Below are 57,249 nucleotides of genomic sequence, written 5' to 3'. Positions count from 1 at the left end.
GACATTGTAGCTGCGGATGTAGTCGAAGCTCGCGCCGACTGCGACGAGCATTGGCACCAGGCTGAGGGCAACGACGATCGCGACATTGCCGGTTCTGTCCCTTCCGAGACCGCAAAGCGTGTGCAAGCATCGACCCAATGAAGATAAAAAAACTGACTTCAAAAAACCACCAATACGCCGGAATGAAAATCGTAATGACAAGATGTTTCAACGAAGCTTAAGCCTTTGTGAAATCTTGTGAGTTCCAACCGCCAGCGGACTGGCGGCGCGCCGTTTGCTGCGCTTATCGTACATCTCTGCGAATTATGGATAGTCGTGCCGTGCTGCGGTGCCGGCGGGCCGCGGCCGACTGCTTCAACAATAGAAACATGTCGCCCGCAAGAGGTTCCCAAGCGCTTGCACGACAGATTGACCGGTGAGCTCAGCCAGTTGTTTATCCAGGGGTGACAGCGGAATGGTTTGGCCGGCGAGGCCGCTTACTCGGACGACGTCCCAGCGAGGCGCAGCGGGATGCAGAGCGGCCGGCCGTGAACAGGATCGGTTATGACCCTTGCCTGCACGCCGAAGACGTCGGAGACCATCGCCTCGGTGACCAGATCGGTGGGCGCCCCCGTGGCGACGATTTCGCCGCCTCTCAGAAAAACCAGCGTGTCGCCGTAGCGCGCCGCGAGGTTGAGGTCATGGAGCACGAGGACGACCGTTCTGCCGAATTGCTGCTTGAGACGGTCGACCAGCTCCAGGCATTCGATCTGGTGGGCAAGGTCAAGATGGTTGACCGGCTCGTCCAGGCAGATGATGTCGGTTTCCTGCGCCAGCACCATCGCAATCCATGCGCGCTGCAGCTGCCCTCCCGAGAGCGAACCGAGCCTGCGGTCGCTGAGATGGCCGACGCCGGTGCCGGCCATCGCCTGCTCGATCGCTTCCGCATCGCCGGCGCTCCAGGGCTGCAGCAGCGTCTGGTGCGGGTAACGGCCGAGCCGCACGAGCTCCTGCACCGTCATGTCTTCGGGCGCCGAGGGGCTCTGGGTCAGCAGTCCGATTTTCCGGGCAAGCGCCTTTTCGCCGAGGCTGTGAAGGTTCAGCTCTTCGAGCAGGATATGGCCCTTGCTCGGCTTGTGCAGCCTGCGGATTGCCCGCAGCAGAGTGGACTTGCCGCAGCCGTTTGCGCCCGCAAGCACGGTGATCTTGCCTCTGGGGATGGCGAGTGACAGGGAATGGAGGACGTTGAGCTTGCCGTAATCGAGGCTGAGCTCTTCGATCGATATCACGTTGTCGATGGCGGCGGCGGCGTCAGTCATGGCGCTGGGTTCTCATCAGGAGATAGAGGAAGTAGGGAGCGCCGATGACGGCCGGAACCGTTCCGGCAGGCACTTCGGTCGGCGAAAACAGCACCCGGACGAGAAGGTCCGCGCCGACCAGCATCGAGGCGCCGATGAAGAAGCTGCCGATGAGGCCGAAATGGACGGTTCTCCCGATCAGCCGGCGCGCGAGATGCGGCGCCATCAGGCCGATGAAACCGACGCCGCCGACGAAGGCGGCCGAAAGCGCGGTGATGGCGGCGGCAAGGACGAAGATCTGGATGCGGAAGCTCGGCAAGTTGAGGCCGACGCTTCTCGCCGAGATCTCGTCGAGATCGGCCGGCGGCAGCCTGCGCGCCACGATCAGCACGATGAGCACGAGTGGAAGCATGCCGATCGCGGTGATGCGGATTTCGTTCCAGTTGATCTCGTTGACCGCGCCGGCGATCCAGCGCGCCGCCTGTCCGGCCTGGTAGACAGGCCCGACGAGCATGGCGATCACGGTCAGCGATTTCAAAACCGCGGCGACGGCGGTGCCGAAGAGAAGCAGGCGGATCGCCGATGCCGCCTGCCGGCCGGCGAATGCGAAGACGATTGAGATTGCGAGGATCGATCCGGCGACGGCGGCGACCGGCTGATAGGCGACCGAGGTGACCAGCGCGTTGGATTCGTTGGAGAGTGCGGCGAGAAAGCAGACGACCGCCAGCGCTGCGCCATCGACGACGCCGAGTATGCCGGGCGAGGCGAGTTCGTTGCGGGTCACGCGCTGGAGAAGATATCCGGCGACTGCAAAGCCGCCGCCCGCCAGAGCGGCGATCACCACGCGGGGCAGGCGGAACTGCAGAATGATGACCGTCTTGCCGCGGATATCCGCGCCGAGAAGCACGTCCCACACCTGGGCGAGCGGTATCCAGGTCGACCCGAACGCGATCCCCGTCAAAGCGAGAGCCAGGAACAGGAGGATGATGGCCGCCAGCGTCAGCGGCGCTCTGGAGATGGTGAGAGAACCGGCGGAAGTCGTCATGCCGCTCTCCGCTTGAGCAGGACGAGCAGAACCACGCCGCCGACGGTCGAGGTGATCGCGCCGACGGGCGCTTCTGCCGGATAGATGATGAAGCGCGCGAGAATGTCCGCCGCGGTCGCGTAGATCGCACCGATCAGCGCCGAGGTGACGATGAGGCGGCGATGGCTGAGGCCGACGAAGCGTCTTGCCACATGCGGCACGACGAAGCCGACGAAACCGACCGGCCCCGCCATGCAGACGCTGGCGCCGGTCAGCAGCGAGATGGTCAGGAAGCCGGCCCAGCGTATGACGGCGAGCGGCACGCCGAGATTTGCGGCCGTCGTATCGTCGGCCTGCAGCGCATCGAGCGGCTGAGCGAGCATCCATGCGACCGCAAGACCGGCCAGAACTACGGGTGCGCCGCCAAGGGCAAAGGCGATCGGGCGGTCGGCGAATGAGCCGGTCAGCCAGAAGAGCAGCTCCTTGAGCTGGGCTTCGTTGGTGGTGAGGATGATCTGGACGATCGAATAGCCGAGGCCGCCGACGGTGACGCCGACCAGCACGATCCGGATCGGCGAGAAGCCCCCGGAACTGGCGGCGACGCCGAAGACGAGCAGGCTGGTAGCAAGCGCGCCCGAGATGGCCGCGACCGACATTCCGGCGATCGAACCGACGCCGAACCAGACGCTCGAAGCGACCACTGCGAGCGCTGCACCGCCGTTGATACCGAGCGTATCCGGTGAAGCGATACGGTTGCGCGCCAGCGTCTGGGTCAAGACACCCGCGACCCCGAGAGCAGCCCCCACCAGCGGCGCGAGAAGGGCGCGGGGAATGCGCAGCGTGGTGATGACCACAGCGCTTTCCGACCCGTCGAAGGCAAAGATCGCATTCCACATCGCCGTCGGCGAATATTGCCGGTAGCCCAGCGCCACGCTCGCGATGACGGCAGTCGTCAGGGCGGCCCACAATGCGATCGTCAGCGATATCACGGGACGGGAAGAGGTGGAGACGGCAATGGGGCGCACGGTTTCAGCTTGACTTTAAGTGGATAATACATCTCATCTTATGGTCCGACCGATTGGTCGGAAAATCATTCGATTGTCAAGTTCGAGGCGTCTGTGCGTACGAAATCCATCCTGCTCGCGGTGTTCGCGGCTCTCCTCTCCTTCATCACCGTCAGCGCGGCCAATGCGCGCGAAGTGACCCATGCCATGGGCCTGACCGAAGTGCCGGATGCGCCGAAGAGGATCGTCGTGCTGACCAATGAGGGGACCGAGGCCCTGCTTGCAATCGGCATTACGCCGGTCGGCGCCGTGCGCTCCTGGCTGGGCAAACCCTGGTACGACCATATCGCCAAGCAGATGGACGGCGTGACCGTCGTCGGCGACGAGTCGGCCGTCAACCTCGAACTGATCGCCTCACTTGAGCCCGATCTCATCCTTGGCACCAAGTTCCGCCAGGAGAAGATCTATTCCCAGCTGTCGGCGATTGCGCCGACAGTGCTTTCTGAGCGGATCAGGAGCGATTGGAAGGGTAACATGAAGCTCTACGCCACCGCCGTCGGCAAGCTGCCGGAGGCCGATGCTGCCTTCAAGGCCTATGACGATCGCGTCGCGGCGATCAGCAAGGCGCTGGGGGACAAGAAGGCGGAGAAGATTTCGCTGGTGCGCTTCATGCCCGGACGCACCAGGATTCTGCTCAAGGATACGTTCGCCGGCAACATATTGAGCCAGCTCGGATTTGGCCGGCCGGCAAACCAGGACCGGATGGAATTTGCCGACGAGGTGACGAAGGAGCGAACGCCTGAATTCGAAGGCGACCGGCTCTTCTACCTCGTTTACGACACCGGCGACGGCAAGACGGCCGCTGCCGCGGCCGATTGGACCTCCGATCCGCTGTGGAAGAACCTCGCGGTCGTCAAGGCCGGCAAGGTCGAAGCCGTCAGCGACGCCGTCTGGAATACCGCCGGCGGCATCATTGCGGCAAACCTGATGCTTGACGCTATCGAGAAGATATACGGCCTGCCTGACTCACGTTGACTGCGAGGCCGAGCCTACCGCGTCTGGCGAAGGGCTGCGATGACGCGGTCGCCCATCGAAGCGCAGCGGGCGCCGTCGAAGGGGAAGAGCGCCGAGAATGCGCCGGAAAGCTGTTTTTCGATCGACTGGCGCATCATCTTCCGCGCCCGGTGCAGCCGGGTCTTGGCGGTTTCGGGTTTGATGCCGAGATAGGATGCAGCCTCCTCCGTGCTCATGCCCTCGACCTCGCGCAGCACGAAGACAGTGCGAAATTCGTCCGGAAGGTCGTCGACGGCCTGTTCGAGGAGGTGGCGCGCCTGGCTCCGCGACAGCTCGGTTTCCGGGTCGGTTGCGGAGAGCGAGGACGGAAACTGGAGGACTTCGCCGCCCCGCGATGTCGTCGGCATGTCGATTTCCTCAAGCCCGGTGGTGTTCTTTCGTGCGCGCACTCGGCCCAGCGCCTCGTTGAGCGTTATCCGGGTCAGCCATGTCGAAAGCTCGGCCTCGCCGCGGAATGTCGCCAGATTGGTAAAGGCCTTGACATAGGCGGCCTGCACGACGTCTTCGGCTTCCCAATCGCTGCGGATGACGGCGCGCGCGGTGCGGAACAGGCGCTGATTGTGACGCTGGACGATGGCGCGGATAGCGGGCTCGTCGCCCTGCTTTGCAAGGGGCACGAGCTCGGCTTCCGATAGCGTCGATATGTGCTGCCGGTGTGGCGCGACCGGAACCGCAATGGCTGTCATGCAAATCTCCGCATTGCTTTGCATCGGAGCCCGGCCCTACGGCCGGACATCCAGTTTACCGGTCATGGCGGGATGAAAGCGGCAATAGAAATCGACCGTTCCCGCCTGGCTGACCGTCATCCGCGCCTCCGATTTCGGCGGCAGGTCGACATCGAAGCTCTTGTCGCGAGCCGTCGCCGTATGCCGGAATATATCATCGTTTCGCCAGACGATCACATCGCCGACATGCAGCTCGGCAGGCGGTGCGCCGAATTTCATGCCCGCGATGGTGACCTGATATTCCGCCGCTGAGGCGACACCGCTGCTTGCCCAGAGCAGCGCCAACAACAGCGGCAGCAATTTCGTCAGCGATCCCATCGCAGGCCTATTTGATCATCGAAGCGAGATGCTCGGCATGCGTCTGGTGTTGCTTGAACAGGGTCAGACCCGTTTCCAGCAGCGATTTCAGCTCCTTGTTCTGAGCCGAAGGGATCAGCACCTTGGCAAGGGCATCGTTGACCGACTTGTGATAAGCGACTTCGTTTTCGACATAGGCCTTGTCGAAGGCTGCACCGTCGAGGGCGTCAAGCGTCTTCAGTTCCTTGCTCGCCTGGGTCGAGAGCGACTGGCTGATCTTGTTGTCCTCAGGCGTCACCTTCAGCTTCTTGACGAGGGCGAGCGCCTGGTCGTTCACGGCCTTGTGGTCGCGCTCCATGGTTTTGGCGAATTCGATGACCTCTGCGTTCTTGCTCTTCTTCAACGCCTGCTCCGCGGCGGTGACATCGATCTGCCCCGCCGTATAGGCGATGTGGGCGATCTGAGGGTCGGTCGGCTTGGCGTCGGCGGCGAACGAGGCCGTGCCGAGCGATGCCGCGATGAAGGTTGCGCCGAGAATTCGTTTGAACATGATCTGTCTCCTATGTCGGATGAAAGCGAGCATTGGATGCAGATCGATCGAAAAGGTTCCCGGAAATTTTCGAAGCGGGAAATGGTTGCCGGCCGCTTCAGTCTTTGCCGATGAAACGCTGGAGCACGATCGCGTGATTGTGGTGCGGGTCTTTTGCCGCATAGAGAAGTGTGGCGTCCGATTGCCCGATCCGGCGTTCGAGCTCCTCGACGGCTGATGAGTTCTTTTCGAGCTCGTCCCGGTAGCGGCGTTGAAATTCGCTCCATTTGGCTGGGTCATGGCCGAACCATCGGCGCAACGCCGGGCTCGGCGCGATATCCTTCAGCCAGACGTCGACGGCCGCCTCCTGCTTCTTCAAGCCGCGCGGCCACAGCCTGTCGACCAGAATACGCGTGCCGTCCCTGTCTTCTTTCGGCTCGTAGATTCGTTTAATGTGCAAGGCCATTTGTTCATCTGCTGTGAAGGTAGTTCAGAACGAATACGCAGCCGCTCCACTCACGCCTATGGTTGCTAAATAGTCACACTGGACTGCCTCTGAGCTGTCACAATTGATTTTTCGCGTGCAACTGGTATTGCTCGGTCATGTGCCGCTGATATTTTCCGATTCTCTCAACATTGCCAAAAGGATACCTGATGCGAAAGCTGGCGCCGTTGGTCCTTGTCGCAGTTCTTAGCGCATGCGCTCGGCCATCGGATGGCCCAACTGCCGGTAGTTTTTACAATGCCACCTCGCCGAACGGCAATGAACGAATCCCTGTCGTCAGGCTCTCGGAAGCGCCGATGGATCCGGTTACGTCAGCTCCGCTTGCCTATGCCGCCACCGATACCGGCCTCAGCGCCATGCGCTCGAGCGGATTCGCCGATACGCGGCTGAGGCGCGGCGACGTCATCGAGGTGACGATTCTCGATCCCGGCGAGGATGGATTGTTCTCCTCGACCCAGAGCAAGACCCTCGATCTCGGCCGGTTCACGGTGGATTCGACGGGTAATGTGACGCTTCCCTTCATCGGCAAGCAGCGGGTGGTGGATTCCTCCACCGAGGCGCTGCAGACGCGCATCGTCACCGGCTTGAAGGGTTCGGCCGTCAATCCGCAGGCTGTCGTCACCGTGGTCGACCGGCCTTCCAGCGGCTTCACCGTCAATGGCGACGTGCGCGCCGCCGGGCGCTTCCCGCTGACCGCCCGCAAGGAGCGCGTGCTCGATGCGGTAGCGCTTGCCGGCGGCGCATCTTCCGATCCGGGCTCGGCGACCGTCACGCTGATGCGCGGCAAGCAGCGCGCCACCGTGCCGCTCCAGCGCGTCATCGACGACAGCAAACAGAATGTCTATCTGCTGCCCGACGACCAGGTCTATGTCGACAAGGACGCGCCGACGTTCACCGCTTTCGGCGCCTTCAAGAGCGTGGGCGAATTCGAATTCCAGCCGGGCAAGCTGACCCTCGCCCAGGCGCTCGGGCGCGCCGGCGGCCTGCTCGACGACCGCGCCGATGCGAGCAATTTCTATGTGCTGCGCAACCAGCCGGTCTATACGCAGTTCGCGGCTGCGAATGCCAAGACCGCCGCGCCCGTTGTGGTGAGCAGCAAGCCGGCAATCTACCGCGTCAATATGAAGGACGTTTCCAATCTGGCGCTGATGCAGCGCTTCCAGATGATGGACGGCGATATCATCTACGCCAGCAATGCCGGCCTGGTGGACTTTGCGAAGTTCTTCAACGTCTACCAGAAGAGCGTGCCGACGGCCGCGGCGCCGATCCCGGGTTCGAGCGGCAATTAAGCGTCGACCGTATGTTTTGCGAGGCCGCCGAGCAGATGCAAGGCGGCCTTCGCATTTTCGGGCCGGTCTTCGGCATTGCGCTGCGACAGGCGGATCGCCAAAGCCTGAAGCTCTTCGCCTTCCCCGTCGCAATGGCGCAGGAGCAGGGACAGCAGAAGCCCGGCGGCATACAAATCGGATCGCCCGTCGAGGGGCCCACCGGCCATCTGTTCCGGAGATACGAAATCCGGCTGGCCGGCGAAGGCGAGATCGAGTTGGCCATGCCGGGAGCCGGTTTCGATCGCGATGCCGAAATCGGCAATCTTCAAGCCGGAGAGATCGCCGTCGGCAAAGAGAAGATTGAGGGGCGACAGGTCGCAATGCACGAAACCGGCGGAGTGGATGGTCTCCAGGCCGGACAGCACCGAAGTCATGATCGAGATGACTTCATCGGGAGATAACGGTTTTTCCCGCAAGCGGTCAGCAAGCCGGCTCCCGAGCCATTCCATGACCAGGGCTGGGCGTCCGTCGGCGAGGCGCAGAACCGCTTGTGTTCCTGTTATATGCGGGTGGCGGAGCGCCATGCCGATCTCCGCCTCGCGTAGTATGAGTTTGCGCAGCACGGGGTCGTCGGCGTGGTCGGGCCGCGGCATCTTGATCGCATGAAGCGTTCCGAGATCGCGATGGCGGGCGCGATAGATGTGGGTGGCCGCGCCGTCATGAACCAGCGCTTCGAGGACGAAACTGTTGGCGATGATCTCGGGACCGGCATCGCTCAGGCGGGCCTCGCCGCGATCGAGCGCATCCCTGACCCGGTCTATCAGGATCTGCCGGGTCTCGGGCGAATAGGCCCCGCCCGAACCGTAATTTAATGCCTGCCACAGATGCGAAAAGCGGCGCGTGATTTCCTCGAAATCGACGGAATGATCAGGCGTCATCGGTGGTCACGTCGATCACGATGGCGCTCAGGTTTTCGCGGCAATTGGCGATCAGCCCTTCCTGCACGAGAATGTCGGCCGCCGTTTCGATCTTTGCCGAAAGGAGAATTTCGGCGATGCCGCGCTCGGGAACGGCGTTCGGAAGGGCCGCACTGCAGAGCAGGAGCCGGTCGCCGGCCTGCAATCCGCCGGAGCGGACTTCGGGAACGAGATGTCCGCGCATGCCGATGGCGCGCGAAAGTGTGCGCCGCAGGCCGACTTCCACATGGTCGCGGGTCAGGCAGCGCATCATGCCGTCGCGCAGGAGGTAGCAGCGGGCATCGCCGACCCAGAGCAGCGCGCAACTGTCCTGAAGGGCTGCGAATACCACGATGCTGGCGGCCGATGGTTCGCGCCCCTCGGAAAGATAGGCAGACTGAAGCAGGCCGTGGGCGCGGCCGAGCTTGCCTTTGATTTCCTGCACCAGAGCTTCGATCGTCTGCTGCGGGGCCGTTTCAGCCAGCACATGAACGGCAATCTTGCCGGTTTCGGCAGCGGCATTACCGTCTCCGACACCATCAGCGACGGCAAACAGCGAGGGCGTCTGGGAAATGAGCAGGGCATCGGCGTTGACGTTGAGCCGCGTGCCGGGATGCGTGGCATGGCTGTGCCGGAGCACCGGGGAATGATGATGCGGTTCGACAATGACAGGGCGCGGTGTCGCGGCTGTCTCGGGCTGCGGCGGTGCTGAGCCCGCGCCGGAACTCTCGCGCAGCAGCTTCGCGAAATGCGAAGGTTCCGGCGCGCCGCTGACGCCGAAACCCTTGGCCCGTCGTTCCTCCGGATCGATATGCCACCAGATCGTGCCTCGGCTGGAAGCTCTGTCGTGCAGTGTCTCGTTTTCCGCGAGGTCGGCCGGCCGCAGGGTCCGCAGCCGCTTCAGGCTTGCAGTGAACTGGTTGATATCGAAATCGCGCCTGGCCGAGCTTTCGGCGATCGCCTCAACGGCCGTGAACCATGCGTCGTCGAGGTAGAGCTGGCGCGGATGCTCGGCAAAGCCGTGAAGCTGGGCGGCGATGACGAGGGGAAAGCTGCGGCCGACGCGGTCGAGGCTGGGCAGCAGGACGCCGGCAACGGTTGCCGATCCCCAGAGACCGCGTTCGATGATGAAACGCCATGCCGGCATCGTGCGGAAACGGCGTTCCCAATCCTCGCCGAGTTCCTGTTGCGCCGCCTGCATCCCGGCCTGCAGCCAGGCATCGAGCGCCGATTGCAGGCCGCGGCCGAGCCCCATCGAAACGAAATCGCCATGGCTCGGCAGCTTGCCGTAGAAGCCGATCCTGTCGGTTTCGGCAGGGTTTCGCTCGAGGGTGGCGCGCTCGTTCATGATCTGCCGATCAGAACTGTGCCGGGCACGAGAAGGCACCGAGCGCCTCCAGCCGGAAGGGGTTGAGCACCGAACCGAACTGTACGTCGAACTCCGCTGCCCGGCCGTCCTGCTGGAATTTTGCCCGGAAGAGATCGTTGCCCTGCATGGTGACGCTGGCATCGTCGAACAGCCGGAAGGGCGACCAGTCGCCGTTCTCCGTCAAGGCCTGCTGCCAGCCGCCTGGCTGGAAGGCGATGCGCGAGGCGTTACTGGCTTCCGTCGACGGCCAGGTGATCGATTTCGACTGGATCGGCCCGTGGAAATAGACGACGCGTTCGCCTTCGATCTCCAGCATCACCGCGCTGGCGGCATCGGTCAGCGACACCGGCTTCACGTTGATGGTGATCGACGGGTCCTTGCTGCCGGCCGGGAAGAAGGCGCGGTTGATCTTGTCGGCATTCTCGAACTGGGCGATCGCCGCGCTCGGAATGCTCGCCGCGCCGAAGGTACCCTTCCAGCCCCATGGCGAAGCGCTGGTATCGACAAAGGCTTCGAGCTTCTCTTTGAAGAAGGTCTTGAACAGTCCCTCGGGTCCGAACAGCCTGACAAAGTCGCTCATCGCCACGTCGCGCGGGGATTTTCGATCGAATGGATAACGACCGGCGACGACGTTCGAGCAGAAGCCCGCCCCCTCGGCGGCCCAGGCGTCGCTGATGCGTGAACGGGCAGATTTGACCGCCAGCGATCCGACATCGGCGGCGAGCCCCGCCATCCATGTATCGACTGGCGCCGGCAACTTTCGGGCCTGTTGCAGCAAGTCCTGGTTGGCGTCGGTCAGCTGACTGTCGACGTCGAAGACCTTCGCCACTTCGGCGGTGGAGGTCGTCGCCCGCGAAAGCTGCTCCTGTACTTTCTGCAGGATCGGCTGCAGCTGCCCGATCTCCGAGCGCGGCGCCTCCTTCGGCTGGTCGGGAAGCGGCGACTGGCCGGCCGACGCCTTCAACGCCTCTCGAAGGCGGCCGAAGGGATCGGGCGCATTGGCGGCACTGCTCAGCGCCGTGGTTGAGTCGGTTAAACTGTCGCCGGCAGCCGAGGCGATCTCGGCGCCGGGACCGCGCAGATCGGTGGCCGCGGCGATCGAATTCGCGATCGTCTCGACGGGGCCGGGCTTGCCGGCGAGGATGCGAGTGGTCTCGGCCGCGTCGCTGATCGTCTGCGAAGGTTTGACCCTGATATCGGTCAACAGGGTCGACCAGCGTTGATCGAACTTGTCGAAGTAAAGCTGAAGTGTGGCCTGGGCGACGGTGTCGACCGTGACGCCGGCGGGATTGGGATCGCCGCGAACCCATTGCTCGTCGAGCGCCTCGCGCGCGGCCTCGCTGATCCCGGGCAGAACGACGGTGCGGTAGCCGGTCGCGGAAAAAAGGCCGGGGATGCTCTCGCCAAGCAGCGCCTTGGAGGTCCGCTCGAATGCCTGTTCGCCGAGCGGACCGAGCGCGCCGGCCGGACTCCAGCCAGGGAGGGCGCGGGAGGCGCGGTATTCCGCCAGGATCTCATAGGCGCGGCTGGCGATGTTCTGCGAGCGGATGACCTCACGTGCCTTGGCGATCAGCGTCATGTCGAGCTCGATCGGCGGCAGCGCGCCGCGCGCCATGGCTCCCGCATGGGTGATCAGCGCGTTGCGCGCCGCAGTACGGCCTTCGTCAGGATAGAGCCTGGTGAACATGTCTTCCGCTTCCAGAGAGGCGAAATCCGCATTCATCTGGCCGAGCCCGCCGAGCATGCCGTAGAGCTTCAGCGCGTCGAAGGTGCGGGTGACGTCGGTGGTCTCGGTCATCTCCTTCTGGAGCTGCACCAGCATGCGGGGGAGGAGCAGCGTGTTCAGCGCCCGCTGATAGGCTTCGCGCTGGCGGCTCGCGACCTTGCCTTCCTGGTCGAGGCCGAGGCTCACCGGCCAGACGCGGGTCTTGGAAAAATCGGTGGTGACGGCAGCGAGATTATCGAGCGCCGGCAAAATACGCAGGAAATCCGCATCCGAAACGTCGCGCACCGGCACGCCGCGTACCAATTGCTCATAGGCATCGATGCGTCTTTCCGCACCGGCAAGCGCCGTGGTGTTTTGGAGGTAGGTGGCGGTCCAGCTCGTCAGCACCACGGCCAGCAGCAGGACCGCGCTCGCGTAAGCCGCGCGGCGGAAGAGCAGCTGCCGGCCCGAAAGCCGCTTGTCGCGGGCGACCAGCGAGGCCTCGCCGAAGATCACATCCTTGAAGAGGCGCGACAGGAAATAGCTGCGCCGCATGTGGGGCGTGGCGGCTGCCTCCTCCCTTTGGGTGCCGGAGGCGAAATAGATGCCGCGCAAGAGCGGCGCCTCGACCAGTTTGGAACCAGAGCAAAGCTCCGTCATCACCTCATGCAGGCGCTCCTTCAGCGAGGCGAGCTCGGCGGGGAAACGGAAGATGCGGCCGCGCAGCTCCGGATTGGGCTCCTGCTGCAGGCGCTCGATCAGCATGGCGTCGACGCGCTGCTGCAGCAGGGTGAATTCCTCCGTGAAGCGTTCCGGCAGGTTCACCGCCTTGTAGCTCTCGTCGAGCCCGAAGGTCGTGCCCCAGACCTGTTCGCGGTCATGTCTGTTGAAACTGTCGAAGAATTCGACGAAGCCGGTCAGGAGATCGGCTTTGGTCAACAGCAGATAGACCGGCACGCGTGCATGCAGGAGTTCGTCGAGCTCAGACAGCCGCTGGCGGATCGCCCGGATTTCCTCGCGCTGGGCTTCGGGATCTCGTGTCAGCAGGTCGCCGATCGACAGCGTCACCAGCGCGCCGTTGATCGGCTGCGACCGGCGATATTTCCGCAAGAGGCCGAGGAAGCCTTCCCAGCCGGCTTTGGCGCTGCCGTTCAGATCGTCCTGGGTGGTGTAACGGCCGGCGGTATCGATGAGGATCGCCTCGTCGGTGAACCACCAATTGCAGTGGCGCGTGCCGCCGATGCCCTGCACGGAATTGCTGCCGAGCGCATCGCCGAGCGGGAACTTGAGGCCGGAATTGGTGAGCGCCGTCGTCTTGCCGGAGCCCGGCGCGCCGAAGATCACGTACCAGGGCAGCTCGTAAATATAGCCGAAGCGTCGCTTGGTGATGCGGCGCAGAAGCTGCAACGCCTCCTTCAGCCGGCTGTGGATCTCGCCGACCTCAGCCCGCTGGCTGGCCGCCGCTTCAGCTTCGGCGTCGCGCTCGATCCCTTCGATGAGCTGCTTGTCGCGACGGCGGCCGCGGATGACGGTGAAGAGGAGGTAAGCGAGCCAGGCGGCGATGATGACGCCGATCAGCGTCAGCCGCACTGAGGCGCTCGCCAGCGGCTTGAAGTCGCCATAGGCGGCGAGATAGCCGTAGAACCAGATGACGATGCAGATCGCCGCCACCCAGATGATCGAGATGAAGCGGCGGCCGAGGAGGCCGGCATAGGCCTCCACATAGGAGCGCAGCGTATAGAAATAGCTCAGCGGATTCATCGCGACGCGCCTCCTGCGGCAGCCGGCTCACTCGGTCTTTCGGCCTCGATCGGCGGCGTCTTCAAGCCGGCGTCGCTCAGACGTTCGCTCGGATCGGTCAGTACCAGGATCTCGGTGCGGCGGTTCATCTCCCGGCCCTCCTGCGTGTCGTTGCCGGCGATCGGATCGCTGTCGGCGCGTCCCTCGGTCAGGATCGCCCCCGGCCCGGTGAACGAGGCGAGGATTTCGCCGACGGCCTTGGCGCGGGCTTCCGACAGGTGCCAGTTAGAAGGGAACTGGATGGTGCGGATCGGCACATTGTCGGTATAGCCCACCACGACGGCGCGGAATTTCTCCGCGGCGAGCGCGCCGCCGATCCGCTGCAGGAGATCGTGGAACTTCTCGCTGACCTCGGCGCTGCCGGTGGCAAACAGTCCGGAATTGCTGATGCGCACCAGGAGCCTGCCGTTCGAATCCGAGAGCGTGACGAGCTTCTTCTCGACCTCCGGCTGGAGGAAGGCGAGCAGATTGTCGAGCCGGCTCGGCGGCTTAACCTGCGGCGGCGGAGGAGGCGGCGGCGTTTGCGCGACGACGACGGGCGGCGCCTGGCGCGGCGGCTCCGGCACCTCGACCAGCACGCTTGGCGTCTCGCGCGGCGGCAGCTTGGCAAGGCGCTCGAAAGTGCCGTCGGAGGCGCGGTTCAGCGAAAGCGTGAAGAACAGGTAGCCAAGTGCGAGGATCAGCGTCAGGAGGGAAAGAAGCGTCCAGAGGGCGGCAGCGGTGCGCAGCGGCTGGTGCCGGGCCGAAACGCCTTTCCAATGCGGGGAAAGCTCCCGCTCGAAAACTCCATATTGGCCGAGCAGCGTCTTGTAGAGACTGTCGCGGATGCGAGCGAGCTCCAGCCCCCCGCGCGCGGAAACGCGGGTGCGGCCTTCGAAGGCGAGCGACAGGCAGAGATAGATGAGGAGCAGCAGGTCCTTGTTGGCGCCGGGGCTCTGGTGGAAATGGTCGAGCAGATCGAACACACGTTCGCCGCCGGTCACGTCCATATGGAAGGTGGAGACGAGGCCGGAGCGCGCCCATCCGGCGCGCACGCCCCAGGCCTTGCTGAGCACGACGTCGTCGACCGTCGCGCAGACGACATAATGGGCTGCACGCGCCCGTTCGGGGCTGATGCGCGCGCTGGCGAGATCCCGCTCGTAGCGGCCGACGGCTGCGATCGCCACCGCCCTCAGTTCATCGACATCGGGCTGCTCTTCGGTGTAGCGCAGACTATGAGCGAGGTTGAGCAGCGGCGCGGCCGAGCGCACCAGGGTCGGCACGTCTTCGGCGCCGAAGCGGAAATCCCGGACGAGCGTTTCGACCGAGACTCGGCCGGTCGCAGACGCTGCCGCAGGTCTCGTTCCCTTCTCGCCTTCGGGGAAATCGAGAACGTCGTCCAGCATCTCCGCCATCTTGCGGGCGGATTGCTTTTTCTTCACGCCATCCTCGGTCAGTTCGACGATGGTCGGCAGGCTTTGCCAGGTGGAAGCGGGTTCGTTCTTCATTCTCTAAGGGCCCACAGTTCTATTTCGAGCCCGGGGAAATCGCCGGCGAGATGCACGGCGATGGCGCCGGAGGTATCGAGTTGTTTCCAGAGCGGATTCTTGGTGTCGAGTTCGAAGTAGATGGTGCCGGAGCGATAGGGGAGCTGGCGCGGCAGCACTGGCAGCGGCCGCACGGGAATGCCCGGCAGCGCCACGTTGACGAGATCGGCGATGCGTTCGACGGGACCGACCTTGATCTGCGCCGGCAGCTTGCGGCGCACGTCCTCGGCCGGCATCTCTGCCCGGACGGCCAGCACGAAGCCGGCATCGCGAAGCAGGGTGCGGTCGTTGATCGTGCCGATCCTGACACCATGCCGACGTTCGGCAAGCTCGATCGCCACGGCGGCCTGTTCGAGCACCGAGGAAAGCGAAGCGCGCAAATCGTCGAAGACGGCGGCGAAGCTCGCCTTCAGGTCATCATGCCGATAGGGCGGGAAATCGCTCGCCCGCTTGCGCTCGGTCGTGAAGGTGGCGAGCTCGCCGGCGAGCTGGATGCAGTGCTCGTAAAAGACGATGGGATGGATGCGCGTGGCATTGGCCGAGATATGCTTCAGCATCGGATCGGCGCGATTGAGGATCTGCAGGAGCAGGTAGTCCCCGACCTCCGCCGTGCCGCGGATGGTGGGATCGCCGATGCGCTCGGCAATGGCTTCGGCGCGGTGGCGCACGATGCCGAGAAGCTCGGTGATCAATTCGTTCAGCCGGCCGGCGGCCGTGCAGTTGAGGCTGGGCAGGATGTAATCGGGGTCGAGAATGACAGCCCTGTCGGAGCGCACCTCGATGATGCGGGCAAGTCCGATCAGCTCGTAGCCGGCAAGCTCGTCGCCGGTTTTGAGATAACGCAGGCTGAGGCGGCCGACGTCGATCGGCGCCATGAAATCGGTCTCGACATTGGCGTCGGGCGCCTCATAGGGCGAAGCCACGAGACGGACGCTGTTGCGCTGAGCGCCGCCGTTTAGCGCCACGTCCGCCTTGCCGGGCTGGCGGGCGGGAAGTGCGAGATAGACGATCGCATTTTTGATGTTCTCGTCGAGATCGAGCGGCGGCGGCAGGTCGGCATCGACGGGCGCTTCGAACGGCGTGCCGTCGGGCAACACGCCGCGCAGGTTCGACAGCGCGAACTGGCCGATCGCCAGCGCGCCGCGGTCGATGCCGATCTCCGCTATTCCCCAGGGATAGGGCGACAGGCCGTGCGTGGCGGTTCGCACGAGCCGCTCTGTCCAGCGGTCCGCCTGCTGGAAATGCTGCACGCGAAGGAACATGCCTTCGCTCCAGGCCACCCGGTTCTCATTCCTCATGATGCGCGTCTTTTCCTTCCTGCCTGTATTGCGAACGAGGCCCTGCCTCTCTGCCGTTCACCGCGGCTGACATCGCATCGCGAAAAACATCCTGGATCGACCGGCTCCTGCCGTCCTTTTCGAATTCTGCCTGATAGGCCTGCCAGTAATTCCGCTCCCGGCGCCAAGGCAGGCCCCAGGCGCCGGTATCAACCTGCGCCTCGACAATGCGTGGCTCCAGCCGGCTCGCGGCCTGGACAAGGGCCTCGAGCGCGGAATTGAGCTTGAGCTGCTGGCCGAGCAAAGCCTCGATGCGTCCGAGAAGCGCCTCCTCCCGGCCGGCCAGGGCATCCGGTTGCGGGCTGGTGGGCGGCACGTTCATCTCGAAGACGGCAAAGGCGCCGTCGACAGCCTCTTCCAGCCGGGCGAGCAGCGGCTGCAGACGATCCGTGAAGGTTTCCGGTCGGCCGATCGTCAGGGTCGGAAAGTCCTCGGCTTCGGGCCGCGGATCATTGTCGTTGACGATCTCGATCGCGGCCGACCGGCGCTGCGCGATCGGCACCGAGACATGAGTGGCGGCGCCATGCTCGAGGTGGCTGCCATATTCGGTCTCGTCGGAGTTCCAGTCCTCCGGTAGAAGCTGGGTGAGCGAGCGGGTTTCCGGCGGCCCGCTCCAGCCGATTTCAACATTGCGGGAGGAGGCTACGCTTTTCCTGCCACCCTGTTCCGGCAGGGTCAAATCGTCGGCCGCTCGCTCGCCGAGAATGCCGCTTGCGGTACGCCCACCTGGCGCGATGTCGGCGAGGATCGCGGAAATGGTCAGAGGTTCGTCGCTGAGCATGAGACCGGCATCGGGATCTTCGATTTCCTGGTCGCTACTGCCTGAGATGTGAACTGAGAATGCAAGGCCGCCCATCTCCAGCCGTGACCGGTCGAAGAGTCTCGCGATCCCGCCTTCATGCACGGCAACGCCGTCGACGCGGGAGCCGTTGGCGCTCTGGTCGCGCATCAGGAAGCCATCGCGGTCGCGCTCAATGATGCAATGCAGCTTCGAAATCGAGCGCCTGTCCTCCGGCAGCTGCCAGTCGCAATCGGGCGCGCGGCCAAGCGTGCGCCGGCCGCGTTCGAAGAACCATTTCGGCCGGCCGGCCGTTGTCGCCGCGTCGCTGGTGATCTCTCTCAGTTCGAGCCGCATCCTCGCCTCCTCACCGCATCTCGGCCGACAGTCGTTCGACGATGATCGCATCGCTGCTGTCCTTTGCCGCCGGTGCGACCCTCGCCCAGCTGTTCCAGCCGAGACGTGGCGGATCGCCTGCCTGGCCGAGCCGGCAGAAGGGAACGTCGTCCTTCCTCAGCACGACCTGTATGTCGAATTCGAGCGCCGAGCCGACATAGAGCCGGGTCAGCGCGAAGAGTTCGGTGATGGCCCGTCCGCCCGGCGCAAGCGTGAGATAATCGGCATAACCGAGCGGGCCGATGACGACGCGAAAGCCGCCGCTGAAATCGTGGACCGCCGCACCGGCCGTGGCGTTGACCCCGAGCTGCACGCCCTGCGGCTGGCCCATCTGGCTGCGTTCTTCCGGCGGAATGCTCAGCCAGCGGCCGCGGAACAGTTCGATCTCCACCGGCAGGCCGCTGAATTCGGTCAGCATGGCGCGGAGATTGACGGTATTGCGGTTGCGCGCCGCGAAGAAACCGGAAAAGCGCAGGATCAACTCCTCGTCGACGCCGCTCTTTTCGACGAGCCGCTTGGTGCCGAAACCGGTGAGCGCGAGCAGCGTGGTGACGAAGGCATTGCTTGCCGAAGCACCACCCCAGCGCAGGCGCCTCGCAATCCGGTATTTCTCACAGGCGTCGGCGAAGAGCTCCGCCATGCGCGCGCCGAACAGATCGAAAAAGCTCGCCAACCCCCGCGATCGGTTGCGCTCCTCGCGCATGACGAGTTCGTTATAGGCCGATGGCATGGAGCCGAGCGCGCCGACGAGGCTGGCAAGCGCGCTGCGGACGCTGGCGCGGCCGGCCTTGCGCCTGTATCCGCTGATTGCAAGCGGCGCCGGCGAGACGCCGACATGGGAGGCGACGTCAAGCCGTCCTTCGCCCACCGACGCCTGCGCGACGCGAAACGCCGTCACCGGCTCGAAGCGGCCGGGGTCGCGTTCGAGCAGGTCGGTAAGCGCGTCTGGCTTGCTGGCGGCTTGCATGTCCATGATCGACTGGCGGTCCTTTCTCAGAGAAGCGGGCGTTCGGCGGCGCGCGCCGGCCAGCGGGCGATCGGCCTCGACTGACCCTTCATGCCGACGGTGAGGCGGGTGAAGCTGTTGACCGAGGTGTAGAGGCTGAAGAAGCGGTCGAGCAGGCTGCCGAACAGAAAGGCCGACGGCCGGTCGATGGCAGCCGGATCGAATTCCAGCGCGATCTCGGTGCCGGGCACCATGCCGCCGCTGCCAAGACGGGCGGTCGAACTGGCGGCCTTGATCCTGACCAGCGCATCGGCGAACTGCTTGGTCTCGGGGCTATCGCGGAAGGCATAGAGCGACAGGATGTCCTTCAATGCGGCCCCCTCATTGTCAAACAGCGACAGATGGTTGAGCAGGAGATGCGACATCAGCCGCCAGTTCCGGCCGTCCTGGTCGTTCATTCTGACCGACGGTGTCGGCGGGATCAGCGCCTCGACGCCTGCGACCGCCTCATGGCCGGAGGCGAGCTGCAGCAAGGGGTGGCCACCGCCGAAGGGAAGCTGTTCCGGCAGGTCGCGGTTGAGGCAGAGCGTATCGACGCTCGCCACCGCGTCGACGGGGCCAGCGGAGCGGCGTTGCCTATCGACGAAGGCGATATCCATATCGCTGGTTCTGTCGTCTTCGTCGAAACGGCGTGAGGCCTGCCAGTAGGTCGCGCTCGCGCCTGCGCGTTGCGACCGGCCGAAGAAGGGCTGGCAGAATTCCTCCTGGCCGCGCGAGCCGGTCAGCAGCACACGGTCGATCGAGTAAATCTCGCGGGTCTTCTGACGCCGCGCATCCGGCAGGAGACGGTATTCCGTGCGGGTGCCATCGACGGCGATCGGCTCGCAGACCTGGCGAAACAGGTTGACGACAGGCGTGGCGTTAAGCGCGAAGTCGCGGGCCGAAACCGCCCGCTCCAGCTTCGCGTCGCTTTCCCCGAGGTAAACGAAGAGCTCCAGCGTTTCCCCTCGCCAGGACTCGAGCCCTTCGATATCGAGAAAAAGAAATTTCCGCGGCAGCGCGAAAAATTCAGTGAGCAGGCGGTAACCGATGAAGCTCGGCGCCGGATAGGGCAGCATGGCCTGTTCCGGCTCGAAGCCGACGGGTTTCAGGTTCCCTGCCGGCAGGAAGATAGGCGAACGGTCGTCTGCATGTTTGGCAAGCGCGATGCCGAGCGTGTGGTTGGCAAGCAGTTCGTAGATCGCCACGGCCTGCTGCCAGGCAGAGGGAATATGCAGGCGCAGCCGGCTCAGGCCGAGGCTGCCCAGGGGCTTGCGGGCATCGAGAGAGCGGATGGACAGCCTGAGGCAACCGGCAACGCCGGCATAGGACGAAAGCGGTGCATTGATCGGCTGGCCGGAAAGCGCAGCACCCGCGATCTCGATCGGCGCCATCTCGACGTCCTGCGTGGTGCGGAAGCGGCAGGCCTCGCCTCTCACCGGCTCGGCAAGCACCTCCGTGTGGCGGGGCACGGTCTGGACCGAGGCGAGCGTGTCGCTTGGGCGGAACTTGACGATGCTCATCGAGGGCAGGGGAGCGAGATAATGCGGATAGAGCGTTTCAAGCAGGCCATCGGTCAGTTCGGGAAATTCGTCGTCGAGCTTCTGACGCACGCGCGCCGCTGAATAAGCGAAACTCTGGATCAGGCGTTCCACATGCGGGTCGTCGGCGACGTCGCCGGTCATGCGCAGGCGGCCGGCGATCTTGGGGAAAGCGTCGGCAAACCGCGCGGCCCGGCGGCGCAGTGCCAGCAATTCCTCATTGTAGCGGTGCAGGAAACCTTCAGCCATGCGCCGCCTCCACGAGGACACGCTGGGTCGACGGATCGATGGTCGATTCGAAGCTGATCGGCGGCATGCCTTCATGCAGACGGAAGGTCGCCTGGATGCGCATGCGCAATGCCCGCTCGGTCATCGTCCGGCTTTTCAGGATCGTCACCCTGATATCGGCAAGCCGCGTCTCGAACAGCGCAACCCGCCGCTCGATCGCTTCCGCCAGCTTGAGCTTCGCCTGGTCGGTCATCAGATTTGCCGAGACGATCCCGTCGACGCCATAGCTCACCAGGGCGTCCCGCAATTCGGAAAGTGCCGTCGGCGGCGTTGTCGGGCAGCGCCGCGTATTGAGCAGCGCTTCCAGATCGCGGCGGATCGCCTCCCTGACCTCGCGGACCTGGTCGACGAAGCTCGTCGGCGGATCGACGGCGCGATCCGGAGCCTCGTCGATCAGCCTGTCGAGGATCGAGCGGGACAGGACGCGGTCGCGCAGCCGGTAGCGTTCGAGCGGATCAGCCATGCGCGACCTGCCTGCCGGCAGCGCTTGCCGGCACGATCTCCAGACTTTGGGTGTCATGGAAGGAGACGAGTTCGTCGCCGGCGAGGAAGCAGCGCTGGCCGCGGCCGGTGGTGATGGCGCTCGCTTCCTGGACCCATTCGGTCTCGCGTCCGAGCCTGAGCGCCGCATCTTTGCTGGTGCCATGATAAACCGCCGGCAGAAGCACCGATGCGGCGGCGCCGTCGATCAGCGTCAATTCGGCGCGGCGGAAGGCGAGATCCCGCGGCCGGGCAATCGGCTCGATCGACAGGGCTGATATCTTGGCGAAGTCGATCCAGAGATAGCCGCCGCCGGTCATGATGACTTCGAGGGCGTGTGGTGTGCGGTCGTCGAGGTCGCGGAAATCGGACACCGCCCTGTCGTTCCAGATCAGCGGGCGCTCGCTTCTGAGTTCGTCGAGCGCATCGAGTGCGGTCTTCGCCGCCTCGCCATCGCCGTCACGATGGGCGATGCCGAGGCGGACGGCGAGCTTATCGAGTTCGCTCGGTCCCTGCGGAAACTCCGGCAAGGCGCCGCTCGCAAACCAGGCGTCGCGCGCCGCCATCGCCCGAAGCTCGTTGCGCAGAAGCGAAAATCCCATCGTTGCGTCGGGAGAGAGGGTCGCGGCAAGGCTGCATTGACTGTCCGCCCGCTCATATTCTCCGGCAAGAATGAGAAGATCGATATAGAGGTGCCGCGCCTCCTGATCCGAAGGGCTGGTCTTCAGATGCGCCTTGACCTCTTCGAGCGCCTCGTCGAGGGCGTTGTCGCTGAGCGACTGGGCGATGTTGGCGGAAAGCGTCATGCGGACATCCTCTCGGGGATAGTGACGGGGCGGCTCAGGATCTGGCCCGTGGTCGCGGTCTCGGCGATCAGGTGGAAGCTCGTGGCGACGTCATCGAGCTGGAAATGCGGCTGCAGGCGGACCGTGCAGGAGAAGCTGCCGGGCTTGCCGGGGATTTCGGCGACGCTGATGCCGGCGGAGCGCAAAGGGAAACGGGTGCGCAGCGCGATATCGGCATCGTCATTGCCGAGCGTATAGGCGGTCAGCCAATCCGCGAGTTTGCGCTCGATCGAGATCGCATCGGAAAGCTGGCCGATCTCGTCGCGCATGATGACCTTGAGATAGTGCGAGAAACGCGAGGCGCAGAGCACATATTGCAACATGGCGGCAAGCCGCGCGTTCTGGCGCGCATGCTCGTTGGAATAATGCGGCGGCGCATGCAGCGATTGGTTGGAATTGAAAATCGCCGAAGAGGAGAGATAGGTGGTCGCTGCCGGAATGATGCCGAGATCGCAGAGCTGCTGCTCCTGGCTGCTGGTCAGATGGATTTCCACCGGCGCCTGGGCTGACAGGCCGTTGCTTTCGGTGCCGAAATCGTAAGGCGGCAATTCGCTCGCACTCAGCAGGCCGCCGTCGACGGCATCCTGCGTCACGCCGCGAATATCGGCAAACCATCCGGAATTGATGAAATTCCGGATGACCACAGTCGCGAAGGCGAAAGCGGCGTTGCCCCAGAGCAGCGAGCTGCCGTCGGCGGCAATGCTTTCGCGGAAGGGAAAGCCGTCGTTGCGATGGCGCGAATGGGGCGTCAGCGGCGAGCGCATCAGGATGCGCGGCGCGGCGAGCCCGAGGAAACGCGAATCCTCGCGGGCGCGAAGACCGTTCCAGCGGATGCGGTCCGTTTCGTTTGCGAGCCAGGAGAAGTCGTTGACCCGGTTCAGCTCGTGAAAGTCTTCAAGCCCGATCGCAGCAGGCGCAGCACCCGCGACGAAGGGGCAGAAGGCGGCGGCCGCCACCATGCCGATCTGCGACAGCGTGCCGACCGGATCGCCGTCGGCGGGATCGGCCGGAGAAAGATGATAGTCGCCGACCAGCAAGCCGAAGGGTTCACCGCCCGGCATGCCGAACTCGCGGCTGTAGATCAATTCGAAGAGGTGGCTCTGATCGAAATCGCTGGCGCGCTCCATGCTGCGCGCGAGTTCGCGCCAGCTGACGCTGAGCAGCTTGACCTTCACCTCGCCGCTGCGGCTTGCCTCGTGCACGAGCATGGCAAGGCCACGCCATCTCGCCTCCATCGCCTGGAAATCGGGATGGTGCAGGATGGCATTGACTTGCCTGTTCAGCGCCTCGTCGATCAGCGTAATCAGCTGATCTGCCCGGCGCCGCCATTCAGTGCTGGAACCCATCGTCAACCTGACACAGATTTTTCAAATGCAGGCTCGGGCGCGGCGGAAAGCCGGTCGCGCCCGAGCTGATTTCATCAGTTCTTCGAAGGAATCCGGGCGACCATGCGCAGCGAAGTGGTCAGTTCCTCCATCTGCAGCCACGGACGCATCCAGGCGACGGCGTTGTAGGCGCCCGGCCTGCCGGGGATTTCCTGAACCGTGACTTTGGCCTCGCGCAGCGGATATTTCGCCCGCGACTCCTCGCCGGCGTCATCATTGGCGTTGACATAGTTGGAGATCCAGCGATTGAGCCAGGCCTCGCAATCCTCCGCTTCCATAAAGGAGCCGATCTTGTCGCGGCCCATGACCTTGAGATAATGGGCAAAGCGCGAGGTCGCCATCATATAGGGCAGGCGGGCGGAAACAGCCGCATTGGCGGTTGCCTCGGGCCGGTCGTAGAGCTTCGGCTTGTGCGCCGTCTGCGCCCCGAAGAACACCGCGTAATCGGTATTCTTGTAGTGGCAGAGCGGCAGGAAGCCGAGCTTGCCGAGTTCGGCATCGCGGCGATCGGTGATGCCGACTTCCGTCGGGCATTTCAGATCGAGATCGCCGTCGTCGCTGGAGAAGATGTGCATCGGCAGGCCTTCGACCTTGCCGCCGTTTTCCGCGCCGCGGATGGCGGTGCACCAGCCGTTCTTGGCAAAGGCTTCGGTCAGCCGCGTGCCCATCACGTAGGCCGCATTCATCCAGCAATAGGAGCCGTGCGGCAGTTCGCCGGTCTTGGAGCCGCCGGTCTCGTCGAAGTTGAACTCCTCGATCGGGCTGGTCTTCGGGCCGTAGGGCATGCGGGCGAGCACACGCGGCATGGCGAGCGTCACGAAGCGGGAATCATCGCTGTCGCGCAGGCTGCGCCACTTGGCGTATTCGACCGTCTCGAAGATTTTTTCGAGGTCGCGGGGTTTTGCCAGCTCGCGGAAATCCTCGAAGCCGAACATGCGCGGGCTCGCCGCCGAGATGAACGGGGCGAAGGCGGCGGCGGCGATCATCGAGACGCCCTGGAGCAGCTGGACGTCGTCGAAGGAATTGTCGAATTCATAGTCGCCAATCAGCGCGCCCATCGGTTCGCCGCCTGGTGTGCCGAATTCGTCTTCGTAGACGGACTTGAAGAGCCGGGACTGATCGAACTCGACGGCCTTGGCGAGATCCTTGGCGACGTCTCGCTTGGATGCGTTGAGCACGCGGATCTTCAGGTTGGCGCTGGTCTCGGTATTCTTGACCAGATAGTGCAGGCCGCGCCAGGCGCCTTCGAGCTTGGTAAATTCCGGCGACTGCATGATCGCCGCGAGCTGGCTCGAGATCGCCTTGTCGATCTCGGCAATGGCGTTGTTCAAGGTGATCGTCAGGTTACGATCATAGGTGACGGTGCCCTTCAGGGCTTGATCAGTCAGGGTGCGCAGAAGATCCTGCGCACGGTCGGGCTCGGTCTGGCGGGTTGCCGCAACGACCTTCGAGAGCAGGTTCTCATCGGGTGCGAAGCCTACCTCTTCCTTTGTCTGCAATTGCGTTTCGGCGGTCATCTATCGATCCTTTTTTGCGAAAGCGGCGGCCCTCGGGCTGTGAGGGGTTCCCTTCAAAGGGGCCGCTGCCGGACAACGACTCTTCAGGAATTCGCGCGGGCCGCGATCGGCCCGCGATCCCAGGCACTCAGTTCAGAACGTCCTTCGCCTCTCCGGCTTTGCCGCCGCCAAGCTGGGCCACCAGCTGCGAGAGATCGGCCTTGTTCTGCAGGATATCCTCCAGTAGACGCTCGAGCTCCTCGGAGCGGTCCGCCTTGCTCATCAGGTCGCGCAGCTGGTTGCGGGCGTTGAGCAGCGCCTTCAGCGCCGGCACCTGATCGACGACCGCGCCGGGTTCGAAGTCGGCCATGCTTTCGAATTTCAGCGAGACCGGAAGCTCCGTTCCGTCTTTCTCGAGAGTGTTCTCGACCGAAAGCGTGAGACCCGGCGTCATACGGCGCATGACGTCGTCGAAATTGTCGCGGTCGATCTGCACGAACTTGCGCTCGCCGAAAGCCTTGAGCGGCTGGGTGGGATTGCCGGAGAAGTCGCCGAGCACGCCGACGACAAAAGGCAGCTCCTTCACCACCATCGCGCCTTCGGTTTCCACTTCATATTTGATATGGACCCGCGGCTTGCGAACCCGTTCCAGTTTCTCATGTACACTTGCCATCGAGGCTCTCCTTCGTCTCATCGGCGGATTACGAATTGCGGATGCTCCAGATTGCGGCCGGGCTGGGCCCGACCTCAGGCCGCTAGCCTCCCTTGTCGGTTACGGGCTGTATGCCGGCCGCCGTCAGCACTGCATTGCGCGTATGCTGCTCAGGCAGGAGCTCGGCAAGAAGCTCGGAAAAATCCATGCGGCCGCGACGCACCAGCGTCTCGATCGACATGGAGATCGGTGAATGGGGTTCGGTACGACGGAAATAGCGCGCAACGGCAGCGAGCAGTTCGAAGGCCTCTTCGCGCGAACGAATCGCCTCCGCGCCGAGGGGCCGCACGCGGGCGGCCTCGGACTCGCCGATTTCGGCTGCCGGCAGCGGCTGGGAGCCGTGCGAGGCAGGGGTTTCGGATATGGCCGAGGGAGCCTCGATGCCGGCGAGCATCCGGATTGCAGAGGCCGCTTCTTGCAAAGCATTGCGTGTATTCGAACTCGGCGGCGCCTGGTCCCCGCAGTGTATGTCAAGTATTTCGATCATGCGATCGAAAGCGGCGATGCACTCCGTCACCACGCTGAGATGGACTGACATTTGAGCGACACCGGCTTCTGCCGCCGCCTGCTGCAATTCCTTGCGCCGCTCGGCTTCGTTCGACCGCTGCGAAAGCTGGAAATCCCAGAGCGTAAACTGTGCGAATTTTCCGTCGGGGATCAACGAAGTCAAACGAATAGCCTGGATAAGCGTGCCTTCGCCGCCCACGCCGTTAAGGCCTGCAAAAGGCGCGAACCGCTCCTCGAAATCGCTGTCTCCGATCGAGTGCAAAGTGTCGAAATGCTTGTCCAAAAGCGACGCGGTTGCAACGTAGACGTCGCGCAATCCTGAGAAGCCGCGCAGCCGCAGCTGCGCTTCCGCAAGCCAGGCCAATACTTCTATGTCTTTGCTGCGGGAAGAAAGGATTTGCAATCCAAGATTGCTAACATCGTGCCAAGCAGGCGCAATTGTAATAACGTCTCCTGGTGAAATACTACGTTCGGCTGTACGTGCGGCGTTTCTGGCATCTTTAATTCTATAGTATATTTCACGCAATGCAGTATTAATCCGAACGTTTTCTCCGCACGGATAATTTTCTTCGAGTGGATCTATGATTTTTCGGACATTCACGCTGTTAAATACCTCAAAAATCAAAACATACCGCGGCGGCCCAACATTTTGTGCGGCTTGTATTGGCTTGTCAACCATCTCTCGATGATGACGGATTTATGACGACTTCCAGATATGCTCATTTCGAAAAATAGAGTCGTTTTTCTTCTGGACAAGGGTTTATGATCGCCCTAGTTGTTGCTTCGCATCACGAGGGCGCACTGAATTTCGTCGAATAAACGGGACTTGCGGATGTCGAATATCGATCTCAATCGTCTGATAAGAACGCTTGAGCCCAATTTACGCGTCGGACTTGAGACAGCGGCTTCGCTCGCCGTGCGCCACCAGCATGCCGTCGTGGACGTCGCGCATTGGCTTCGCTCCCTTCTTGATATTGCGGCGTTTTCGGCCGTTTTCGAGGAGCTCAAGCTTTCCTCGGAAATGCTGAGAACGGAGCTGGACGCGGCTATCGCCGATATTCCGCGAGAGGACGGCGCGGCGCTGGCGCTCTCCCCCAATCTGCTGGCGCTGGGGCGGGAATCCTTTCTGGTTGCATCGCTGCAGTGCGGCCGTAATGTCGTGCTGCTGGCTGATCTGCTCGCCGCCCTGACCGGCGATTCGGCATTGCGGGTAGTCGTCCGCGGCATCGCCCCCTCGATACGCAATCTCGACCCGGCAATGCTCGACAAATTGCTGGAGAAGGCGGCCGCTGGCCCGTCGGACCAGCTTTCGGTGCCCACCGCGACATCGGCAGGCAATGAATTTCTGCGGCTCTATACGCACGACATGACGGCCGACGCCCGCGCGGGCCGCATCGATCCTGTTATCGGCCGCGACGCTGAGTTGCGGCAGCTGATCGATATCCTGACGCGCCGTCGGCAGAACAACCCGATCCTCGTCGGCGAGGCGGGTGTCGGCAAGACCGCGGTTGCCGAAGCGCTCGCATTGGAGATCGCCGCCGGCAATGTTCCGGCCCGGCTGAAGGATGTGAAGCTGCTGCTGCTGGATCTGAGCCTGTTGCAGGCCGGCGCCGGCGTCAAAGGCGAGTTCGAACGGCGCCTGCATGGCGTGGTCGACGCGGTAAAGACGTCCTCGGAGCCGATCATTCTGTTCATTGACGAGGCGCACGGGTTGATCGGCGCCGGCGGACAGGCAGGGCAAGGCGATGCCGCAAATATCCTGAAACCGGCTTTGGCGCGCGGAGAACTCAGGACGATCGCGGCAACGACCTGGAGCGAATACAAGCGCTTCATCGAGAAGGATGCTGCCCTGACCCGCCGCTTCCAGACCGTGCTTGTCCGCGAGCCGGACGAAGAGGCCGCAATCCGGATGCTGCGCGGCGTGGCGCAAAGCCTGAAAATCCATCACAAGGTGCGCATCCGCGACGAGGCGATCGTCGCCGCCGTCCGCCTTTCGGCGCGATACCTGCCGGACCGGCAGCTTCCCGATAAGGCGATCAGCCTGATCGACACGGCTGCCGCCGCCGTGGCGCTGGCTCGCCAGACGAGGCCGGAGGCTTTGAAACTGCTTACCGACGAACGCGATCTCCTGGAAACCGAGGCGAACTGGCTTGCGCGAGAACCCGAGACACCGGAAAAGGCGGCCCGGCTTGGCGAAATCGCCGTCAAGCAGCAGGAGATCGTTGCGCAGATCGAAGCGCTCCGGTCGCAGTTCGAGGAAGAAAATCGGCTCGTCCGCGAGGCCGACCGGCTGGAGGATTTCTTCTCGCCGGACGACGCCATCGTCCCGTTGGCGCCGGCGGACAGTGGCGACGGCACGAATGTTGCGCCTTTCCCGCCGCAGGCCATGACCGCGGAAGCCGCCCGCGCCGCCTTTGCCGTGACCGAACGGACACTTGCGGCGGTGGCGGATCAAACGGCCCTGCTGCCGCGCGTTGTCGACAAGGACGTCGTTGCATCAATCGTTGCCCGCTGGACCGGAATTCCCGTCGGCAAGCTGTTGGCCGACCAGATCGAAACCGTCAAGACGCTCGATGCCCGCCTGAAGGAGAGGGTGCTCGGCCAGGACGCTGCGATCGAACGCATCGCTTCGGCCATGCGGGCCGCCCGCGCCGGACTCTCCGATCCGCGCCGGCCGCCGGCCGTCTTCCTGCTCGTCGGCATGTCCGGCACCGGCAAGACCGAGACGGCGCTGTCGCTTGCCGACATGCTCTATGGCGGCAGCCGGTATCTCACGACCATCAACATGTCGGAGTTCAAGGAGGAGCATAAGATTTCCATGCTCCTCGGCTCGCCGCCCGGTTACGTCGGTTATGGCGAAGGCGGCGTGCTGACCGAGGCGGTGAGGCGCAGGCCCTACGGCGTGCTGCTGCTCGACGAGATCGACAAGGCCCACCCCGGCGTTCAGGAAATTTTCTATCAGGTGTTCGACAAGGGAACGCTGCGTGACGGCGAAGGCCGCGACATCGATTTCAAGAACACCACCATCGTCATGACCGCCAACACCGGTTCGGAAATGATCGCCGCACTTGCCGCCGATCCCGAGACGATGCCGGGGGCGGAAGCGCTGGAAGCGATTCTGCTGCCGGAATTGCAGAAGCATTTCAAGCCCGCCTTCCTCGGCCGCACGACTGTGCTGCCCTTCATGCCGCTTGGGCCGGAGACGCTGTCCGGCATTGTCGACATCCAGATCGGCCGCATCCGCGAGCGGGTTGGCGCGAGCTACGGCACGGCGCTTTCACTGTCTGCGGAGGCTCGGCAGGCGCTGATTTCGCGCGCCCGCATGAGCGAGATGGGCGCTCGCGCAATCGAGGTCATGATCGCGCGCGACCTCCTGCCTGTTCTTTCGACCTATTTCCTCGATGCCGTCGCGGCCGGGAAAAAGATCAAAGGGATCGCCATCAATTATGACGGCCATCGCTTCGGCCTCGACGCCGAGGAGGCCGCCGCACAGGAATTCGGCACGCCGGGGGAAAGCCGGTTGTCGGATGAAGTAGCCCCGAGCCGCAAACGCGCTCGGGGAGCAGGACGAAGAAAGGCGACTACGCCTTAGACGCAACTAGGCACTCAACCGCCAATAGGAGAGCTTACAGAATGCCGATTTATCTTCAGATCGACGGTATCCAGGGTGATGCGACCCACGAGCAGCATCGCAAGTGGATGGATATCGAAGCCATCCACTGGAACGTTTCCCGCAACATGAACACCTCCGCTGGTTCGGCGGCCAACCGCGAAGCTTCCGAGCCGACCGTTTCGGAAGTGATCCTCACCAAGGTCAGCGACTCCTCGTCGACCAAGCTCTTCCAGGAGGCCTGCTCTGGCCGCACCGGCAAGCGCTCGGTCATCCATCTCGTCACCACGGGCAATCCCGGCGATACCTATATCGAGTATTCCCTCGAGAACACGCTGATCGCCAGCTACTCGATCGATTCCAACGGCGACCGCCCGGTCGAGACGATCAAGCTGAACTTCACCAAGATGGAGGTGAAGTACACGCCTTACGACGACAAGCACTCGCCGCAGTCGCCGATGATCGCTTCCTACGATCTGGCGACCACCAAGGCCGCTTAATATCCGACTGGAGCGGCCGCCTTTCATTATGGCGTCCGCTCACTTCATTGTCGTCGCGGGCTGAAGGAAGTCTTTCCCATGAGCGGATTGGACATCGATAATGTCAAACTGACGAACTACCATCTTATCGTCGAGGAAGTCTTCGACGAAAGTGTTTTCGGCATGGTGGCGCCCAGCTTCAAAATTAAGGGTGTCAAGGGAATCGGCACCAGTCATCTTCAGGTGATGCGCAGCGTCTACACGCTTGCGATCGGCGAAGATGTTTACTTCAAGGGCAGCAAACTACAGGGCTCGCCGGGCGTGAGGGAACTGCTATCGGAATTCTTTGAATCCGGAACGCAGCTGACGACCCGTCCAAACGGCCGCACGACGGTGATGCACCGCTATCTCGGCAAGAAGAACATCTTCACAGCCAAGGCGCTGGAGCACTACAAGACCTCCGTCACGTTGAATTTCCTTCGCATCTACGGCGAGGATCCGGCGCCGACGCGTCTGCTCTACGGCAATCCGGCAGTGACCTTCATCCAGAAGACCGGGGAACGGCCGATGGCAGCAGCCTATTTCAACGGCAACAACAATCGGTTGGAACTTCTTCACTATTTCGATCGGCGCACCCTTGTCGACGGCTTCCTGAAACGCTTCTCGGAAGCATCTGCTGAGGCCGTAGGCTAAGAAGGTCTCTATCGATCAACGATATGTCGTCGGCAATCTGAACTCTTTGATTTTGTGAGCTGGTGGATGAAGTCTTCGCTCGGCAATGGCCGTAATTTGCGCAATGCGTGGAAGCGAGATAGCTGGATGGGCCCTGTCATGGCCATCCTGCTGCTTGTCGGCGCAGCGCCGGTCCAAGCGCAGCAGTCCGATATCTGGCGGATGAGCAACCAGCAGCTCCTGGAAGCGCTCAAGGGCGATGCCGCGCCTGATATCATGAATCCGGAACTTCGCCGGCAAACCTCGTACGAGCGTGGCGCGGCCTATGTCGCCGGCGTTGCCGATGCGACAGATGGAAAGACCTGGTGCATTGAAGGCGGTGTCCTCATTCACGAGCTGACGGACCGCGTCTTCAGCCATCTGCAAACACTGGCACCGGAGGCTCTGCAGCAGAATGCTGCGATCTCTGTGTCCGCCGCCCTCAGCAAATCCTTTCCCTGCACAGAAAAATGATTTTGGAGCCGACATGATCAACGTAGCTTTCGATGAGCTTTACGCCAATTATCCGAGCAGCACCACATATCGGCCTAACTATGTCAGTCAGCAGGATCTTTTTCGCGAGCTTGGTTGGGACGCGCTTCTGAACAATCCGCTCTACGCGAATACCTGCGCCGTGCGCGTCAGCCTCGCCTTCGTGAGGTCCGGCATCAAGATCTCCCCGAAATCTCACAATATCCTCAAGGGAGCACACGCCAACAAGGGCCTGGAGGTCTCCATGCGACGGCTCGCCGATCTCTTGGCGACCACTCGGTATCTCGGCAACTACGAATCCTACACCTCCAAGACGGCGCAATCCGGTATTGGAGCCCGCAAGGGCGTCGTCGCCTTCAACGGCATACCGGGTTATCGGGGAGGCGGGCATATCGATCTGGTCATCGGGGCCGCCGACGCGGCTCAGTGCGCCTCTTCCTGCTACTACCAATCCCAGTCGATCTGGTTCTGGCCGCTCCTGTCGAGCCGCACGTCTTAAGGTTTGAGGTCAACTCATGAACGATCAGCCCTCTGCCGCCGACTTCATCCAGGCGAACCGTATTCTGAAGATCGTCTCGCCGCTCGGCGAGGACCAACTTCTGCCGGAGCGCGTGACGATCGATGAAGGCATTTCTTCGCTCTTCGAAATGAAGGTTTCCGCGCGCGCCAAGAAACCGTCGGTCAAGCCGGAGGAGCTGATCGGCCGGCTGATGGATGTCTCCGTGGAAGTGCAGCAGGGGGATGGCGAAGGCGCCGTGCGCCGGCCGTTCAACGGGCTGGTGACCGAACTCAACGAAGGGCCGCCGATCACCCGTGGGCTGCGCTCCTACTCCATGGTGCTGCGGCCGCAGATGTGGCTGCTGTCGCGCCGCTCCGACTGCCGCATCTGGATGGACAAGACCTCGATCGACATCGTCGAGACGCTGTTTTCCGAACACGGCATCCCGGCACCCGACACCTCGGGCGTGATCACGCCACCGCCGCCGCAGCATTATTCGGTGCAGTGGAACGAAACCGACCTTGCCTATCTCACCCGCCGTTTCGAGGAGGACGGGCTGTTCTACTGGTTCTCCCACGAGGACGGCAAACACAAGCTGCATGTGGCCGACAGCGCCCAATCCTGGCTCGGCCCCTCGCCATCGGCGCAGGGGGAGGGTCGGGTTCGCCTGGCCCAGGGCTCCGCCGACCGCAACCACATTACCGAGTGGAGCCGGCGTTATTCCTACGTGCCGGGCCAGCGCGCCGGCGCCGACTGGAACTTCGAAACCCCGCGCATGGTGCCAGGCACCATGACCCCGTCGCTCGTGCAGATGCCGGAGGCGACCAAGCGCGAACTCTACGAATATCCGGCGCGCATTTCTTCCGTCGCCGAGGCGGAGCGGGCGGAAAAACTGAGGATGCAGGCCTCCGAAGCCGATCACGACCGGGTCTTCGGCGGCTCGACATCCCGCATCCTGGAGGCGGGACGCCGCTTCACCCCCTATGAAGTCGCCCATCCCGATCATGTCTATGAGGAGCATGTGGTGGTCAAGGCGACCCATACCGTCGTCGACCGCTCCTACGAGACCAACAGCAACGAGCCGGAATATACCAATACCTTCGAAGCGGTGCCGTCGCGGGTGCCGATGACGCCGCACCGCGAGACGAAGCGGCCGCGCATCGAGGGCACGCAGGTGGCGATCGTCGCCGGCCCTGCCGGCGAGGAGATCCATCCCGACCAGTACGGCCGCATCAAGCTGTGGTTCCCCTGGGACCGTAAGGCCAAGAAGGACGGCTCCGACACCTGTTGGGTGCGCGTCAGCCAGGTCTGGGGCGGCGGCACCTGGGGCGCGCAGGTCATTCCGCGCATCGGCATGGAGGTGATGGTCGCCTTCGTCGATGGCGACCCCGACCGGCCGCTGGTAACGGGCGTAGTGCCGAACCCCTCCAACACGGTCCCCTACGATCTGCCGGCCAACAAGACGCGCATGGTCATGCGCTCGAATACGCATAAGGGCACCGGCTTCAACGAAATGACCTTCGAGGACGAGGCCGGCCAGGAAAACATGTTCTTCCATGCGCAGAAGGACCAGACGACACGCGTGCTGAACGACCGCACGAAGCGCATCGACCGGCACGAGGTCTCAGCGATCGGCGCGAACCGAACGGTCGAAGTCGGCGGCAACCAGAAACACGAAGTCGGCGGTTCGATGAACACCGTCGTCGGCGGCACGGGGCCGATGGCCATGGCGCTGATGGGGGCTGTCACCGGCCTTTCCGGGCATACGGCCGGGCTGCTGGCGCAGGCTGGGCAAATTGCAGGCGGCGGTGGGCCGGGGCTTGCGGCCTTTGCCGGTACGCTTGCGTCGTCAGCGCTCGGTTTCTTAGGCGCCGGTGGTCTTGGCAGCCGTGAGGGGGTCGTCTCGGGACCAAGCCCGCGCGCCGATGCCGGTACGGCACTTGCCGGTTCAGGGACCGGCGTGGGCGATGCGGCTTCAGGCCTCTTCCCGCTTCCCGGCATCATGAACACCATTGTCGGCTCGTTCAAATCCGACACGATCGGCATCGCCCGCGCCGAGCAGATCGGCGTCAGCAAGGTGACCAATGTCGGCCAGACATCGCTGGAGAGCGTCGGCAAGTTCAAGAAGATCGCCGTCGGCGAGGAATTCGTCATCGAATGCGGCGATTCCAAATTCATCATGAAAGCCAATGGCGAAGTGATCATCCTCGGCAAGACGTTCAACTTCGTTGCGACCGGACACTTCCAGATGCGCGGCAAGCCGATTGATCTGAACTGAGGAGGAAGTTCGCTTGGAACTGATCAACCGGCTTCCCTTTCCGGCTATGGCCTTCCGGCAGTTCGATGCGAACGGGGATTTGGATTGTGTCGTGTCGGTTCGTGGCACGTTCGAACATGTTCAAAACGACAGATTGCGGTTACGTCGCGAGCAGGAATACTTCCAGTGGGAGGACGCCTATGACGGCGACCCCCATGCCAGCCCTCTCCTGCGCCAGACCGATCTCACGCCAGAGAAGGTAGGCACCGACATCACTTTCCTCGGCAATGCCTATGCGCCGGGCAGCACTCCAGCATCGTCATGGCAGGTCGGTCTGCGCGTCGGACAGCTCTCCAAAAGGCTTGAAGTCCATGGCGCGCGCTTCTGGCGCCCCGTCATCAAGGAAAAGTGGGCCGGCTTTTCGGCAAAGGAAGCCAAGCGAGTGCTGACGGATTGGCAGTTGAGCGAAGCCGAACAGGCATTGTCGGTACCGATGTGCTGGAGCAAGGCCTATGGTGGACAAATTCCCGGTACGGGCGATCCGGAGACCGAAACGCCCGCCGATGTTGAAGCGCGCAATCCGCTCGGCTGCGGCATCGTCAATCTCGACATGTCGACGGATCATGCAGCTGTCGCAGCACCGCAAATTACTCTGCCGGGACTGACGCTGAACTGGCGCGAGCCGGCCGAGCCCCAGGGATTGGGCTTGGTGTCGCCTTGGTGGCGATCTCGCCAGCAATATGCCGGGACCTATGACGATGCTTGGCTCAACGACCGTCACCCGCTTCTGCCTAGGGATTTCGACGCACGCTTCTGGCAATGCGCCCATCCAGATCTCACAGCAGTTCCTTATCTGACCGGGGACGAAGGTTACCAGTTGGATGATTTGCACCCCCAGTTTGCGCGTGCCACCGGGCGACTGCCCAGCATAACGCTGGGGGTCCACTGCCTTTGCGAGGACGAGGATCAGGACGAATGGCATGTGTTGAAACTGGATGGCGTACATTTCGACTGGCGAAACGATGATCGAGTAATGCTGACCTGGCGGGTTCGCTTCCCGTTGTCTAAAGCGGAGAAAGGAAAACTGACGCTGACGCGTGTTCAACTAAGGACTCCAGTCGCCGAAATCCCGGAGAGGGAGATCGCATGAGCATCCCTCGCGACAATTATGTTGGCGACCCCCACTACCCCGCGCCCTGGACGACGATGCAGCCGCGAGAAGGACTGCGCGATCTCGACGAGGCGAGGATCGTGTCGCTGTCGCCGGATGTCTGCCTTACTCCCGTCGGGTCGTCCGTCGTTCCAATCCCCTATCCGGTCGTGGATTTCTGCGGCCACGACAGAGACTATACGCCCTCCGTCCGCTTCACCGGCAAGAAGGTGATGGTCATGCGATCCTGTACGACGCATGTGCATGGCGATGCTCCCGGCGTACGCAAAGGCGTCAGATCGGGAACCGTCGAAAGCATCTGCGAACCAATCGGCCATGCGGCTGAGGTGCGGGCGGAAAGTTCTCACGTTATCCGTCATCTGGACCGTTTCTGGATGAATAACCGGAATACGCAGGGCGAAGCGATCTTCGTGCGCGACACCAGCACCTACGCTGCCCTTCTGGATGACGATCCAATACGAGGATCGCTTCGCTCCCAGTCGAAACCCATTCAACTGGCTTTCGATTCCAGCAGCCCTGAAGGCCAGAGGCTGCTGAGGCAATTTATGGGAGATGCGCTGGAGAAGGCGCCAGCACCGGCAAAGATACCCATTCCGCCAAAGATCCCAACCCCGCCTGCGGGCGGTTCGATACTGCAGCGCCTCGGAATATTCGGGAAAGTTCTGGGGCCAGTCTTATTCCTGACCAGTGGCGGTACGCCTGATTTGGACAATGCAATCCTTGCGGAGAATGCGGCGGAGAGAGAACTGGCCGGCATTCATCCTCTTGGAAGCGCGGAAACCGCTCTCTATGATCAAACAAAATCACGAATAGCCAAGCATCTCTTTGACGCCTATGGCGATCCGTTTTCGGGGCCTGACGAAGACTACATCGCCAAGGAGCGCGATTATCTCAAAAAATCTATTGAGATCGAGAGGAGCAAAAAGCTTCCGGTGGCTTTGGAGAACGGCGTTCGGGTCGATACGGAGGAGAAGGATAAATGGCCATGCGTCGTCGGTCCATATAAGTATGTCGAGACGATCTGCCCCGGTGAGGCGCACCACATTATTCCCGACATGGTGTATCGTTTGGGCACGGCGCCGGAAACGCAGGCAGAGAAAGATTCCACCGCAGGACGCATCCCGAATTCGCCGACCTATAACCAGGGACAGGCTATTTGCCTTTCACCTGGGATGCATCGTACTGATGACGATGCGGTTCACAAGTCACTCAATCCGGCCCTCGCCAGCTTAGGAAAGAACTATAATCCTCAGGGGACGGCTCCGCTCGGTAAGATCAGAGATGAGGCACACAAGGCGATTGATCAGATCGAGGAGTTGCCCGAGAAATGTAAAAAAATGGCAAAGGATGCGGCGGACGCCCAGGTCAATATCAAATTCAGACAACCTGGTCGCACTACGCTACGACCTCCCCGGTTGCCGGGTGGACAACGCGTGATCGATGTCCTGAAGGCCGGCACTTATTGAGGAAAGAACATGAAGCCATTCGATCCACTCCGCCTTGATCGAGCCATTGCTCTGGGAAGAGACACGTTCTGCGTCGTGTTCAGCGGCAAGGAATATGAGGATATGTATTCCTACATCCTTGTTCACGAAGGGGGGTTGGAGCAGCCATGGTCCCGCTCCGATATTCCGCGCAAGATCGACGGTCTTACCGGTAGAATGGGAGAGGATGGTCGACCGATCATCTACGCTCTAAGCGATGAAGGCGATGTTTATACCCTACCCATGGGGCAGAACTCCTCGCATCGGAAAATCGAAGGAGCTGGCGTCTATTCCGACGATGCGACCGACCTCGGATACGTCAACTCCATAGCTCTGATTGGGAATGCGTTGTTCGTAACCGGCTATCACTCGCAGCTTTACCGTCTGACCGAGAGCGGCATAACCTGGTTTCACAAGGAAAAGCTGCCGCAAGCACCAGAAACCTACGATTATCTCCTCTTCGGCGATCTGGATGGCTCGACCGAGAGCGACCTCTATATGAATGTGACCTATTCACCGACAAGCACAAACAGGGAATTGACGGAGGAAGAGGAGGAGGAGATGGGCCGCCTCTACCTTGCCGGTCGGAACGAAGAGGCTGCAGCCATTCGAAGAGCCTCAGAGGGGCCAAGCCGTGTCCTGGAAGGCCGCCTTTATCACTGGAATGGGCAGGAATGGCAGGTCGTCGCCAAACCACGCTCGGGAAAATATTATCCGGAACCAGCTACGCTTTCGGACATATTCGTCGAGTCCTCAGAGAAGGTCTGGGCTGTTGGCGGTAATGGTGTCATTTTGGTCGGGAATGCCGAACATGGATTTCAGGATATTTCCTTCAAGGGAAATGATGAAAAACTGCGTTCAATCACGAAATTCAAGGATCGGATGGTGATCGCATCAGACTACGCTTTGCACTGGTTCGATGGGCATCTGCTGTCACCTTTGAAGCCCATCCTTGATCCGAGCATCAATCGCAACATTCCGAACCCTCTCAAAGTCCAGGCCGTCGACGATGTCCTGTATTATTTCGACTCGAAGCATGGTGTGCACACCTTTGACGGTGATCGCTGGACAGAAATCGAAATTCCACCTGAATTGTTGGAACGCCATTTCAAAGGGTTGCCGTCTGAGCCTCGATGATTGACGCTAGCGACGACGATGAAGATTTCGAGGAGCTCTATGGAGAGCTAATGGTCGCACCCGTCAAATTCGTTGTCGCTTGCGCCGCAGCCGACGGCATCTTCGTTATCGCGACGATCCCTGACGAACTGCCGGAGGATGCGGAATTTACCCGTCTTTACTACCTGTGCCCAGAAACGGAAGAGGTGTGGCACTACCGGGATTGGCCCAACGAACAGGTGGTGTCGCTATGCCTGCGCCGAGAGCGGGAAGGGGTGAGACGCGCAGCCTGCGCCTTGACGGGGGAAGGAGACATCGAGATCGCGAACTCCGCGGACGAGACCTATGAAAAAATCTCCGGCGCGGGTCTGATGGGAGCGCGCGCGCTGGGCGCGGTGACGCGGATCAGAGAGATAGGCTCTACCTTGTTTGTCTGCGGCAATTACGGACAGGTCTATCGGCGCGACGAGACCAGTTGGACGCCTATCGATGGAGAACTGACGAAACTTGGCAAAAGCGCCCGCAGCTTGCCGTTCCCAGATGCCGCGTCGGTTTCCGACGACATGTTGCGCCAGTTTACGCAATCAATGCGGCAAGCGCCCAACTTCAACGATATTGGCGGCACAAGTGAGACAGACATCTATGTTTGCGGCAATGGTGGAAATCTCTTCCACTACGACGGCAAGGCCTGGGCGAAGATCGACATCCGATCTGACGCCATCCTGACCGCCATGCATAGCATCTCAGCAGACGAAGTGTTGGTCGTGGGTGAAGACGGCATCGTTTTGACTGGGAACGCCCGGGCTGGCTTCCGCAGTTTGGGCGAATTTTTCCCCGGCGATTACATCTGGTCGGTCCGCAGCTTCCAAGGGAGGACCTATTTAGGAACCTTGCACGGCCTCTACGTGCTAGAAGGTTCTCGTGTGAGGCTGCTCACGAGCGGAAAGTTGGACGGCAAGACACAGGTCATCAGCCTCGACAGTGTGTCTGATAACGCTTTGTGGATAGCGACCAATCGTCATGCGTTCTGTTACGACGGCACCGCGTTTACCTTCTATGAGCATGGCGACAACTTTGCGTACTAACGGCTTTCGTATACCGAACCCACTGCAATGAAGAAACCAGCTGTCATAGGCCGTTCAAGGGCGATGGCGGGAAGGACAGCCTTGACCAAATCGCACGTGACGAGCTTGACGAAGTCTGTCGATAAACTCGGTCAGGCGCATAAGACGTGGCTGAAAAATCAAACTCCAACATCTTCGAGATCGAGTGGTTCGACGAATTTCTCTCTGCTTACAAGATCGATAATGTCATTCGCCCGAGCGCGGCCGATGTGACAACTCGAAGCTTTTCGCACGATCGGTCATTACCGTCTGATCGATCATTAATGTGCGCTACGCCATGAGCGCACTCCATATGGTGGAGATATCCAGTTCTTGATTGGAGGTCGCGTGAACAACTACCAAGCAAGGCTCGATTCCATCGTCGAGGACTTCGCTGCCCCGGAAAGCGGGACTGCCGCCCCCGATGTCGGGCCCTATCGCGGCAGGGTACCGGAGGCGCTGATCGACTGCTGGCAACAGAACGGCATCGGCACTATTCTCGACGGCTATTTCCAATTCTGCGATCCTGCGCGATATAGCGGCGTCGTGAGACGTGTCTTCGCTGGTGACCCCGAAATCCATCCCGAGCAGACGCATGTCCTGGGGTTCGGCGCGTTCGGAACGATAATCGCGTGGAACGAAGTTTATCAGAATGTGACCATCGACCTCGTGAATGGTCAGGTATCGTGCCAGGCGCTGGTCAACGGCAAGACCTACGATCCGAATATTGCCGTTACCAGCGAGGTGATGTTGCTCGATGACCCGACCTTCGACGAATACGATGCTGACGCCCAAAAGCTTTTCAAGCCGGCGCGTTCGAAGCTCGGCAAGCTCGGCATGGGGCAGATCTATGGGTTCAGGCCGATCCTGGCGCTCGGCGGTAACAGGGCTTTGGCAAATCTGTCGATCTGCGAGGCATTGCCGCATATGGCGATCTTGGCACAGGCGCATGAGATGCGATTGATGGACAACGCTCCATTCCCGCCGCAGCCGGTACGTCGGATCGGAAGCTGATGCTAGGCGCCGGTTTGAGCAGAGGGAGCTAAGGCTTTTCATGGAGCAATATCGGGAAAAACTGGAGGCCGTAATAGCCAAGTTCACTGCCGGTGGGGCCGAGAAGGGCCAAGGCGGTCCGGCGGATCCGCGCAAGTACGAAGGACGCCTGCCCAGGTCGGTCTTCCAGCTCTGGCAAAGGCTCGGCTTCGGTGTTTTTCTGGACGGCTATTTTCAGCTTTGCGACCCGGACACATACCATCCGATCCTCGATCAGGCACTGGGGCGCGACTCTGATCTAGAGCCAAGCCGGACACATCCGGTCGGCTTCAGCGCATTTGGCGAAATCATCGCCTGGAACGAGGACCACCGTGATGTCCGCGTCAATCTCGTTGACGGCCAAGTATCCTGCCGTTGGCTCCTTGCGCCCAAGCAGGGAATCGATCCCAATATAACGCTTTTGACGCGCCTGCTGCTGGCTGATGACGCTTCCTTCGATCCACTCGACGTGAAGGGGAAGCCACTTTTCAAGTCCGCCCGGTCGCGGCTCGGCAAAGTGGAGCCTGGCCATATGTACGGCTTCAATCCTATCCTCGCTTTCGGCGGCAATCGTACCGCCGCTTGCCTCGTTGCCTGCGAAGCCTTGCCACACATGAGCATCCTGGCGCAGGCACAGAACCTCAAGCTCATGGACATGAATTCATATCCGCCGCGGGTGGTGCGGACGATTGGATGATCGGCGACAGGTGCCTGCTTGTTTGTGTGAGCCCGAAACAAAAGGCAGTAATAATGAGCGAACTTTTCATTACCTATCAAAATGCTTTGAAGGATTTTGGCGAACCGCAGGGCGGATCACCACTGTCGTCTATCACACTGGACGCTTACCGCGGTCGAATTCCGGATAGTTTTCTTGACTTTATGAGCCTTAATTCCGCGGGCAAGTGGCTGCAGGGCTATTTCAGTTCTGCAATCCGGAGGACTATCAATCGGTCCTGGCGCTGATTCTTGGCGGCGATGAGGACCTGAAGCCGGAAAGAACGCATGTTCTCGGATTTTCGGCTTTCGGGGAGATAGTCGCCTGGAACGAAGATTATAAAACCATCAAAATCAATATGCTTTATGGACGCGTCAGCTGCTCGGAATTGTTTTCGCCCGAGCCTGATATGGACTCTGAAATCACGTTGGGCATTGCGATCGGCAATGTGAACGCAGATTCCTACGACAATCCTGACGAAAATGGGAAGCCGATGTTCAAGCGCCTGCTCCGCGCACATGGCGAACTGGAAGTGGGGCAAATCTACGCGCCCAAACTTCACCCGGCTCTGGGCGGGCCGATTACCATCGACAATCTCCGTCCAGCAGGGGCGCTCGCGGCCATGACGATTGCAGCTCAAGCCGGGTCATTCACTCTTTACAACACCACCATACCAGCGGTTCCGGCGGTTCGCGACATTGGGGCATAAGGGGTATTCAAATAAGTCAGCGCCTCCTATGTCCCGATTATTCACCGACAGGCGCATCACCTCGCATCAGGCCGAGCGATTTCAGGTCCTCCCACAGCGCGTGAGGGATATGTCTGTTCCGCGCGCGGTCGTTTGACGCCACTTGATCGATCGACTGCCCACCCGGGATGACGGAAACGACAGCCGGATGGAAGAGCGGAAAGTTGAGAGCCGCGTCCGAGAGGGCGACATTGTAGTTCAGGCAGACCTGCTCTATTCGCCGGACCTTGTCGACGATCTCGGAAGGGGCGTCGGAGTAATTGTATTGCGCGCCAGCAATCGGTCCTGTCGCCAGTATGCCGGAGTTATATGGCCCGCCCAGCACTATGCCGATAGCGCGGGCTTCGCACATGGGAAGAAAGGATTCCAGCGCCTCCTGCTCGAGCAGGGTATAACGTCCGGCAAGCAGAAAGAGGTCGAAGTCGCCACGCTCGGCAAGCGTCTGACACATCTGCCATTCGTTTATGCCGCCACCGATGGCCTTCACCACTCCCTGGTCGCGCAGCGAGATCATTGCCTGATAGCCGCCGCTCATGAATTGCTCGAAATAGTGGTCGCAGGCCGCCTGGGTGCCGTGGTTGAAGACATCCAGATCGTGTACGAACAGAATATCGAAGCTGTCGAGGCCGGTGCGCTCGAAAGAGGCTTCGAACGATCGCATGACGCCATCGTAGCTGTAGTCGAAAACTTCCCGGCGACTGGGAGTATCGAAGAATTTGCCGATGCCGGTCCGCTGTTCGGGTCGGCAGACCTTCATGATCCGGCCGACTTTTGTCGACACCACGAAGTCTTCGCGCTTTTTGGTTGCAAGGAAGCGGCCGACTCGCCTTTCTGCAACGCCAAGCCCGTAGAGCGGCGCGGTGTCGAAGTAGCGGATGCCGTATCGCCAGGCAGCATCCAATACGGCTGCCGCCGCATCATCGGTGATTGCTCGATAGAGATTGCCGAGCGGCGCCGTGCCAAACCCGAGTTCCGTAAAGGTGAGCCCGCCGTCTCCCCTGCGATCCCAGTGTCGCGTCTTCATGTCAACTCAGTACCCTATATTTGCCTGCCACCGGTACGAGTTTGATCGTCCCGTTTGATATCGACCGCGAACGCTCCCCGCAGGCTCTCACTTGTCGCGACGTGACAGTTAATATGGCGCTCCCACACGGGCTGTCGATATCATCGCCTTTCCGGTGCTCATGGCGTGGAAGTCCGGCTGGTCTGCATCAACTGCTCGCGTTGGGACTTCACACCCAAGGAGGTAAAGGGCAAAACCGGCGTGCGGTGCAGCTCGGCATGCGTCCGATACGGAGATTGGCGACCGCCGATGCCGTGCATTGCGGCCGCGCGCACCGACGAGCCCTTGCGGCAACAATAGGAGCTGTTCGCACACAAGTGGAACACTACACCGAATTCGTTACCTTCCGATTTAACGAAGCTCAAACCAGTATCGTCGTATAACAGGTTCGTTACATGGTTGGGGAAGGTGGATCAAACGCGGTGAATGGCATCTGGACGCAATTCGGCGGCAACCTTTCCTTCGTATCCCTGGCAATGTCGCTCTGGGCGCTCTTTTCGATTCAGTTTCAGCGCCGGTCCTTCATGCAGGAGAGGATCGCCCTCGGAATCATAGCCGGCGGCGCCTCCATCGGATCGATATTGCTCGCCATCGAATTTCATCCGGGCATCTATATCGATCTGCGATTTTCGCCGCTTGCATTGGCCGGCATGTTCGGTGGGCCGATCGCTGCGGCTTTTGCCGCTTCGCTCGCGATGGCCTTTCGATTTGCCGTCGGCGGCACGGCGATGGTCGACGGGATCATCACCATGGCTGTGGCTGCCGGCATTGGTGTGGCCGGCCATTTCTGGACCCGCAAGAGATCTCCGGTGCTTATGGATGTTGCGTTGCTGAGCCTCGCCCTTGGCGTTGCATTGGTCCTATCCATGGCTGTCCTTCCCACTCTGGTGAGTGCTCAGGTGCTCGCCGGCGTCGGTTTTCCCCTGACCGCGTTGAATTGCCTGGCAACCGTTCTGGGCGGTTTCGTTCTGCTGAAGACACAGCAATGGGAGCTCGAACGCAGCATTTTGGTGACGGCGTTTTCGCAGTCGCCCGACTATCTCTATGTGAAGGACCGAAACAGCCGGTTCATCACCGTCAATGAAAACATGACCCGCCTCTTCCGTTTCCGAACGACGGCGGAGATGATCGGATTGTCGGATTTCAATCTGATGTCGCGACCGCTCGCCGAGAAACTCTATTATCTCGAGCAGCAGGTCATAGACACCGGCGTGCCGCTGATCGATTCCACCGAATATATCGAAGGCAGATTCCTGCTTGCCTCCAAGGTGCCGCTCCGGGACAAGCAGGGCCGAGTGATCGGCCTGGCCGGCGTGACACGTGATGTGACAGAGCGCACGGCGCTGGAGCGGGAATTGCGTGAAAGCAAGAACCTCTTGTCGCATGCAATGGCCGGCATGTCGGATGGTATCGCCATGTACGACAGCAAGGGTTTTCTTATCTTTTGCAACGATCAGTACCGCAGCGCCTTTCCGCTATCTGGCGATGCCCGGGTGGTCGGCGCGCATATCAGCGACATCCTGCGCCGTGTCGTCGAAACCGGCGAGCGGCCGGGCGTCGTCGAGGGGGATCCGGAAGAGTGGATCAAGCTCACCAGCGCGACGCTGCACAGCAATAAGGACGAAGAGGTTCAGCTCCACAACGGCGACTGGCGCAGCATCCGGACGCGACTGGCAGATGATGGCACGGCGATGGCTGTCGTCTCGGACATCACGGCGACGAAGCAGGCGGAAATCGCGCTGAGGCTGTCGGCGGAACAACTGAGGAATCTGGCCGAGACCGATGGGCTGACCGGCATCGTCAATCGTCGCGCCTTCGATGAAGCTTTCGCGCGCGAGACCGCGGGCAGCGCCCGGAGAAACACGCCGTTCAGCCTGCTGATGGTCGATATCGACCGCTTCAAGGCCTATAACGATACCTATGGGCATCCGGCCGGAGACCAGTGCCTGCGCGTCGTCAGCAAATGTCTGCGCCAATCCGTCAGCCGGCCGGCGGACATCGTCGCGCGCTATGGTGGCGAGGAATTCGTGGTGTTCCTTCCCGACACCAGCGCCAAGGGTGCGATGATCGTCGCCGAGCAATTCGCCCGTCGCCTGGCCAAGGAGAATATGGTTCATTCCGGCAGCGAATTCGGGCGGGTCACAGCCAGTATCGGCATATCCTGTGCGACCGGAGCAACGCTGCGCGCCAGCCCGAACCGTCTGCTCGCCGAGGCCGATACCGCGCTCTACGAGGCCAAGACGCAAGGCCGCAATCGCATACTGGCGCATTCGCGCGAGAACGGGCATGCGCTGAAGGAAACCGGTTAGACCGAAATCCTGTTCACCTCCCGGAGAATTGCGCGCGCTCGATAGGATTTTTCTATCAAGCCATCGCTTGTATGGCCTTGATGTTTGTCCCGCTTCGACAATACACGGGCGCATGGACACAAAATTCATTGGCAAGAAATCGGCGGCGGCCGGAGGCTGGGGTGCTTTGAAGAGCTGCGGGAAGCAGTTGCTTCAAAGCGGGATGCCGATCGCCGGGGCGCGAACGATGCTGAAAGCGAACCAGCCGGATGGGTTCGATTGCCCGGGCTGCGCCTGGGGCGACCCGGAACACGGATCCTCGTTCGAGTTCTGCGAGAACGGGGTCAAGGCCGTCGCCTGGGAAGCGACGGAGAAGCGGGCAACGCTGGCTTTCTTCGCGGAAAATACGGTATCCGAGCTTCGCCGGCTGTCGGATTACGAGCTTGAGCTCAACGGTCGCCTTACCCATCCCATGCGCTACGATGCGATAAGCGACCGCTACCTGCCGGTCGCGTGGGAGGATGCCTTTGCCGAGATCGGCGGCATCCTCAGGGGCCTCGATAATCCCGATCGTGCGGAATTCTATACGTCCGGCCGGGCCAGCAACGAGGCCGCCTTCCTCTATCAGCTGTTCGTGCGCGTCTACGGCACCAACAATTTTCCCGATTGCTCAAATATGTGCCACGAGGCGAGCGGTATCGCCATGCGCCAGGCAGTCGGGGTAGGCAAGGGCACCGTTCTGCTGGAGGATTTCGAAGAGGCCGACGCGATCTTCGTGATCGGGCAGAACCCGGGCACCAACCATCCGAGGATGCTTGGCGATCTGCGCCGGGCGGCACTTCGCGGCGCGCGCATCGTCGTCTTCAATCCGATTCGCGAGCGTGGCCTGGAGCGCTTCTCCGATCCGCAGGACAAGATCGAAATGCTGCGCGGCGCGTCCACCGATATCGCCAGCCATTATCTCCAGCCGCATCTCGGCGGCGACATGGCCGCGGTTCGCGGGATGGCCAAGGCCGTGCTGGCTGCGGAAGACGCCGCCGTCGCCGCCGGTCTGCCGCCGGTCCTCGACCATGCATTTCTTGTCGAACACTGCGCGGGTTTTGCCGAATACCGGGCAGCGGTGGAGGCGACGAGCTGGGCCGACATCGAAGACCAATCGGGATTGAGCCGAGAGGAGATCGAACGAGCAGCCGATGTCTATATCGCTGCCGAGCGGGTCATCTGCACCTGGGCGATGGGCGTGACGCAGCATCTGCATTCGGTGGCAACGATCCGAGAGATTGCCAACTTCATGTTCCTGCGCGGCAATATCGGTCGGCCCGGCGCCGGCCTCTGCCCGGTGCGCGGCCATTCCAACGTGCAGGGCGACCGAACCGTCGGCATCAACGAACAGCCGTCGGACGATTTCCTCGATGCGCTGGAGGCGCATTTCCGCTTCACCGTCCCGCGCCAGCACGGCCACAATGTGCTCGGCGCGATCGGCGCGATGCTTGACGGCTCGGCCGAGGCCTTCATCGGGCTTGGCGGCAATTTCGCCCGTGCCACGCCCGACAGCGCACTCGTCGAGAAAGCGCTTCGGCGGCTGAAACTGTCGGTGCATATCGCAACCAAGCCGAACCATTCGCATCTGATGCCTGGCGAGACGGCCTTTATCCTGCCGTGCCTCGGACGGACCGAAATGGACCTCAACGCCGCCGGCAGGTCCCAGCTCGTCAGCGTTGAGGATTCGATGAGCATGGTGCATGGTTCCGCCGGCATCAATCGTCCGGCCTCACCGCATCTCCTTTCGGAAGTCGCCATCATCGCCGGCATTGCCCAAGCGACGGTCGGCTCTTCCGTGGTCGACTGGGCGGAACTTGCCGAGGACTATGATCGCATCCGCGATCATATCGAGGCGACCATTCCCGGTTTTGAACACTACAATGCGCGCCTGCGCAAGCCGCGCGGTTTCCACCTGCGCAACACCGCCGCCCATCGGGAGTGGCGGACGTCCACAGGCAAGGCGTCATTCTCCTGCCAGGCGCTTCCCGAACAGACGGTGCATCAGCGGGCGCGAAAAGGCGAGGGACGCTTCGCCCTGCAGACGTTCCGCTCGCACGACCAATACAACACCACGGTCTACGGCCTCGACGACCGATACCGCGGCGTCTACGGAGAGCGGCAGGTCATCTTCATTCATCCGGAGGACTTAAAGGCGATGAATGCCGAGGCCGGCGACCGCGTCGATGTGGTTGGCGAGCACGATGACGGCATCGAGCGCGTCGCACGGAATTTCCGCTTCATGCCCTACGACATTCCGCGAGGCAGCATCGCCGGCTATTATCCCGAGCTGAACGTGCTCGTGCCGCTTGGCAGCGCCGGCGAGGAAAGCGATACGCCGAGCTCGAAATCGATCATGGTTTCCTTCCGTCGGCGACATGCCGCGTGAGCGAAGAGGCATCCGACGCCGGCCGATTTCTCGCTCTTGTCGCTGCAGCGCAAGACAGGGATGCCAGGCTGACGCCGATACAGGCCGGCCTGCTCGTCGCCGCGGAGCTCAAGATCGCATCTGACAGCCGCTCTTTCGCACGCAGTCTGGGGATCGCGCATGCGCTTGTGCTGCGGGAACTCAATGCACTCGCCGAGGGTGATGACACGCTTGAGATCGTCAAGCGGGATCCGAGGACGATGCGAGCGTTCTACAGATTGGCGAAGTCCTGAAGCAGGTCGCGCAATATTTGCAGCGAGTTGCGATGTCGGCGATGCCGGCCGGCTTATCGACCGCTCACGCGCTTCCTCGTGTCTGAGGGGTATTCCCCATAGGTCGTTTTATAGACCGCGGAAAAGCGGCCGAAATGAAAGAAACCCCATTTGAGGCAGACGGCCTTCATCGTCTCCTTGCTTTCGGGATCGAGCAGATCCTGGCGCGCCGCGCGCAGGCGAAGCATCAGCAGATAGGCGGCGGGAGACGTTCCCTTGAAGGCGCGGAAACCCGTTTCGAGTGCCCTGCTCGATACGCCGGCCGCTTCGGCAACCTTCGGCATGGTAATAGGCTGATCGATATTGGCCTGCATGAACTCGATCGCCCTGCGCACATGCCTCGGAGCGATCAGGGCGGGCCCCTTTTCGAGGAAATGCGACAGCCGGTGCGGCACCATGCGCACGACCAGATCGGCAAGCGCCTGCGTCATGTGCGCCATGGCGATCGGCGACTGCAGCAAGGGACCGTCGTCGCGCATTCCGGATATGATCGTTTCGGTGAGATTGCCGATCGTCCGGCCAACCGGCGTCGATAGATCCAGTTCCGGCAGCAGGTCGAGCGATCCACTGAACGGCATTTCGAACGTCTGGCCGATCGTCTGGAGGATAACGGGCCAGTTGATCAGTAGTTCGTCGATGACGTTCCCTTGCCCATGCATGAGAACGCTATCGGGTTCGAAATTGTTGTAGAGAAGCAATTTCCCGTGCCCGGCCTCAGCCTTACGCGCGCCATAGGTCACCCCCATGCCGCCGCGGCGGGGGACGACGAGCGACAAATACTCCGCCGTGCTGGCAGTCGGCTCGATGTTGAACTGAAACTCCGCCTCATGATAGCCGGTCAGCAGGACCGCGCTGTTCGCCATCGAAAAATCCAGTCCCCAATGGAAGTCCTTGGCGCGGCCGACGGGCTCGGCATCAAACGCGCCAAATGCACCACCGAGGGTTTCCACCATGTTGTCGAAGGACGAACCATAGAATCGAAAGGAGAATGGCTTTGCGCTGTTTTCTGTCATGCTGTTCCCGTCACACGGCGGTCGAGATGATGTACGTCGCTCTTTCTGGCCGCAGTCGCTGTCATTCCTTCTCCTCCGCGCTTGGTCAGGGCCTGTTGAATGAAGCGAAGTGCGAGGCCCGGGCGTATATTAGCGAAAATGCGGGCTCAGCGCAGCACGTGGCGGCGCAGGGGAAAGACTTCAACCGGATGCGGGCGTTGAAAGGTGTTCGACCAGGCGAAGTCGAGACCGAGCCTGGCTGGTGCCGGAAATGCGAAAATTTCGAATGTTTTAACGATAATGCCCATCGGTCGGACTTTCCTGGCCGGCCGGCAGGAACTGACAGAGCCGGCAGGACTTGGCAAGCCTTGGCGCTGCTGTCTTTCGTGGTAATCCGATGATGAAACGATTAGCCAGCTTGCACGGACGGCGCGCTTTAATGCGCCATGCAAAAGTCGCCTGCCGAAGGTTCTAAAGTGGACCGCTCGAGATAGCCTTCGGCAGGCTGACAGGCAGTTGGCATACGCACGGGATGGAGTGCGTATGGATGAGCCCCTCCCATCATTTGGGGTGATAGATAGAGGGGTTTGGCTTTCAGACCGTCGACCATCATGGCCACGGTCACGATTACTTTAGTGTTCCGCAGCCATGGAGCAATTGTCGCGCGTCGATATTGTCGGGCGATCGGCTTTTCGCGACGCAGTCTGGACTGGTCCTGCGCAAAATGTACAGGCCGGCGCGCCGCTGTCCCGTCTTCGCCGCTGCGCATCAGAGATTCAATGCGACTCGTCGGCCAATACCTCCGAACGCAATTCCCGGCCAAGCCAATCGGCCGCGCCGTGGGTGGTGGCGAGCACCAGCTGTCGCCTTCCTCGAAAAAACGCTCACCGGCATGATCCAGCAGGGTGACGCCATTGCCGTGCCGTCCCAGCACGCTGACCTCCAGCAGCCACTTGGCTCCGAGCCTCTTCAAGTCCGGCGAAGCGGTACGTCCGCGGTCATGCTGAAGCTCCTTGCCGATGAAGGGATCGGGTGAAAGCATCGTCACTAGGTGCCGCCGATGGCGCGTTCGGCATAATCGGCGACGTGCTAGTCACCCGGCACGCCGTCCCTGGCCATGTTTGCCGTATGCGCCCCGAAGACGATCCGATTGCGCAAGCTGTGCCCCGCGCAGGCTGACGGGCGAAAACAGACGCGGAAAAAGTTTCGACATCGTAATGTCTCAGACAACCGGCTTGCCGGTTGAGTGGCGCGGCGAGGGACCGAAACTCGGTGTCGCCGGCCAACCCGAAAGAGGCCGCGCGCGGAGCGTCAGAGCGCGACCGAAAGGGTATTCTCGCGTCGGGCAGCGATCTCCTGCGAATTCACCATCGCGCCGGCGAGCTGACGGAAGGTGACGAGCCCCAGGGTTTCCCCCGACGGCGACACCACCCTGGCATCGTCGTCCGGCGTGGCGGCCAGCATGCGGACGGCCTCTTCGACCGTCGTGCCCGAGACGATCGTCAATCCGCCCGGTGTGGCGGAATGCAGCGGCGTCATGACGGCATCGACATGGATGACCCGTCCCCGGTTCACTTCCTTGACGAAGTTGGCGATGTAATCGTCGGCCGGGCGCAGCACGATGTCCTGGCTGGTGCCCTGCTGGATGACTTCGCCGTCGCGCAGGATGGCGATCTGGTCGCCAAGCCGCAACGCCTCGTCGAGATCGTGGGTGATGAAGACGATAGTCTTCTTGATCTCCTTCTGGATGTCGAGAAGCACTGACTGCATGTCCGTGCGGATCAACGGGTCAAGGGCCGAATAGGCCTCGTCCATCAGAAGCACCGGCGCATCGTTGGCAAGCGCCCGCGCCAGGCCGACACGCTGCTGCATGCCGCCGGAAAGCTGGTTGGGGTAGCGCTGCTCGAAGCCTTTGAGCCCGACCCGCTCCAGCCAGCGCATGGCGATGTCGATGGCTTTGGCCCGCTCCATGCCCTGCACTTCGAGGCCGAAGATGGTGTTGTCGAGGACGTTGCGGTGCGGCAGCAGCGCAAACTTCTGGAACACCATCGCCGTCTGCTGCCGGCGGAACGTCCGCAATTCGGTCTCGTTCATCTTCACGACGTCCACGCCGTCGACCAGCACTTCGCCGGATGTCGGGTCGATCAGCCGGTTGATATGGCGGATCAGCGTCGACTTGCCCGAACCCGAAAGGCCCATGACGACCTGGATGCAGCCGGAGGGGATCTCGATATTGATATCCCGCAGCCCGAGCACGTGGCCGTGCTTCTGGTTGAGCTCGGTCTTTGTCAGGCCTTTCTGCACCGCCTCGACATGGGCGGCGGGGTTGGGGCCGAAGATCTTGTAGAGGTGGCGGATCTTGATGCCGCCGAAATGCTGCTCAGCCATGGACGGTCTCCCGATGCTTCTGGAGCCTTTTGCCATATGCCTGGCTGACCCGGTCGAAGATGATGGCGATGCCGACGATGGCAAGGCCGTTGAAAATGCCCAGCGTGAAGTACTGGTTGGCGATCGCTTTCAGCACCGGCTGGCCAAGGCCCTGGACGCCGATCATCGAGGCGATGACCACCATGGCGAGCGCCATCATGATCGTCTGGTTGATGCCGGCCATGATGGTCGGCAGCGCCAGAGGCAGCTGCACCTTGAACAGCTTCTGCGACCGCGAAGTGCCGAAGGCGTCGGCGGCTTCGAGCACGTCCTTGTCGACGAGCCGGATGCCGAGATCGGTCAGGCGGATCATCGGCGGGATGGCGTAGATGACGACGGCGATCAGGCCGGGCACCTTGCCGATGCCGAGCAGCATGACGACCGGGATGAGGTAGACGAAGCTCGGCATGGTCTGCATGACGTCGAGGATTGGATTGACGATGCGTTGCAGCCGGTCGGAGCGGGCCATCAGGATGCCGATCGGAATGCCGATGGCGATGGAAAGAACCGTACAGACGAAGATCATCGAGACCGTCCGCATCGTGTCGTCCCACATGTCGAAATAGCCGATCAGCATCAGCGTCACCAGACAGCCGGCGACGACCTTCAGGCTGCGGCTGCCAAACCAGGCGATGGCCAGGATGATCGCGGTGATGATCGGCCACGGTGTCTGCGTCATGAAGCGCTCGGCGGCGATGAGGAAATGCTGCAGCGGCACGAACAGGCTTTCGATGCCGTCGCCATAGCTGCGGGTAAATCCGCGAAAGCCGTCATCGATCGCCTTCTTCAGATTGCGAAGCGCGTCATCGTTCATGTGCGGGAATTTATAAAACCATTCCATCTCGGTTCCCCTTTCGTCAAACAGCCGCGGCAGTCTTTTTGATCTTGTCGGCGCGTGAGAAGCGGTGCGCTTTTCGCGCACCGCAATTTTTGGCTTTAGAGAGCAGCTTCGATCTTCGCGGCTGCCTCCGGCGAGACCCACTTGGTCCAGATGTCCTTGTTTTCTTTCAGGAAGTGCTTGGCACCGTCTTCGCCGGTCGCCTGGTTGTCAGTCATCCACGACATCAGCTTGTTGACCGTGTCGTTGCTCCAGGAGCGCTTCTTGAGATAATCCATGACCTCGGGGCCGACCTTTTCAGAAAAGGGCTTTGCGACGAGGGTCACGACGTGATCGACGGGCCAGGCCGCCGGCTTCGGATCAGGGCAATCGGCAACAGTGATGCAGCGCTTCCATTCGGCGGCATCCTCCGGCACACCGGCTTCGAGCTTGACCATCTGATACTTGCCGAGCAGCGCGGTCGGCGCCCAGTAGTAACCGACCCAGCCTTCCTTGCGTTCGTAGGCCTTGGCGATCGAACCGTCGAGGCCGGCAGCAGAACCGGTGTCGACGAGCGTGAAGCCCGCCTTATCGGCCCCGAACGCCTTATAGAGCTGCGAGGTGACGACCGTGCCGCCCCAGCCCTGCGGGCCGTTGACGATGGCGCCCTTCTTCGGGTCCTCCGGATCAGGGAAGAGTTCCGGATGCTTCAGCACGTCGCCGATGGTCTTGATGTCGGGATGCGCGTCGGCGACATATTTCGGAATCCACCAGCCCTGCACGCCGCCGTCCGGCAGCGGCGAGCCGACCTGCACGATGCGGCCTTCTTCCGTGCCCTTCTTGACGACATCAGGCAGCAGATCGATCCAGGCTTCAGGAGCGATATCAGGCTGGCCCTTTTCGGCCATGGACGTGATCGTCGGGACAGTGTCGCCGACGGTGATGTCGGCGCTGCAGCCGTAACCTTCGTTCAGGATGAACTTGTCCAGGTTGGAGAGAACTTCGGCGCTCTGCCAGTTCATGCTGGCGATGGTGACGGTGCCGCATTCGGCGGCGCTGGCAAAAGACGCGCCGCCAAGCAGGCCGAGCGTCAAACATGTCGATGCGAGTAGTTTCTTCATTCTAGTTCCCTCTATTAGCGGCTGATCTAGCCAGGCGGGGTGCCGCAGTACCCACCCTCAACGGTCGTCAGGAAGCGTCTCCCATACTCACCGATTTCTTGAATGCTGCCGATAGTCCACCTGCCACCGCAGCGTCGAATCCGGCGTCGCGCATGCCTTCGATGGCTGCCGCGGTCGTGCCGCGATGGTCGAGAAAGGCCGCAACGGTATCGTCAGGAGATTCGTCGCGACGTTCCGCGAGGTGGCCGGCGCCGACCAGCACCGTATTGACGGCGCGCCGCGCAATCTCCGTCGAAAGGCCATAGGCGACAGCGTCGCTCATCATGGCGGCAGCGAGCAGTGCGGGAAATGCCGGACCGGATCCGGAAAGGCCCGTGAGGTAGTCGATGTCGCTTTCGCTTGCGACTTCGTCCTGTAACCCGCAAGCCTCGAAAATGGCGCCGACAAGGGCCCGGTCATCTGCGGTGACACCACTCGCGCCGATCCAGGGCGTATAGGATCTGGTTACTTCGGCGGCAGCGTTCGGCAGCGCGCGGACGACGCGACCGGTGTTATGGCGTTCTGAGAGGGCGTCCAGTCGGATGCCCGCCATGACCGAGATGACGAGCTTGCCGCCGGCATCGAGCGTCAGACCATGCCAGTCACCGGGGCGAACGGAGAGAATGATCACCTCCGAGCGGTTGGCAAGCGCCTGATTATCCGAAGTCCAGGAGGAGTTCGGGAAGCGGTGCGGCTGCTCGCCGCGATAGGAGAGACAAAGATCTCGAGAATCGACCAGGCCGGCATCAATGATCGAGCCGGCGATTGCCCCGCCAAGCCAGCCGCCGCCACCGATTATGCCGATCCTCAAGGAAACGCTCATCTCCGGCCTTCCTCTAACTGGGCCGATAGCCGTGCCGGGCGAAGAAGCGATCAAGCTCCCTCTGCTGCGGCACTTCGCCCGTGTAGATCGCAATATACTCCGGAATCCGTTTCATGCGGACGGCGATATCCTCCATCGACTGCATGGAGATGTACCCGATCTGAACGAGGTATGTTGTTCGCGCTCTGACATCCGATGTCGTTTCTGGTATCCCGAACCGCATAAACATGCGCTTCAGCGCCTCCAGCCGGATCTGGTCGGCGTTCTGGACCTCGGCTAAAAGCGCACCGGACTGCAGCGCCCAGCTGCGGATGGCGAACTCGAATTTCGCGTCGAAGAGATCTGTGTTGAGCCAGCAATCGAAGACGTTGAGCATCGCCTCGGCCAGCGATTCCGCGTAAGCCTCGGACTGCTTGATGATGTTGCCGGTGTTTTTGTCGCGCCACCGCGCTACCAATGCGCTCAACAGTTCCTCTCGATCCTTGAAGAACCAGTAGAAGCTCGTCCGCGACAGATTGAGCTTCTTCGCCAAGGGCAGAATTTTCACTGAGTCAACCCCCGACTCGAGCAGGGAATGGTAGGCTGCTTCCAGCCATCCCTCCTGCGATCCGCGCCAGCCAGTGTCATTCAAAGCCTGATCCATGGATTCTCTCCTATCAAATTACGAGGCGGCGCACAAGAAAAATGTACATATGTGTATATATCAATGACTTCGCTGTTTTCCGCGTTGACACCTGTGTACATTGCGAATAGCGTTCCCTGGTCGTTTTTAATCCGGAACCACGGCCCATGTCGAATGATCCTCTCCTTCAGCCTTACCAGCTCAAGCATCTGAAGCTGCGCAACCGTATCATCGTGACCTCTCACGAGCCGGCCTATCCGGAAGACGGTATGCCGAAGGAAAGGTATCGCGCCTATTCAGTAGAGCGGGCAAAGGGCGGTGTGGCCCTGACGATGACGGCGGGTTCGGCGGCCGTCTCCAAGGACAGTCCGCCGGTCTTCAACAACCTGCTCGCCTATAAGGACGAGATCGTGCCCTGGATCAGGGAAATGACCGATGCGGTGCACGAGGAGGGGGCGGCGATCATGATCCAGCTCACCCATCTCGGCCGGCGCACGCGCTGGGACAAGGGCGATTGGCTGCCGGTTGTGGCACCGTCGCATCATCGCGAGGCTTCCCACCGTGCCTTCCCGAAGAAGCTTGAAGACTGGGATATCGAGCGCATCATCAGGGATTTTGCCGATGCCGCGGAGCGCATGAAAGCGGGCGGCATGGACGGTGTCGAACTCGAGGCCTACGGTCACCTGATCGACCAGTTCGTGTCGCCGCTCACCAACGAACTCGATGGCCCCTATGGTGGTTCGCTCGACAACCGTCTGCGCTTCTGTTTCGACGTGTTCAAGGCGATCCGGAAAAGGGTGGGCGACGATTTCATCCTCGGCCTGCGCTATACGGCCGACGAATGCCTCCCCGGCGGCACCGGCAAGGCCGAAGGGATCGAAATCTCCAGGCGGTTGAAGGAGAGCGGCCTCATCGATTACCTGAACGTGATCCGCGGCCACATCGATACCGATGCCGGTCTGACCGACGTGATCCCGATCCAGGGCATGGCGAATTCCCCGCATCTTGATTTCGCCGGCGAAATTCGCGCCGCGACCGATTTTCCGACCTTTCATGCAGCGAAAATCCCGGATGTCGCCACGGCGCGCCACGCGATCGCGGCCGGCAAGGTCGACATGGTCGGCATGACCCGCGCCCACATGACCGACCCGCATATCGTTCGCAAGATCATCGAAAAGCGGGAAGAGGAAATTCGGCCCTGCGTCGGCGCCAACTACTGTCTCGACCGCATCTACCAGGGCGGGGCCGCCTACTGCATCCACAATGCCGCCACCGGCCGCGAACTGACCATGCCGCATATCCTTGATAAGGCCGATGTGAAGAAGAAGGTCGTTATCGTCGGCGCCGGACCGGCCGGTCTAGAGGCGGCGCGGGTCGCCGGGGAGCGCGGCCACAAGGTCGTCGTTTTCGAAGCGGCGAACAATCCCGGCGGCCAGATCCGCCTCACCGCTCAGAGCGAACGCCGCAGGGAGATGATCAGCATCATCGACTGGCGCATGAGCCAGTGCGAGAAATACGACGTGACCTTCCACTTCAACACCTGGGCGGAAGCCGACACGATCGAAGCCGAAAACCCCGATGTCGTCATTATCGCGACGGGCGGCCTGCCGCATACCGAAGTTCTTTCGAAGGGCAACGAGCTGGTGGTCTCCTCATGGGATATCATCTCCGGCGACGTGAAGCCTGGCACTAACGTCCTGATTTTCGACGATGCCGGCGATCACGCCGGCCTTCAGGCGGCGGAATTGCTCGCCAAGGCAGGCGCCAAGGTCGAGATCATGACGCCTGACCGCTCCTTCGCGCCCGAGGTTATGGCGATGAACCTGGTGCCCTATATGCGCTCGCTTCAGAAGCATGACGTTACGTTCACGGTCACCTACCGGCTGGAGGCGGTCGAGAAGAGCGGCAATCAGCTTGTCGCCCATGTCGGCAGCGATTACGGCGGGATCGCCCGGCAGCACAACTACGATCAGATCGTCGTCAATCACGGGACCATCCCGCTAGAAGAGCTCTATTTCGAGCTGAAGCCCAATTCGAGCAATCTCGGCGAGATGTCGCACGATCAGCTTCTGGCGGGAGAACCGCAGTCGGTCGTTCGCAACCCCGAAGGCAAGTTCCAGCTTTTCCGGATCGGCGACGCTGTCGCTGCGCGCAACACGCATGCCGCTGTCTATGACGGTCTGCGCATCGCGAAGGATATATGATTGCAGGAGAGGCGCTGGCCGGCCGGCTAATCATCGTGTTTTAGGGAGGGGATGACATGAGTACGCGTGGGGAGAGCCTGCAGTTTTTCTTGGACGCGGCGTCGCAGGCTTTCCAGACATTTGCGACAGCCCCGGAGGCGCGGCGGTCGATCCGGCAGTTTCTCGCGAGCATGGAACAGCCGGGAACAGCGCGTGCCGGGGACGGGAGCCGATTGCCGGTCTGTGCTTACCTTGATGTGGCGCTCGCGATCGATACCTCTTATGATCCTTCGCTGGGGCGATTGGTCGAGGCGTTCAAAGGCATCGAGCCAATGCTTGAATGGCGTCGGCGCACCAAGTATGACCACTCGGCGAGCGACAATTTTGTCGATGGGCATGCCAATGCGATGATCATCGGCCCCGGCGGATTGGAGGAGCGGAGCGACCTGTGGCTCGGGGTGACGTTGATGGCGCCGCATGTGCGCTATCCGGATCATGATCATGCGCCGGAGGAGGTCTATCTCGTGCTTTCCGAGGGCGAGTTCAAGCAGGGGGAGGGGAACTGGTTTTCGCCTGGCGTCGGCGGATCGTTCTATAATATCCCAGGGATCAAACACGCCATGAGGTCGGTCGACACGCCGCTCTTTGCCTTCTGGGCGTTGCTTGCCGAACGGCCGCACTAGCGCGATGCGCAGATTCAAAACCTTGCAGCGTCCTATGCGCATCTGAAAAGACCTCCGGCGCTATAGGGATCAGCATTCGAAATAACAAAGGGGATTGCAATGAAGATTCTCGTGCCCGTCAAACGGGTTGTCGACTACAACGTGAAGATCCGTGTGAAGCCGGATGGTTCGGGTGTCGAGCTTGCCAATGTGAAGATGTCGATGAACCCGTTCGACGAGATCTCGG

The 57,249-nt window shown here is 61.7% G+C and carries 50 protein-coding genes and 2 pseudogenes (1 of these 52 only partly in view); 21 read left to right on the top strand and 31 right to left on the bottom strand.

Going from position 1 to position 57,249, the window contains the following annotated elements:
* From A7X77_RS17030 to A7X77_RS17015, 4 genes are all read right to left on the bottom strand, one after another.
* A protein-coding gene (locus A7X77_RS17030) for a TadE/TadG family type IV pilus assembly protein (protein ID WP_064684040.1) crosses the window boundary here: on the bottom strand, positions 1-162 show its 5' portion. Its footprint begins 1,203 nt before the window's first position; only the first 162 of its 1,365 coding nucleotides appear in the window; the start codon lies at positions 160-162; its stop codon lies beyond the left edge, outside the window.
* A 314-nt stretch (positions 163-476) separates the two neighbouring features.
* Positions 477-1,298: an ABC transporter ATP-binding protein gene (locus tag A7X77_RS17025; RefSeq protein ID WP_064684039.1), complete on the bottom strand. Its 822-nt coding sequence runs from the start codon at positions 1,296-1,298 to the stop codon at positions 477-479.
* Positions 1,291-2,322 carry a FecCD family ABC transporter permease gene (locus A7X77_RS17020; RefSeq protein ID WP_064684038.1) on the bottom strand — a complete coding sequence of 344 codons (1,032 nt, stop codon included), beginning with the start codon at positions 2,320-2,322 and terminating at the stop codon, positions 1,291-1,293. Before A7X77_RS17020 ends, A7X77_RS17025 begins: the two co-directional genes overlap by 8 nt.
* Entirely contained in the window at positions 2,319-3,326 is a 1,008-nt protein-coding gene (locus A7X77_RS17015) for a FecCD family ABC transporter permease (protein ID WP_245293761.1), read from the bottom strand. The genes A7X77_RS17020 and A7X77_RS17015 overlap by 4 nt, the downstream gene beginning before the upstream one ends.
* Positions 3,327-3,419: 93 nt before the next feature.
* On the opposite strand from A7X77_RS17015, the gene A7X77_RS17010 reads away from it, so the two are divergent.
* Positions 3,420-4,340, top strand: a complete 921-nt coding sequence (locus tag A7X77_RS17010) for an ABC transporter substrate-binding protein (RefSeq protein ID WP_064684037.1) — start codon at positions 3,420-3,422, stop codon at positions 4,338-4,340.
* A gap of 14 nt (positions 4,341-4,354) precedes the next feature.
* Here the strand turns inward: A7X77_RS17010 and A7X77_RS17005 are convergent, their stop codons facing one another.
* The 4 genes from A7X77_RS17005 to A7X77_RS16990 form a co-directional block, all read right to left on the bottom strand.
* Positions 4,355-5,065: an RNA polymerase sigma factor gene (locus A7X77_RS17005; RefSeq protein ID WP_064684036.1), complete on the bottom strand. Its 711-nt coding sequence runs from the start codon at positions 5,063-5,065 to the stop codon at positions 4,355-4,357.
* Between the two features lie 36 nt (positions 5,066-5,101).
* A complete protein-coding gene (locus A7X77_RS17000; RefSeq protein ID WP_064684035.1) occupies positions 5,102-5,422 on the bottom strand; it encodes a cupredoxin domain-containing protein in 321 nt (106 codons plus the stop codon).
* Between the two features lie 7 nt (positions 5,423-5,429).
* A complete protein-coding gene (locus A7X77_RS16995) occupies positions 5,430-5,951 on the bottom strand; it encodes a DUF4142 domain-containing protein (protein WP_064684034.1) in 522 nt (173 codons plus the stop codon).
* 97 nt (positions 5,952-6,048) lie between these two features.
* Positions 6,049-6,396: a DUF488 domain-containing protein gene (locus tag A7X77_RS16990; protein ID WP_064684033.1), complete on the bottom strand. Its 348-nt coding sequence runs from the start codon at positions 6,394-6,396 to the stop codon at positions 6,049-6,051.
* Positions 6,397-6,584: 188 nt separating this feature from the next.
* Between A7X77_RS16990 and A7X77_RS16985 the strand changes: the two genes are divergently transcribed.
* Positions 6,585-7,724, top strand: a complete 1,140-nt coding sequence (locus tag A7X77_RS16985; RefSeq protein ID WP_064684032.1) for a polysaccharide biosynthesis/export family protein — start codon at positions 6,585-6,587, stop codon at positions 7,722-7,724.
* Here A7X77_RS16985 and A7X77_RS16980 read toward each other — a convergent pair.
* The 14 genes from A7X77_RS16980 to tssA form a co-directional block, all read right to left on the bottom strand.
* Positions 7,721-8,641, bottom strand: coding sequence for a serine/threonine-protein kinase (locus tag A7X77_RS16980; protein WP_064684031.1), 921 nt, complete (start codon positions 8,639-8,641; stop codon positions 7,721-7,723). The genes A7X77_RS16985 and A7X77_RS16980 overlap by 4 nt on opposite strands.
* Positions 8,631-10,007 carry a type VI secretion system-associated protein TagF gene (gene tagF / locus A7X77_RS16975; protein WP_064684030.1) on the bottom strand — a complete coding sequence of 459 codons (1,377 nt, stop codon included), beginning with the start codon at positions 10,005-10,007 and terminating at the stop codon, positions 8,631-8,633. The genes A7X77_RS16980 and tagF overlap by 11 nt, the downstream gene beginning before the upstream one ends.
* A gap of 10 nt (positions 10,008-10,017) precedes the next feature.
* Positions 10,018-13,494 carry a type VI secretion system membrane subunit TssM gene (tssM, locus tag A7X77_RS16970; RefSeq protein WP_064684029.1) on the bottom strand — a complete coding sequence of 1,159 codons (3,477 nt, stop codon included), beginning with the start codon at positions 13,492-13,494 and terminating at the stop codon, positions 10,018-10,020.
* Positions 13,491-15,020 carry a type VI secretion system protein TssL, long form gene (tssL, locus tag A7X77_RS16965; protein WP_064684028.1) on the bottom strand — a complete coding sequence of 510 codons (1,530 nt, stop codon included), beginning with the start codon at positions 15,018-15,020 and terminating at the stop codon, positions 13,491-13,493. The genes tssM and tssL overlap by 4 nt, the downstream gene beginning before the upstream one ends.
* Positions 15,017-16,357 (bottom strand): type VI secretion system baseplate subunit TssK, encoded by a 1,341-nt coding sequence (gene tssK / locus A7X77_RS16960; RefSeq protein WP_064684027.1) that lies wholly within the window; start codon positions 16,355-16,357, stop codon positions 15,017-15,019. Before tssK ends, tssL begins: the two co-directional genes overlap by 4 nt.
* Positions 16,347-17,531, bottom strand: a complete 1,185-nt coding sequence (locus A7X77_RS16955; RefSeq protein ID WP_064684026.1) for an FHA domain-containing protein — start codon at positions 17,529-17,531, stop codon at positions 16,347-16,349. Before A7X77_RS16955 ends, tssK begins: the two co-directional genes overlap by 11 nt.
* A gap of 10 nt (positions 17,532-17,541) precedes the next feature.
* Positions 17,542-18,543, bottom strand: a complete 1,002-nt coding sequence (gene tssG / locus A7X77_RS16950) for a type VI secretion system baseplate subunit TssG (protein WP_064684025.1) — start codon at positions 18,541-18,543, stop codon at positions 17,542-17,544.
* A 20-nt stretch (positions 18,544-18,563) separates the two neighbouring features.
* Entirely contained in the window at positions 18,564-20,345 is a 1,782-nt protein-coding gene (gene tssF / locus A7X77_RS16945; RefSeq protein WP_064684024.1) for a type VI secretion system baseplate subunit TssF, read from the bottom strand.
* Positions 20,338-20,847: a type VI secretion system baseplate subunit TssE gene (gene tssE / locus A7X77_RS16940; protein ID WP_040112334.1), complete on the bottom strand. Its 510-nt coding sequence runs from the start codon at positions 20,845-20,847 to the stop codon at positions 20,338-20,340. Before tssE ends, tssF begins: the two co-directional genes overlap by 8 nt.
* Positions 20,840-21,670 (bottom strand): type VI secretion system accessory protein TagJ, encoded by an 831-nt coding sequence (locus tag A7X77_RS16935; RefSeq protein ID WP_064684023.1) that lies wholly within the window; start codon positions 21,668-21,670, stop codon positions 20,840-20,842. The genes tssE and A7X77_RS16935 overlap by 8 nt, the downstream gene beginning before the upstream one ends.
* Positions 21,667-23,055: a type VI secretion system contractile sheath large subunit gene (gene tssC, locus A7X77_RS16930; RefSeq protein ID WP_064684022.1), complete on the bottom strand. Its 1,389-nt coding sequence runs from the start codon at positions 23,053-23,055 to the stop codon at positions 21,667-21,669. Before tssC (A7X77_RS16930) ends, A7X77_RS16935 begins: the two co-directional genes overlap by 4 nt.
* 74 nt (positions 23,056-23,129) lie before the next feature.
* Positions 23,130-24,611, bottom strand: coding sequence for a type VI secretion system contractile sheath large subunit (gene tssC / locus A7X77_RS16925; protein WP_064684021.1), 1,482 nt, complete (start codon positions 24,609-24,611; stop codon positions 23,130-23,132).
* Between the two features lie 127 nt (positions 24,612-24,738).
* Entirely contained in the window at positions 24,739-25,263 is a 525-nt protein-coding gene (tssB, locus tag A7X77_RS16920) for a type VI secretion system contractile sheath small subunit (protein WP_064684020.1), read from the bottom strand.
* 82 nt (positions 25,264-25,345) lie between these two features.
* A complete protein-coding gene (gene tssA / locus A7X77_RS16915; RefSeq protein ID WP_245293769.1) occupies positions 25,346-26,410 on the bottom strand; it encodes a type VI secretion system protein TssA in 1,065 nt (354 codons plus the stop codon).
* Positions 26,411-26,641: 231 nt separating this feature from the next.
* Here tssA and tssH point away from each other — a divergent pair, with 231 nt between their 5' ends.
* The 13 genes and pseudogenes from tssH (at position 26,642) to A7X77_RS16850 (ending at position 41,187) form a co-directional block, all read left to right on the top strand.
* The gene (gene tssH / locus A7X77_RS16910; protein WP_064684018.1) at positions 26,642-29,401 is read left to right on the top strand and encodes a type VI secretion system ATPase TssH; all 2,760 of its coding nucleotides are present in this window, start codon (positions 26,642-26,644) and stop codon (positions 29,399-29,401) included.
* Positions 29,402-29,442: 41 nt separating this feature from the next.
* Complete coding sequence (locus tag A7X77_RS16905; RefSeq protein ID WP_009990920.1) at positions 29,443-29,919, top strand: Hcp family type VI secretion system effector; 477 nt, start codon at positions 29,443-29,445, stop codon at positions 29,917-29,919.
* 78 nt (positions 29,920-29,997) lie between these two features.
* Positions 29,998-30,591: a hypothetical protein gene (locus tag A7X77_RS16900; RefSeq protein ID WP_064684017.1), complete on the top strand. Its 594-nt coding sequence runs from the start codon at positions 29,998-30,000 to the stop codon at positions 30,589-30,591.
* A 126-nt stretch (positions 30,592-30,717) separates the two neighbouring features.
* Positions 30,718-31,083 carry a Rap1a/Tai family immunity protein gene (locus tag A7X77_RS16895; RefSeq protein ID WP_082928824.1) on the top strand — a complete coding sequence of 122 codons (366 nt, stop codon included), beginning with the start codon at positions 30,718-30,720 and terminating at the stop codon, positions 31,081-31,083.
* Positions 31,084-31,096: 13 nt separating this feature from the next.
* Positions 31,097-31,600 (top strand): type VI secretion system amidase effector protein Tae4, encoded by a 504-nt coding sequence (locus tag A7X77_RS16890; protein ID WP_245293759.1) that lies wholly within the window; start codon positions 31,097-31,099, stop codon positions 31,598-31,600.
* A gap of 16 nt (positions 31,601-31,616) precedes the next feature.
* Positions 31,617-33,878, top strand: coding sequence for a type VI secretion system tip protein TssI/VgrG (gene tssI, locus A7X77_RS16885; RefSeq protein ID WP_064684016.1), 2,262 nt, complete (start codon positions 31,617-31,619; stop codon positions 33,876-33,878).
* Between the two features lie 13 nt (positions 33,879-33,891).
* Positions 33,892-35,007, top strand: a complete 1,116-nt coding sequence (locus tag A7X77_RS16880) for a DUF2169 family type VI secretion system accessory protein (protein WP_064684015.1) — start codon at positions 33,892-33,894, stop codon at positions 35,005-35,007.
* Positions 35,004-36,494, top strand: coding sequence for a DUF4150 domain-containing protein (locus A7X77_RS16875; protein WP_064684014.1), 1,491 nt, complete (start codon positions 35,004-35,006; stop codon positions 36,492-36,494). The genes A7X77_RS16880 and A7X77_RS16875 overlap by 4 nt, the downstream gene beginning before the upstream one ends.
* Before the next feature lie 9 nt (positions 36,495-36,503).
* Entirely contained in the window at positions 36,504-37,649 is a 1,146-nt protein-coding gene (locus tag A7X77_RS33115; RefSeq protein ID WP_156668120.1) for a hypothetical protein, read from the top strand.
* Positions 37,646-38,713 carry a hypothetical protein gene (locus A7X77_RS16865; protein WP_064684013.1) on the top strand — a complete coding sequence of 356 codons (1,068 nt, stop codon included), beginning with the start codon at positions 37,646-37,648 and terminating at the stop codon, positions 38,711-38,713. Before A7X77_RS33115 ends, A7X77_RS16865 begins: the two co-directional genes overlap by 4 nt.
* 366 nt (positions 38,714-39,079) lie before the next feature.
* Entirely contained in the window at positions 39,080-39,745 is a 666-nt protein-coding gene (locus A7X77_RS16860; protein WP_064684012.1) for a GAD-like domain-containing protein, read from the top strand.
* A gap of 40 nt (positions 39,746-39,785) precedes the next feature.
* Positions 39,786-40,460 carry a GAD-like domain-containing protein gene (locus tag A7X77_RS16855; protein ID WP_064684011.1) on the top strand — a complete coding sequence of 225 codons (675 nt, stop codon included), beginning with the start codon at positions 39,786-39,788 and terminating at the stop codon, positions 40,458-40,460.
* Positions 40,457-41,187: pseudogene (locus A7X77_RS16850) on the top strand (GAD-like domain-containing protein). Before A7X77_RS16855 ends, A7X77_RS16850 begins: the two are co-directional and overlap by 4 nt.
* Positions 41,188-41,224: 37 nt before the next feature.
* Here the strand turns inward: A7X77_RS16850 and A7X77_RS16845 are convergent.
* Entirely contained in the window at positions 41,225-42,250 is a 1,026-nt protein-coding gene (locus A7X77_RS16845; RefSeq protein WP_064684010.1) for an aldo/keto reductase, read from the bottom strand.
* A gap of 434 nt (positions 42,251-42,684) precedes the next feature.
* On the opposite strand from A7X77_RS16845, the gene A7X77_RS16840 reads away from it, so the two are divergent.
* From A7X77_RS16840 to A7X77_RS16830, 3 genes are all read left to right on the top strand, one after another.
* The gene (locus A7X77_RS16840; RefSeq protein ID WP_064684009.1) at positions 42,685-44,598 is read left to right on the top strand and encodes a diguanylate cyclase; all 1,914 of its coding nucleotides are present in this window, start codon (positions 42,685-42,687) and stop codon (positions 44,596-44,598) included.
* Positions 44,599-44,710: 112 nt separating this feature from the next.
* Positions 44,711-47,005, top strand: a complete 2,295-nt coding sequence (locus tag A7X77_RS16835; protein WP_064684008.1) for an FdhF/YdeP family oxidoreductase — start codon at positions 44,711-44,713, stop codon at positions 47,003-47,005.
* Positions 47,002-47,277, top strand: a complete 276-nt coding sequence (locus tag A7X77_RS16830; RefSeq protein ID WP_064684007.1) for a hypothetical protein — start codon at positions 47,002-47,004, stop codon at positions 47,275-47,277. The genes A7X77_RS16835 and A7X77_RS16830 overlap by 4 nt, the downstream gene beginning before the upstream one ends.
* A gap of 53 nt (positions 47,278-47,330) precedes the next feature.
* On the opposite strand, the gene A7X77_RS16825 is transcribed toward A7X77_RS16830, so the two are convergent.
* The 8 genes from A7X77_RS16825 to A7X77_RS16800 all read right to left on the bottom strand — a co-directional run bounded on the left by A7X77_RS16825 (position 47,331) and on the right by A7X77_RS16800 (position 54,178).
* Positions 47,331-48,329 carry an AraC family transcriptional regulator gene (locus tag A7X77_RS16825; protein WP_064684006.1) on the bottom strand — a complete coding sequence of 333 codons (999 nt, stop codon included), beginning with the start codon at positions 48,327-48,329 and terminating at the stop codon, positions 47,331-47,333.
* 146 nt (positions 48,330-48,475) lie between these two features.
* Positions 48,476-48,616 (bottom strand): hypothetical protein, encoded by a 141-nt coding sequence (locus tag A7X77_RS33110; RefSeq protein WP_156668119.1) that lies wholly within the window; start codon positions 48,614-48,616, stop codon positions 48,476-48,478.
* A gap of 128 nt (positions 48,617-48,744) precedes the next feature.
* Positions 48,745-49,356 (bottom strand): hypothetical protein, encoded by a 612-nt coding sequence (locus A7X77_RS33970; RefSeq protein WP_245293756.1) that lies wholly within the window; start codon positions 49,354-49,356, stop codon positions 48,745-48,747.
* Between the two features lie 263 nt (positions 49,357-49,619).
* Positions 49,620-50,696 (bottom strand): quaternary amine ABC transporter ATP-binding protein, encoded by a 1,077-nt coding sequence (locus A7X77_RS16820; RefSeq protein ID WP_064684005.1) that lies wholly within the window; start codon positions 50,694-50,696, stop codon positions 49,620-49,622.
* Positions 50,689-51,576 carry an ABC transporter permease gene (locus tag A7X77_RS16815; protein ID WP_012490081.1) on the bottom strand — a complete coding sequence of 296 codons (888 nt, stop codon included), beginning with the start codon at positions 51,574-51,576 and terminating at the stop codon, positions 50,689-50,691. The genes A7X77_RS16820 and A7X77_RS16815 overlap by 8 nt, the downstream gene beginning before the upstream one ends.
* Positions 51,577-51,671: 95 nt before the next feature.
* The gene (locus A7X77_RS16810; protein ID WP_064684004.1) at positions 51,672-52,673 is read right to left on the bottom strand and encodes an ABC transporter substrate-binding protein; all 1,002 of its coding nucleotides are present in this window, start codon (positions 52,671-52,673) and stop codon (positions 51,672-51,674) included.
* 67 nt (positions 52,674-52,740) lie between these two features.
* Positions 52,741-53,535, bottom strand: a complete 795-nt coding sequence (locus A7X77_RS16805) for a pyrroline-5-carboxylate reductase family protein (RefSeq protein WP_064684003.1) — start codon at positions 53,533-53,535, stop codon at positions 52,741-52,743.
* A 13-nt stretch (positions 53,536-53,548) separates the two neighbouring features.
* Complete coding sequence (locus tag A7X77_RS16800) at positions 53,549-54,178, bottom strand: TetR/AcrR family transcriptional regulator (RefSeq protein WP_064684002.1); 630 nt, start codon at positions 54,176-54,178, stop codon at positions 53,549-53,551.
* Positions 54,179-54,324: 146 nt separating this feature from the next.
* Between A7X77_RS16800 and A7X77_RS16795 the strand changes: the two genes are divergently transcribed.
* The 3 genes and pseudogenes from A7X77_RS16795 to A7X77_RS33105 form a co-directional block, all read left to right on the top strand.
* Positions 54,325-56,361, top strand: a complete 2,037-nt coding sequence (locus A7X77_RS16795) for an NADH:flavin oxidoreductase (protein WP_064684001.1) — start codon at positions 54,325-54,327, stop codon at positions 56,359-56,361.
* A 56-nt stretch (positions 56,362-56,417) separates the two neighbouring features.
* Positions 56,418-57,023, top strand: coding sequence for a dimethylsulfoniopropionate lyase (locus A7X77_RS16790; protein WP_064684000.1), 606 nt, complete (start codon positions 56,418-56,420; stop codon positions 57,021-57,023).
* A gap of 99 nt (positions 57,024-57,122) precedes the next feature.
* A pseudogene (locus tag A7X77_RS33105) lies at positions 57,123-57,249 on the top strand (electron transfer flavoprotein subunit beta/FixA family protein); the annotation flags it as partial.

The sequence above is a fragment of the Rhizobium bangladeshense genome, from assembly GCF_001662075.1.
Classification (GTDB): Bacteria; Pseudomonadota; Alphaproteobacteria; order Rhizobiales; family Rhizobiaceae; genus Rhizobium; species Rhizobium bangladeshense_B.
This window is presented reverse-complemented; position numbering and strand designations above follow the sequence as displayed.

What these genes read in the sequence shown, in the direction of transcription:
- A7X77_RS17020 (WP_064684038.1), bottom strand. Translation starts at nt 2,322, where the DNA reads ATGACGACTTCCGCCGGTTCTCTCACCATCTCCAGAGCGCCGCTGACG.
- A7X77_RS17025 (WP_064684039.1), bottom strand. Translation starts at nt 1,298, where the DNA reads ATGACTGACGCCGCCGCCGCCATCGACAACGTGATATCGATCGAAGAG.
- A7X77_RS16995 (WP_064684034.1), bottom strand. Translation starts at nt 5,951, where the DNA reads ATGTTCAAACGAATTCTCGGCGCAACCTTCATCGCGGCATCGCTCGGC.
- A7X77_RS16820 (WP_064684005.1), bottom strand. Translation starts at nt 50,696, where the DNA reads ATGGCTGAGCAGCATTTCGGCGGCATCAAGATCCGCCACCTCTACAAG.
- tssI (WP_064684016.1), top strand. Translation starts at nt 31,617, where the DNA reads ATGAACGATCAGCCCTCTGCCGCCGACTTCATCCAGGCGAACCGTATT.
- tssE (WP_040112334.1), bottom strand. Translation starts at nt 20,847, where the DNA reads ATGGCTGATCCGCTCGAACGCTACCGGCTGCGCGACCGCGTCCTGTCC.
- A7X77_RS16865 (WP_064684013.1), top strand. Translation starts at nt 37,646, where the DNA reads ATGATTGACGCTAGCGACGACGATGAAGATTTCGAGGAGCTCTATGGA.
- A7X77_RS33115 (WP_156668120.1), top strand. Translation starts at nt 36,504, where the DNA reads ATGAAGCCATTCGATCCACTCCGCCTTGATCGAGCCATTGCTCTGGGA.
- A7X77_RS16955 (WP_064684026.1), bottom strand. Translation starts at nt 17,531, where the DNA reads ATGCGGCTCGAACTGAGAGAGATCACCAGCGACGCGGCGACAACGGCC.
- tssF (WP_064684024.1), bottom strand. Translation starts at nt 20,345, where the DNA reads ATGGCTGAAGGTTTCCTGCACCGCTACAATGAGGAATTGCTGGCACTG.
- A7X77_RS16905 (WP_009990920.1), top strand. Translation starts at nt 29,443, where the DNA reads ATGCCGATTTATCTTCAGATCGACGGTATCCAGGGTGATGCGACCCAC.
- A7X77_RS16900 (WP_064684017.1), top strand. Translation starts at nt 29,998, where the DNA reads ATGAGCGGATTGGACATCGATAATGTCAAACTGACGAACTACCATCTT.
- A7X77_RS16825 (WP_064684006.1), bottom strand. Translation starts at nt 48,329, where the DNA reads ATGACAGAAAACAGCGCAAAGCCATTCTCCTTTCGATTCTATGGTTCG.
- A7X77_RS16990 (WP_064684033.1), bottom strand. Translation starts at nt 6,396, where the DNA reads ATGGCCTTGCACATTAAACGAATCTACGAGCCGAAAGAAGACAGGGAC.
- tssK (WP_064684027.1), bottom strand. Translation starts at nt 16,357, where the DNA reads ATGAGGAATGAGAACCGGGTGGCCTGGAGCGAAGGCATGTTCCTTCGC.
- A7X77_RS16845 (WP_064684010.1), bottom strand. Translation starts at nt 42,250, where the DNA reads ATGAAGACGCGACACTGGGATCGCAGGGGAGACGGCGGGCTCACCTTT.
- A7X77_RS17000 (WP_064684035.1), bottom strand. Translation starts at nt 5,422, where the DNA reads ATGGGATCGCTGACGAAATTGCTGCCGCTGTTGTTGGCGCTGCTCTGG.
- tssL (WP_064684028.1), bottom strand. Translation starts at nt 15,020, where the DNA reads ATGAAGAACGAACCCGCTTCCACCTGGCAAAGCCTGCCGACCATCGTC.
- tagF (WP_064684030.1), bottom strand. Translation starts at nt 10,007, where the DNA reads ATGAACGAGCGCGCCACCCTCGAGCGAAACCCTGCCGAAACCGACAGG.
- A7X77_RS16835 (WP_064684008.1), top strand. Translation starts at nt 44,711, where the DNA reads ATGGACACAAAATTCATTGGCAAGAAATCGGCGGCGGCCGGAGGCTGG.
- A7X77_RS16790 (WP_064684000.1), top strand. Translation starts at nt 56,418, where the DNA reads ATGAGTACGCGTGGGGAGAGCCTGCAGTTTTTCTTGGACGCGGCGTCG.
- A7X77_RS16985 (WP_064684032.1), top strand. Translation starts at nt 6,585, where the DNA reads ATGCGAAAGCTGGCGCCGTTGGTCCTTGTCGCAGTTCTTAGCGCATGC.
- A7X77_RS16890 (WP_245293759.1), top strand. Translation starts at nt 31,097, where the DNA reads ATGATCAACGTAGCTTTCGATGAGCTTTACGCCAATTATCCGAGCAGC.
- tssC (WP_064684022.1), bottom strand. Translation starts at nt 23,055, where the DNA reads ATGGGTTCCAGCACTGAATGGCGGCGCCGGGCAGATCAGCTGATTACG.
- tssH (WP_064684018.1), top strand. Translation starts at nt 26,642, where the DNA reads ATGTCGAATATCGATCTCAATCGTCTGATAAGAACGCTTGAGCCCAAT.
- A7X77_RS16895 (WP_082928824.1), top strand. Translation starts at nt 30,718, where the DNA reads ATGGGCCCTGTCATGGCCATCCTGCTGCTTGTCGGCGCAGCGCCGGTC.
- A7X77_RS16805 (WP_064684003.1), bottom strand. Translation starts at nt 53,535, where the DNA reads ATGAGCGTTTCCTTGAGGATCGGCATAATCGGTGGCGGCGGCTGGCTT.
- A7X77_RS16935 (WP_064684023.1), bottom strand. Translation starts at nt 21,670, where the DNA reads ATGACGCTTTCCGCCAACATCGCCCAGTCGCTCAGCGACAACGCCCTC.
- A7X77_RS16795 (WP_064684001.1), top strand. Translation starts at nt 54,325, where the DNA reads ATGTCGAATGATCCTCTCCTTCAGCCTTACCAGCTCAAGCATCTGAAG.
- A7X77_RS16875 (WP_064684014.1), top strand. Translation starts at nt 35,004, where the DNA reads ATGAGCATCCCTCGCGACAATTATGTTGGCGACCCCCACTACCCCGCG.
- tssM (WP_064684029.1), bottom strand. Translation starts at nt 13,494, where the DNA reads ATGAATCCGCTGAGCTATTTCTATACGCTGCGCTCCTATGTGGAGGCC.
- A7X77_RS16980 (WP_064684031.1), bottom strand. Translation starts at nt 8,641, where the DNA reads ATGACGCCTGATCATTCCGTCGATTTCGAGGAAATCACGCGCCGCTTT.
- tssC (WP_064684021.1), bottom strand. Translation starts at nt 24,611, where the DNA reads ATGACCGCCGAAACGCAATTGCAGACAAAGGAAGAGGTAGGCTTCGCA.
- tssB (WP_064684020.1), bottom strand. Translation starts at nt 25,263, where the DNA reads ATGGCAAGTGTACATGAGAAACTGGAACGGGTTCGCAAGCCGCGGGTC.
- A7X77_RS16815 (WP_012490081.1), bottom strand. Translation starts at nt 51,576, where the DNA reads ATGGAATGGTTTTATAAATTCCCGCACATGAACGATGACGCGCTTCGC.
- A7X77_RS16855 (WP_064684011.1), top strand. Translation starts at nt 39,786, where the DNA reads ATGGAGCAATATCGGGAAAAACTGGAGGCCGTAATAGCCAAGTTCACT.
- A7X77_RS17005 (WP_064684036.1), bottom strand. Translation starts at nt 5,065, where the DNA reads ATGACAGCCATTGCGGTTCCGGTCGCGCCACACCGGCAGCACATATCG.
- tssG (WP_064684025.1), bottom strand. Translation starts at nt 18,543, where the DNA reads ATGGACATGCAAGCCGCCAGCAAGCCAGACGCGCTTACCGACCTGCTC.
- A7X77_RS33110 (WP_156668119.1), bottom strand. Translation starts at nt 48,616, where the DNA reads ATGGGCATTATCGTTAAAACATTCGAAATTTTCGCATTTCCGGCACCA.
- A7X77_RS16800 (WP_064684002.1), bottom strand. Translation starts at nt 54,178, where the DNA reads ATGGATCAGGCTTTGAATGACACTGGCTGGCGCGGATCGCAGGAGGGA.
- A7X77_RS16810 (WP_064684004.1), bottom strand. Translation starts at nt 52,673, where the DNA reads ATGAAGAAACTACTCGCATCGACATGTTTGACGCTCGGCCTGCTTGGC.
- A7X77_RS16840 (WP_064684009.1), top strand. Translation starts at nt 42,685, where the DNA reads ATGGTTGGGGAAGGTGGATCAAACGCGGTGAATGGCATCTGGACGCAA.